The organism is Prosthecobacter fluviatilis, from assembly GCF_055388355.1.
This window is the reverse complement of sequence record NZ_AP043782.1, coordinates 1-57,671: the sequence shown is the minus strand read 5'-3', so window position 1 is coordinate 57,671 and position 57,671 is coordinate 1. Positions and strand designations below refer to the sequence as shown.

Annotated in this window: 43 protein-coding genes and 1 tRNA gene (1 of these 44 running past the window's edge); 22 read left to right on the top strand and 22 right to left on the bottom strand. The window is 65.6% G+C overall.

Annotation, left to right across the window (positions count from 1 at the left end; all coding sequences use genetic code 11):
* The 3 genes in view from ACZ5WW_RS00220 to ACZ5WW_RS00210 are tightly spaced (at most 58 nt apart) and all read left to right on the top strand, a layout consistent with a single transcriptional unit that may run on beyond the window.
* Positions 1 to 868 carry the end of a peptidase domain-containing ABC transporter gene (locus ACZ5WW_RS00220; RefSeq protein WP_377171306.1) on the top strand. It extends 1,310 nt beyond the left edge of the window, so the window shows 868 of its 2,178 coding nt (coding positions 1,311-2,178); its start codon lies off the left edge, out of view; the stop codon is at positions 866 to 868.
* A 52-nt stretch (positions 869 to 920) separates the two neighbouring features.
* A complete protein-coding gene (locus ACZ5WW_RS00215) occupies positions 921 to 2,225 on the top strand; it encodes an HlyD family secretion protein (protein WP_377171308.1) in 1,305 nt (434 codons plus the stop codon).
* Between the two features lie 58 nt (positions 2,226 to 2,283).
* Positions 2,284 to 3,750, top strand: a complete 1,467-nt coding sequence (locus tag ACZ5WW_RS00210) for a TolC family protein (RefSeq protein WP_377171310.1) — start codon at positions 2,284 to 2,286, stop codon at positions 3,748 to 3,750.
* 665 nt (positions 3,751 to 4,415) lie between these two features.
* Here the strand turns inward: ACZ5WW_RS00210 and ACZ5WW_RS00205 are convergent.
* Positions 4,416 to 4,559 carry a hypothetical protein gene (locus ACZ5WW_RS00205; RefSeq protein ID WP_377171312.1) on the bottom strand — a complete coding sequence of 48 codons (144 nt, stop codon included), beginning with the start codon at positions 4,557 to 4,559 and terminating at the stop codon, positions 4,416 to 4,418.
* Positions 4,560 to 4,565: 6 nt separating this feature from the next.
* A complete protein-coding gene (locus ACZ5WW_RS00200) occupies positions 4,566 to 7,019 on the bottom strand; it encodes a hypothetical protein (RefSeq protein ID WP_377171314.1) in 2,454 nt (817 codons plus the stop codon).
* Between the two features lie 202 nt (positions 7,020 to 7,221).
* On the opposite strand from ACZ5WW_RS00200, the gene ACZ5WW_RS00195 reads away from it, so the two are divergent.
* Positions 7,222 to 7,770 (top strand): hypothetical protein, encoded by a 549-nt coding sequence (locus tag ACZ5WW_RS00195; protein WP_377171316.1) that lies wholly within the window; start codon positions 7,222 to 7,224, stop codon positions 7,768 to 7,770.
* Positions 7,771 to 8,476: 706 nt separating this feature from the next.
* Here the strand turns inward: ACZ5WW_RS00195 and ACZ5WW_RS00190 are convergent.
* Complete coding sequence (locus ACZ5WW_RS00190; protein WP_377171318.1) at positions 8,477 to 10,192, bottom strand: hypothetical protein; 1,716 nt, start codon at positions 10,190 to 10,192, stop codon at positions 8,477 to 8,479.
* 437 nt (positions 10,193 to 10,629) lie between these two features.
* On the opposite strand from ACZ5WW_RS00190, the gene ACZ5WW_RS00185 reads away from it, so the two are divergent.
* The 7 genes from ACZ5WW_RS00185 (at position 10,630) to ACZ5WW_RS00155 (ending at position 18,374) form a co-directional block, all read left to right on the top strand.
* Positions 10,630 to 12,567, top strand: coding sequence for a gluzincin family metallopeptidase (locus ACZ5WW_RS00185; protein ID WP_377171320.1), 1,938 nt, complete (start codon positions 10,630 to 10,632; stop codon positions 12,565 to 12,567).
* A gap of 21 nt (positions 12,568 to 12,588) precedes the next feature.
* Positions 12,589 to 14,130: an MBL fold metallo-hydrolase gene (locus tag ACZ5WW_RS00180; protein WP_377171322.1), complete on the top strand. Its 1,542-nt coding sequence runs from the start codon at positions 12,589 to 12,591 to the stop codon at positions 14,128 to 14,130.
* Complete coding sequence (locus ACZ5WW_RS00175; RefSeq protein WP_377171324.1) at positions 14,127 to 15,257, top strand: DUF2235 domain-containing protein; 1,131 nt, start codon at positions 14,127 to 14,129, stop codon at positions 15,255 to 15,257. Before ACZ5WW_RS00180 ends, ACZ5WW_RS00175 begins: the two co-directional genes overlap by 4 nt.
* Before the next feature lie 399 nt (positions 15,258 to 15,656).
* Positions 15,657 to 15,884, top strand: coding sequence for a hypothetical protein (locus ACZ5WW_RS00170; protein ID WP_377171326.1), 228 nt, complete (start codon positions 15,657 to 15,659; stop codon positions 15,882 to 15,884).
* A 189-nt stretch (positions 15,885 to 16,073) separates the two neighbouring features.
* The gene (locus ACZ5WW_RS00165; RefSeq protein WP_377171328.1) at positions 16,074 to 16,301 is read left to right on the top strand and encodes a hypothetical protein; all 228 of its coding nucleotides are present in this window, start codon (positions 16,074 to 16,076) and stop codon (positions 16,299 to 16,301) included.
* Positions 16,302 to 16,987: 686 nt separating this feature from the next.
* Positions 16,988 to 17,659: a hypothetical protein gene (locus tag ACZ5WW_RS00160; RefSeq protein WP_377171330.1), complete on the top strand. Its 672-nt coding sequence runs from the start codon at positions 16,988 to 16,990 to the stop codon at positions 17,657 to 17,659.
* A gap of 286 nt (positions 17,660 to 17,945) precedes the next feature.
* Positions 17,946 to 18,374: a hypothetical protein gene (locus ACZ5WW_RS00155; RefSeq protein ID WP_377171332.1), complete on the top strand. Its 429-nt coding sequence runs from the start codon at positions 17,946 to 17,948 to the stop codon at positions 18,372 to 18,374.
* A gap of 725 nt (positions 18,375 to 19,099) precedes the next feature.
* On the opposite strand, the gene ACZ5WW_RS00150 is transcribed toward ACZ5WW_RS00155, so the two are convergent.
* The 7 genes from ACZ5WW_RS00150 to ACZ5WW_RS00120 form a co-directional block, all read right to left on the bottom strand.
* The gene (locus tag ACZ5WW_RS00150; protein ID WP_377171334.1) at positions 19,100 to 19,519 is read right to left on the bottom strand and encodes an ExbD/TolR family protein; all 420 of its coding nucleotides are present in this window, start codon (positions 19,517 to 19,519) and stop codon (positions 19,100 to 19,102) included.
* Positions 19,520 to 19,569: 50 nt separating this feature from the next.
* Positions 19,570 to 20,313, bottom strand: coding sequence for a MotA/TolQ/ExbB proton channel family protein (locus ACZ5WW_RS00145; RefSeq protein ID WP_377171336.1), 744 nt, complete (start codon positions 20,311 to 20,313; stop codon positions 19,570 to 19,572).
* A complete protein-coding gene (locus tag ACZ5WW_RS00140) occupies positions 20,297 to 21,253 on the bottom strand; it encodes an energy transducer TonB (RefSeq protein ID WP_377171338.1) in 957 nt (318 codons plus the stop codon). Before ACZ5WW_RS00140 ends, ACZ5WW_RS00145 begins: the two co-directional genes overlap by 17 nt.
* A 25-nt stretch (positions 21,254 to 21,278) precedes the next feature.
* A complete protein-coding gene (locus ACZ5WW_RS00135) occupies positions 21,279 to 22,160 on the bottom strand; it encodes an energy transducer TonB (RefSeq protein ID WP_377171340.1) in 882 nt (293 codons plus the stop codon).
* On the bottom strand, positions 22,144 to 23,538 hold the full coding sequence (locus ACZ5WW_RS00130) for a hypothetical protein (RefSeq protein ID WP_377171342.1): 1,395 nt from the start codon (positions 23,536 to 23,538) through the stop codon (positions 22,144 to 22,146). The genes ACZ5WW_RS00135 and ACZ5WW_RS00130 overlap by 17 nt, the downstream gene beginning before the upstream one ends.
* The gene (locus tag ACZ5WW_RS00125; protein WP_377171344.1) at positions 23,522 to 24,862 is read right to left on the bottom strand and encodes a hypothetical protein; all 1,341 of its coding nucleotides are present in this window, start codon (positions 24,860 to 24,862) and stop codon (positions 23,522 to 23,524) included. Before ACZ5WW_RS00125 ends, ACZ5WW_RS00130 begins: the two co-directional genes overlap by 17 nt.
* A 1,073-nt stretch (positions 24,863 to 25,935) precedes the next feature.
* Positions 25,936 to 27,996 (bottom strand): sodium-translocating pyrophosphatase, encoded by a 2,061-nt coding sequence (locus ACZ5WW_RS00120; RefSeq protein ID WP_377171346.1) that lies wholly within the window; start codon positions 27,994 to 27,996, stop codon positions 25,936 to 25,938.
* A gap of 608 nt (positions 27,997 to 28,604) precedes the next feature.
* Here ACZ5WW_RS00120 and ACZ5WW_RS00115 point away from each other — a divergent pair.
* A complete protein-coding gene (locus ACZ5WW_RS00115) occupies positions 28,605 to 29,057 on the top strand; it encodes an SMI1/KNR4 family protein (RefSeq protein WP_377171348.1) in 453 nt (150 codons plus the stop codon).
* A gap of 87 nt (positions 29,058 to 29,144) precedes the next feature.
* On the opposite strand, the gene ACZ5WW_RS00110 is transcribed toward ACZ5WW_RS00115, so the two are convergent.
* From ACZ5WW_RS00110 to ACZ5WW_RS00100, 3 genes are all read right to left on the bottom strand, one after another.
* Positions 29,145 to 29,369 carry a hypothetical protein gene (locus ACZ5WW_RS00110; RefSeq protein ID WP_377171350.1) on the bottom strand — a complete coding sequence of 75 codons (225 nt, stop codon included), beginning with the start codon at positions 29,367 to 29,369 and terminating at the stop codon, positions 29,145 to 29,147.
* A 567-nt stretch (positions 29,370 to 29,936) separates the two neighbouring features.
* The gene (locus ACZ5WW_RS00105; RefSeq protein WP_377171352.1) at positions 29,937 to 30,614 is read right to left on the bottom strand and encodes a nuclease-related domain-containing protein; all 678 of its coding nucleotides are present in this window, start codon (positions 30,612 to 30,614) and stop codon (positions 29,937 to 29,939) included.
* Positions 30,615 to 30,723: 109 nt separating this feature from the next.
* Positions 30,724 to 31,779, bottom strand: coding sequence for a peptidyl-prolyl cis-trans isomerase (locus ACZ5WW_RS00100; protein ID WP_377171354.1), 1,056 nt, complete (start codon positions 31,777 to 31,779; stop codon positions 30,724 to 30,726).
* A 159-nt stretch (positions 31,780 to 31,938) separates the two neighbouring features.
* On the opposite strand from ACZ5WW_RS00100, the gene ACZ5WW_RS00095 reads away from it, so the two are divergent.
* The 9 genes from ACZ5WW_RS00095 to ACZ5WW_RS00055 all read left to right on the top strand — a co-directional run bounded on the left by ACZ5WW_RS00095 (position 31,939) and on the right by ACZ5WW_RS00055 (position 44,654).
* Positions 31,939 to 32,484, top strand: coding sequence for an RrF2 family transcriptional regulator (locus ACZ5WW_RS00095; RefSeq protein WP_377171357.1), 546 nt, complete (start codon positions 31,939 to 31,941; stop codon positions 32,482 to 32,484).
* A gap of 389 nt (positions 32,485 to 32,873) precedes the next feature.
* Complete coding sequence (locus ACZ5WW_RS00090; protein WP_377171359.1) at positions 32,874 to 33,056, top strand: YezD family protein; 183 nt, start codon at positions 32,874 to 32,876, stop codon at positions 33,054 to 33,056.
* Between the two features lie 50 nt (positions 33,057 to 33,106).
* Positions 33,107 to 34,069, top strand: a complete 963-nt coding sequence (cysK, locus tag ACZ5WW_RS00085; RefSeq protein ID WP_377171361.1) for a cysteine synthase A — start codon at positions 33,107 to 33,109, stop codon at positions 34,067 to 34,069.
* Positions 34,070 to 34,104: 35 nt separating this feature from the next.
* A complete protein-coding gene (locus ACZ5WW_RS00080; RefSeq protein ID WP_377171364.1) occupies positions 34,105 to 34,881 on the top strand; it encodes a M14 family metallopeptidase in 777 nt (258 codons plus the stop codon).
* Between the two features lie 27 nt (positions 34,882 to 34,908).
* Complete coding sequence (locus ACZ5WW_RS00075) at positions 34,909 to 35,880, top strand: ABC transporter substrate-binding protein (RefSeq protein WP_377171366.1); 972 nt, start codon at positions 34,909 to 34,911, stop codon at positions 35,878 to 35,880.
* 42 nt (positions 35,881 to 35,922) lie between these two features.
* On the top strand, positions 35,923 to 36,723 hold the full coding sequence (locus ACZ5WW_RS00070; RefSeq protein ID WP_377171368.1) for an ABC transporter ATP-binding protein: 801 nt from the start codon (positions 35,923 to 35,925) through the stop codon (positions 36,721 to 36,723).
* Positions 36,720 to 37,481: an ABC transporter permease gene (locus tag ACZ5WW_RS00065; RefSeq protein WP_377171370.1), complete on the top strand. Its 762-nt coding sequence runs from the start codon at positions 36,720 to 36,722 to the stop codon at positions 37,479 to 37,481. Before ACZ5WW_RS00070 ends, ACZ5WW_RS00065 begins: the two co-directional genes overlap by 4 nt.
* 18 nt (positions 37,482 to 37,499) lie before the next feature.
* A complete protein-coding gene (locus ACZ5WW_RS00060) occupies positions 37,500 to 38,468 on the top strand; it encodes a CNNM domain-containing protein (RefSeq protein ID WP_377171372.1) in 969 nt (322 codons plus the stop codon).
* Between the two features lie 477 nt (positions 38,469 to 38,945).
* Positions 38,946 to 44,654, top strand: coding sequence for a beta strand repeat-containing protein (locus ACZ5WW_RS00055; RefSeq protein ID WP_377171374.1), 5,709 nt, complete (start codon positions 38,946 to 38,948; stop codon positions 44,652 to 44,654).
* A gap of 35 nt (positions 44,655 to 44,689) precedes the next feature.
* Here ACZ5WW_RS00055 and ACZ5WW_RS00050 read toward each other — a convergent pair whose 3' ends face one another.
* The 3 genes from ACZ5WW_RS00050 to ACZ5WW_RS00040 all read right to left on the bottom strand — a co-directional run bounded on the left by ACZ5WW_RS00050 (position 44,690) and on the right by ACZ5WW_RS00040 (position 48,259).
* Positions 44,690 to 45,334 carry a DUF1801 domain-containing protein gene (locus tag ACZ5WW_RS00050; protein ID WP_377171376.1) on the bottom strand — a complete coding sequence of 215 codons (645 nt, stop codon included), beginning with the start codon at positions 45,332 to 45,334 and terminating at the stop codon, positions 44,690 to 44,692.
* A 246-nt stretch (positions 45,335 to 45,580) separates the two neighbouring features.
* A complete protein-coding gene (locus ACZ5WW_RS00045; RefSeq protein ID WP_377171378.1) occupies positions 45,581 to 46,012 on the bottom strand; it encodes a hypothetical protein in 432 nt (143 codons plus the stop codon).
* 81 nt (positions 46,013 to 46,093) lie between these two features.
* Positions 46,094 to 48,259, bottom strand: coding sequence for an alpha/beta hydrolase family protein (locus tag ACZ5WW_RS00040; protein ID WP_377171380.1), 2,166 nt, complete (start codon positions 48,257 to 48,259; stop codon positions 46,094 to 46,096).
* A gap of 143 nt (positions 48,260 to 48,402) precedes the next feature.
* On the opposite strand from ACZ5WW_RS00040, the gene ACZ5WW_RS00035 reads away from it, so the two are divergent.
* A tRNA-Leu gene (locus ACZ5WW_RS00035) sits at positions 48,403 to 48,487 on the top strand.
* Positions 48,488 to 48,544: 57 nt separating this feature from the next.
* On the opposite strand, the gene ACZ5WW_RS00030 is transcribed toward ACZ5WW_RS00035, so the two are convergent.
* The 6 genes from ACZ5WW_RS00030 to vccA all read right to left on the bottom strand — a co-directional run bounded on the left by ACZ5WW_RS00030 (position 48,545) and on the right by vccA (position 57,138).
* The gene (locus ACZ5WW_RS00030; protein WP_377171382.1) at positions 48,545 to 49,882 is read right to left on the bottom strand and encodes a voltage-gated chloride channel family protein; all 1,338 of its coding nucleotides are present in this window, start codon (positions 49,880 to 49,882) and stop codon (positions 48,545 to 48,547) included.
* Positions 49,883 to 49,982: 100 nt separating this feature from the next.
* Complete coding sequence (locus ACZ5WW_RS00025; RefSeq protein WP_377171384.1) at positions 49,983 to 50,426, bottom strand: EamA family transporter; 444 nt, start codon at positions 50,424 to 50,426, stop codon at positions 49,983 to 49,985.
* 102 nt (positions 50,427 to 50,528) lie between these two features.
* Complete coding sequence (gene vccD / locus ACZ5WW_RS00020; protein ID WP_377171386.1) at positions 50,529 to 51,152, bottom strand: Verru_Chthon cassette protein D; 624 nt, start codon at positions 51,150 to 51,152, stop codon at positions 50,529 to 50,531.
* Between the two features lie 18 nt (positions 51,153 to 51,170).
* Positions 51,171 to 52,274 (bottom strand): Verru_Chthon cassette protein C, encoded by a 1,104-nt coding sequence (vccC, locus tag ACZ5WW_RS00015; RefSeq protein WP_377171388.1) that lies wholly within the window; start codon positions 52,272 to 52,274, stop codon positions 51,171 to 51,173.
* Positions 52,271 to 52,777 (bottom strand): Verru_Chthon cassette protein B, encoded by a 507-nt coding sequence (gene vccB, locus ACZ5WW_RS00010; RefSeq protein WP_377171390.1) that lies wholly within the window; start codon positions 52,775 to 52,777, stop codon positions 52,271 to 52,273. The genes vccC and vccB overlap by 4 nt, the downstream gene beginning before the upstream one ends.
* A gap of 35 nt (positions 52,778 to 52,812) precedes the next feature.
* Positions 52,813 to 57,138, bottom strand: coding sequence for a Verru_Chthon cassette protein A (gene vccA / locus ACZ5WW_RS00005; protein ID WP_377171393.1), 4,326 nt, complete (start codon positions 57,136 to 57,138; stop codon positions 52,813 to 52,815).
* Positions 57,139 to 57,671 lie beyond the last annotated feature (533 nt).

Genomic DNA, 57,671 nt, shown 5'->3' with positions numbered 1-57,671 from the left:
CACCCTCGGCCAGCTCGTCGCCAGCGAGATCATCATGAGCGGCATCGTCGCCTCCCTCGCCAAGCTCGGCAAAAAGCTCGAAGCCTGGTACGACGCCATGGCCGCCATGGACAAGCTCGGCCACATCTTCGACCTCGAAACCGAACGCCAGGGCGGCGAAAAGCCCGCCCACCCCGGCTCCGGTGCCGAGGTCATCGCCAGCCACATCTCCTTTGCCCACCTCCCCGGCGTCCCCCTCTTCAACGGCCTCAGCTTCACCGTCCCCGCAGGCAGCAGCGCCGCCATCATCGGCCCCCATGGCGCAGGCGCCAGCTCCCTGCTCGACATCCTCTTCGGCCTCCGCCAGCCCTCCGCAGGCTTCCTCACCATCGACGGCGTGGACCTCCGCACCTGGGACCTCGAGGCCCTCCGCCAGAGCACCCAGCTCCTCCGCCGCGACGAAATCATGGACGCCACCGTCATCGACAACCTCCGCCTCGGCCGCAACGACATCGGCATGGACGAGATCCGCTCCGCGCTCAAGCAGGTGGGCCTCCTCGAAGAGCTCCTCTCACGCCCCGAGGGCCTCAACCTCCGCCTCAAGATCGGCGGTGCCCCCCTCTCCGGCAATCAGCGCATGCGCCTCCTCCTCGCACGCGCCCTCGCCCAGCGCCCGCGCCTCCTCCTCATCGACGAGCTGCTCGACAACATGGACGCCTCCTCCTTCACCCTCCTCTCCGAGACCATCCTCGGCAAAGACCAGCCCTGGACCGTCATCGTCACCACCCGCGACTCCCAGGTCAGCACCCGCTGCGCCCAGGTCATCACCCTCGCCCCCTGCCGCCTGACCGCCGTCCACCCCGCCTCCTCCTCCACAGCCTCCCTTTAATCCTCCTCGTCCCCGATCCCATCTCCCCCCCGTCAGCCACCGCCCCTCGCCTATGACGTCGCCCCACCCAGGTCCCCCCATCTCCTCCGCGCCACCGCTCCCCGCGCTCAGCCTCGCCAGCCCCGCGCGCTTCACCCGCGTCTTCTGCCGCGTCCTCATCCTCTCCTTCGTCGTCCTCACCATCGCCCTGCTCTTCCTCCCCTGGCGGCAGTTCGTCGCAGGCACCGGCCGCGTCATCGCCTTCAATCCCCTCGACCGCCGCGTCAATGTGGAGGCCCAGGTCTCCGGCCGCGTGCGCAATCTCCACATCACCGAAGGCCAGCGCGTCAAGAAAGGCGAGCTCATCATCGAGATCCAGGACAACGACCCCAACCTCATCAACAACCTCCGCGCCCAGCGCGAAGCCATCGAAAGCCGCCGCGACTTTGCCCAGGGCCGCGTCGAGTCCCTCACCGCCCAGATCACCCAGCAGGAGCTCGCCAAGGCCCAGGCCATCGACGGTGCGCAGCAGCGCGTCGCCGGCGCCAAGATCGCCGCAGAGACCGCCCAGCTCAACTACGCCCGCACCCAGGAGCTCTTTAACAAGAAGCTCGAATCCCAGCGCAACATGGAGCTCGCCACCCTCCAGCGCGACGCCACCGCCGCCGACCTCAAGTCCGCCGAAGCCGCCCTCAAGCGCACCGGCAACGACATGGACGCCCTCATCGCCTCCATCCACGCCTCCAAAGGCAGCGCCCTCGGCGAAGTCGCCACCGCAGAGCGCGACCTCTCCGTCATCGACGTCCAGATCAACCAGAACCTCCGCCAGATCGTCGAAGCCCCCCGCGACGGCGTCGTCCTCCAGGTCGCCGTCACCGACGGCACCTACCTCCGCCCCGGCTCCCTCATCTGCGTCATCATCCCCGAAAGCGACAGCCGCAACGTCGAAGTCTGGGTGGACGGCAACGACATGCCCCTCATCCACGCCCGCAAGGAGGTCAACGGCGTCGTCACCCCCGGCAGCCCCGTGCGCCTCGCCTTTGAGGGCTGGCCCGCCGTCCAGGCCATCGGCTGGCCCCAGCTCGCCATCGGCACCTTTGGCGGCGAAGTCGTCTTTGTGGACGCCAGCGACGACGGCCAGGGCCGCTTCCGCGTCCTCATCGGCCCCGCCGAAGACATCGTGGACCGTGGCGACGGCAAAGGCCCCGTCACAGTCCCCTGGCCGGACCGCGAGCGCTGGCTCCGCCAGGGCACCCGCGCCAACGCCTGGTTCCTCCTCGACCAGGTCCCCCTCTGGTTTGAGCTCTGGCGCCAGATCAACGGCTTCCCCCCGGTGAACTCCAACGCGGACGGCAAGCTCGACCCCACCAAGAAATAAAATTTCCTACCACACTGAACCACGCATCCCCCCCGCCCTGCCACACCAGCCACGCCCTATGTACTCCGCCCCGCCCGCCTACCTCTCACGCCGCCGCCGGCACACCCGCCTTCGCGCCGCCATGGTCGCCCTGGCGCTCCCCTTTGCCGGGCTTGAGGCAGCCCCGGAGGAGAAGGAAAAGGACAAAGGCGGCAGCCGCCCCCTCCTCCTCCCCGAAGTCCTCCAGAGCGTCCAGAGCCAGTACCCGCCCTACCTCGCCGCCATGATCGAGCAGGACATCGCCAACGGCCGCGCACGCCAGGCCCTCGGCGCCTTTGACCTCAACCTCAACGCCGGCACCACCTTCACCCCCGCCGGCTACTACGACGGCCAGACCGCCTACACCGTGCTCGAGCAGCCCCTCACCAACTGGGGCGGCAGCGTCTACGGCGGCTACCGCCTCAGCAGCGGCTTCCTCCCCAACTACAACAAGGACCGCACCAGCACCGACGGCGAAGGCGTCCTCGGCTTCCGCATCCCCCTCCTCCGCGACGGCACCATTGACCGCCGCCGCGCCTCCCTCTGGCAGGCCCGCATCGACCAGGAGCTCGCAGACCCCTACATCTTCCGCCAGTACCTCGACTTCGTCCGCGCCGCCACCATCGCCTACTACGGCTGGCTCGCCGCAGGCCAGCGCCTCACCCTCAGCGAGGAGCTCCTCCGCGTCGCCAAAGAGCGCGACTCCGCCATCGCAGAGCAGGTCAAAACCGGCGCCTCCGCCCCCATCGTCCAGGTGGACAACCAGCGCCTCGTCGTCAGCCGCCAGATCGCCGTCGTCCAGGCCACCCGCCGCCTCCAGGCCGCCACCATCGAGCTCTCCCTCTTCTACCGCGACAAGGCCACCGCAGAGCCCATCCTCCCCCACCGCAAGCGCCTCCCCTCGGCCTTCCCCACCCACCCCAGCCCCGCGGAAAGCCAGCTCACCGTGGACATCGCCAAAGCCCTCATCTTCCGCCCCGAGATCCGCCGCATCGAGCTCACCCTCGAAAAAACCGGCATCGACCTCCGCCTCGCCAAAAACAACCTCCTCCCCAGCGTCGAAGTCGGCCTCCAGGCCGCCCAGGGCACCAGCAGCCGCCTCCCCTCCGCCATGGAGCGCACCGAAGTCGAGGCCAAGATCGAGTTCAAAATGCCCCTCCAGCGCCGCGAAGCCAAAGGCCGCGTCGATGTCGCCGACGCCCAGATCGCCCGCCTCAATCAGGAGATGCTCTTCGCCCGCCAGCGCATCACCGCCGACGTGCGCGACGCCCACAGCGCCCTCCTCGCCGCCCACGAAGTCCTGCGCCAGACCCGCCTCAACGTCGATCTCGCCCAGAAGCTCGCCACCGCCGAGGCCGAGCGCCTCAAGCAAGGCGCCACCGACCTCCTCGCCCTGCAGATCCGCGAGCAGGCCAGCTTTGACGCCCAGGTCCTCGAAGTCGAAGCCCAGTCCGAGTACTTCCGCGCCCACGCCAACTACCGCGCCGCCATCGCCGCAGGCAAATAATCCCCCCAGGAGGCCGCCTCCGAAAAAACACGCCGGCGTCGTCTGCCAGCGCCCGCCAGCCGTCAGTCAGCGGCGGCCTTCGTCTCATTTTGTTTCAGCAACGCAGCCTCCCTTTCCTGCTTGCGGCCATAATACCACGATCTGTTAAAAACGGGTCTGAAGGTGGAGGCACGAGCCGACGGAGGGGGATCATCTTGATCCCCCCACCTGCAGCGTGTTCGCGGATGTGCGAGAGCGCTGGATGATGAGGGAGGCTCGGCTTTGCGGAGGCACGAGAATGCAGGGCGATGCGTGAGCCTGTGGGATCGGGACGATCCCTCTCCGCCGGAGGCTTCGCCGCAGCGACGGAGGGGGATCATCTTGATCCCCCCACCTGCAACGTGTTCGCGGATGTGCGAGAGCGCTGGATGATGCGGGAGGCTCGGCTTTGCGGAGGCACGAGAATGCAGGGCGATGCGTGAGCGTGAGGGATCGGGACGATCCCTCTCCGCCCGTCCATCAGCGCACCGCAAACGCAGTGGTTTGCGAACGTCCTCGCAGTCGGGCGGTTTGGCGAAGAAAGCTTGAGTGTGTTGAAGAGAGCATCACTCGCCAAACACACCCAACCTACGCCCAGAGCGCCGCGCCAGAACGTAGGATGGGTGTGGCGACAGCCCGCCCGTCCATCAGCGCACCTCAAACGCCATTCGCGTAAGAACGTCCTCACAGCCGGGCGGTTTGGCGAAGAGAGCCGTGAAAAACGACACGCTCTTGCCGCCAAACACACCCAGCCTGCCCTCCACATCCGGCCTCACGTCCTCAGGCCGCATGGCAGGTCAAAAGGTCTGCATCGGCCTCAGTGATGGCGGGATTTTCTTCTTCATCAGCTCGGTCTCGTAGCCATTGAGCTTCCGCCCCTGCTGCTTCATCTCGGGCGCTTGGGAGGAAGCAGGTTTCGGAGCTTCGCTGGCATCCCCAGTCGCAGGCGGCATGCGCAAGGGGTCGGTGCCAGGCGCAGGCTTGGGGATGGGGCCGGGGACCGGCGGAGGGGCGCTTTTCGGTTTGTCATCCGGCAGCACCTTGCGGAGGACCTGCTCCGTCACCGTACCCGCCAGGTTGCCCGCCACCGTCTTCCCACGCTTCACCAGGTCCTCCGCGTTTTCTCCCGCCACCGAGCTCAGAGAGCCCACCGCCGCGTCATGCAGCGACTTGTTGGGCAGGTAGCCACGCACGCCATGCCAGGCCGCATTCACGGCCTTCGCACCCCAGCCCGCCTTGTTCACGGGATTGTACACTTCAGGGGCCGCGCCCACCACCGTCGCAGTCAGGCTGCCGGGAGTCAGGGTGTGAAAGCTCTTCTGCGCCACCTCGTCACGTTCGCGATACTTCTTCATGATCTCCGCCCTCTCCGCGTAGAGCTTGCGCCGCGCCTCGTAGTCGCGGCCGGTCTGCCCCGGCAGGTAGGAGCCCACGCTCGCCGCCAGCTGGCCGATGCGCGACACCCCCTCCGCCACGCCCGTGCCCAGCTCATCCGCCAGGCCTGTCGGCTTGCCCTTGAGCATGTGCCTCACAGACGACAGCCCCTGCTCACGCTCCATCTGCACATGGCCCGCCGGCCGCGCCTTTTCAGCCCGGTCCACATCCCGCTCCTGCCATTGGCTGAACCAGTCTTTGGCCCCGGAATCTTGGGCGGAATCATCTGTGCCGTTCTTTTCCGGCACCATGATTTCAGCCCCCCTTTCCCCCACCACATAAGGCTTGCCCGCCTGGACAGGCCCCCCGTCCGCACGACCCGGCAGTTTTTTGCCCCGCAGGTAAAGCGCCGCATTGGCCGGGGGCTTGCGCATCTCAAAAAGGCGGCCTCTGCCCGCATGAGCCGTCTTCCTCGCAGAGTCCTCCCTTTCATCCGGCGTTTCGGAGGCCTGCTTTGCAGCACCCGGGGCTGGGTGCCGTCGCAGGTGTGCGTACGCTTCGGCAGGAGTTTGCCGCGGCGTCAAAAGGCGTGGCCGTGCATGAGCGCCCGCAGCCGCCTTCAGGCCGGCACGGGAGAGGGCATGGTTCGGCACCACCGTCCCGCTCTGCTGCGGCACGATGATCTCCGGCCCCTCCTCCCCCACCAGGTAGGGCCTGCCAGCCTTCACCGGCCCGCCCTTCGCACGGGCTTCCACCGTGTCCTCCTCATCATCTTCCTGGCCGCCGCCGTCATTGCCGCCAGCCGCCGCCGCCCCGTCTTTCGCCGCGTCTGTCAGTTTCTGCGGTCCGTTGTCCAGACCCGCAGCGCCAGCACCGCTGCCAAACTGCCCCGCCCCCGACTGCAGTGTGCCCGTGCCTGGCATGCCCAGAGTGCTCGCTGGCGCAGACGCCCCCGTGGCCGCAGCCGGTGACGCAGGCGACGCCGGCATGGCCGTCGTCGATTTCGTCAGGTCGTTCGCCATCGCAGGCGCGAGCGCCGGCACTGCAGGCCCGATCACCGGCGGCACCGGCGGCGGCGGCATTTGCATGCCCTGCATCGGGTTCTTGCCAAACTGCTCCGTCCCAGCCTTGATCGTGCCCTCCAGCCCCGGCGTCGCGGCTGCGGAGGGCGGCGCATAGGCACTGGCCGGCGTCGGGCGCGGCGTCATGAGGCGTGACGGCGGCAGGCTCGACGGCCTCGTGGCCGCACCCAGTCCCGAAACCGGCGAAGTGCTGCCATCGCGGTTGATCGTGCCCACACGGATCGCCGTGCGCCCCGTGCCCGGTCCTGTGCCCGGCATGTAGAGGTTGTTGCGCGGGCGGGCGTCGATGCGTCCCGGCCGCGTCCCGAAGTTCTGGCTGTTCTGCTCCTTGAGCTTGTCCAGCTCCTCCGGAGTAAACTGCTTCAGCGGCTGGCTCAGCGGCCCCGTCGCAGACCCCATCGCAGACACCGGCGAAGTGCTGCCGTCACGGTTGACCGTGCCCACCCGGATCGCGGTGCGCCCCGTCCCCGGCCCTGTGCCCGGCATGTAGAGGTTGTTGCGCGGACGCGCGTCGATGCGCCCCGGCCGCGCCCCAAAGTTCTGGCTGTTCTGCTCCTTGAGCTGGTCCAGCTCCTCCGGGGTGAACTGCTTCAGCGGCTGGCTCAGCGGCCCCGTCGCAGAGCCCATCGCAGACACCGGCGAAGTGCTGCCGTCACGGTTGACCATGCCGGTGCGCTGCGCCGCCGTCCCCGTGCCGGGCCCGGTTTCGGTGTCATATTCGATGTTGCGAGGGCGTGCGTTGATCCGCCGCTGCGGCCGCCTGCCGGTTCCAGTTTGAGTGTATTCAGGGTCCATGCCACACCCTTGGGTCCGGATTTCAGAGTGCAAGCCATTTGATATTTTATTCTGGTATCTTTCGGTATTACTGCACATTCACGCGCCCCTTTTCCACCCTTTGCACACCCCGCCCCCCGCATTCGCTAAGCCCCGGACCTATGCCCTTTTTCACCCCATCCCCTCCTCGACAAACAGAGCATCGGTTCAATAGTTCCCGCACATGAAGAAAACCGCCGACCCCGACTCGCTGCCCCCCACCTCGCCCAAAACCATGGCGGTGCTCATCGTCATTCTGCTCGGCCTCATGGCCGCCACCTTCAAGGTCGCGCTCTATCCCAGCCCCCCCGCCGCCTGGGCACGCCTGCACGAGCCCGCCACCCTCTCCGTGGCAGACGCCAACAAGCTCCTCTCAGACAGCGGCGCCGTCATCGAAAGCATCAAGAGCGCCGACAGCATCACCACCGAGACCTGGAACATGCGCCACCGCACCGGCCAGTGGACCATCCTCGTCTGCTTCAGCAAGACCCCCAAAGGCGACGTCATCCAGTCCGTGCACATCCGCAACGAAATCTCCCGCCTCCCCACCTTCACCCGCACCTGGGACTTCCCCCCTGGCTCCACCGCCCCCGCCCCCACCCCGTCCAAGCCCCCCGTTCCCGCAGCACCCGCTCCCGCAGCACCCGCTCCCGCAGCTCCCGCTCCCGCAGCTCCCGCTCCCGCAGCCCCTGCGCCAACTGCACCCGCAGCCCCGCCCACAACCAGCGCCTAGCCCCCCGGCCACCCTCCGCCACTCCCCAGCCCCCCGGCGGAGAGGGATCGTCCCGATCCCTCACACTCCCGCCACACCCACCGCCCCCGCGCCAGGTCTGGCTCACCCCTTCCCTCACGCCCCACCGCAGACTTTGCGCAGCGTGGTGGGATCAAGATGATCCCACTCCTCCAGAGCCTCCGCCCCGCGTTCACCAGGGATTCACGCCACGCCCAGCCCCCCCGGCGGAGAGGGATCGTCCCGATCCCTCACGCCCCCGCCACACCCAGCGCCCACGCGCCAAGTCTGGCTCACCCCTTCCCTCACGCCCCACCGCAGACTTTGCGCAGCGTGGTGGGATCAAGATGATCCCACTCCTCCAGAGCCTCCGCCCCGCGTTTACCGGGCATTCACGCCACACCCCAGCCCTCCGGCGGAGAGGGATCGTCCCGATCCCTCACACTCCCGCCACACCCACCGCCCACGCGCCAGGTCTGGCTCACCCCTTCCCTCACGCCACACCGCAGACTTTGCGCAGCGTGGTGGGATCAAGATGATCCCACTCCTCCAGAGCCACCGCCCCGCGTTTACCTGGCATTCACGCCACGCCCAGCCCCCCGGCGGAGAGGGATCGTCCCGATCCCTCACACTCCCGCCACACCCACCGCCCCCGCCTAACCACGACCAACAACCAACAACCAAGAACCAAGAACCAAGAACCGCCCCCTCACCTCACCCGCTTGTAATCCCCCGGCCTCCGTCTCCGCCTCACCGTTGGCTTGTACAGCGTCGCGCTCCCCTTGCAGCGGTAGGCCATCGCCAGGCCCAGCACATCGTCATCGTGGCAGCCGCTCCGCGCCTCCTCGCGCCCGTTCTTGCTCCACATGAAGTTCTTGCACTCCGCCAGAATGTGCGGGCAGAACACATCCAGCGCCTCGTTGTGAAACGCCAGCGCCAGGCTGTCGATCACATCCCTTCGCTGGTCCCGGTCCTTCAGCTTCCAGCCCAGCATGTAGCTCTGCTTCTCGCGGTCGTACGGGTCCACCACCTGGCGCTTGTACAGCGGCACCCCCAGGTCCTTCAGCCGCTCCAGCACATGCAGGCCCATGTTCACCTCCAGCACCACCAGCGCACCGCCGTAGTACTCTGAAAGCAGCGCGATGTACTCCGCCGTCAGCACCGTCGTCCCCGTGAAAGGCGGCCGCACACGCGCCACCACCGCGTCCTTGTAGCACGCGCCGCCCGCCGCCTGGTACTCCGTGCGCAGCACCCCGATCGAGTGCCGGTCCGGGTCCCCGCTTTCCGCCTGGTCCTCCCCCGTCATGGGGTCGCACCACACGATGTAGCTGCACCCCGGCTGCGGCTTTTCCCAGATCTGAAAGCTGCCAAAGCCGCTGCCCTCCCGCTGAAACTCCACCCCGTCTCCCACCGCCACCAGCGAGCCCGTCTCCGGCGCGTGCAGCCCCGCCGCCAGCTCCAGCCGCCGCAGCGCCGCCACGTTAAAGCGCGGCCTGCCCGACGACAGAAAGCAGCTCACCTCATCCTCCGGGTAAAACTCGTCAAACGTCTCCTCCGAGCCCGAGCACTCCGCCTCCATGATCGCCCGCCGCCACGCCATCTGCTCGTGCGTCCAGCCGTACCGGCGCCGCCCGTTCGCCTCGCGCGGCGTCAGCGTCGCGTCGATCCGCGCCCGCATCGCCTCCGTCACCGGCTTCACGTTTTCCGCAAACTCAAACCACGCCGCAAACACCTTCACCCACCCGTTCCCCGGCGCCGACTCCCCCGCCTTCCACGCCCGCAGGAAATCATCCAGCGTCAGCGCCCCCTGCCACGTCTCGTAGTGCCACCCGCTCGCCCCGTCCGGCGTGCTCTCCGCGATCGCCAGCCCCGCATCATTCAGCGAGGGCAAAATCGACGCCATGATCTTCCGGTCATCCTTCACCCCGCCGCGCGGATACTTCGCGCTCTCGCTGAAAAGCACCGCCTGCCGCGGCTTCGAGATCCCCGGGTTCATCGACTCCGCGCTCGTGATCGTGGCCGTGCTGCCGTTGGCCCACTTCATCCGCCGCTCGCGCGGCACCAGCGCATTGTGCCAGGGGAAGCGGTCGTTCTCGCTGAAGGTCCGTATCCGCTCCAGGATGCCCTGGCTGTTCGCGCTGATGTTCGCCAAAATCAGCGCGTCCGTGTTGCGCTGCTGGCACAGGTGGTAGATCACCTCCACGCTGAAGGTCGTGCCCCCGCACTGGCGTATCTTCGTCACGATGATGCGTATCGCCGGCACCCCAAGCGCCGTCAGCACCTCCACCGCCTCCGCCATGCGCCGCTGCAGCACGTTCGCACGCGGCGTCTCCAGCTTCTTCGTCGTCGCGTTCTGCACCTTCGTGCAGGTTTCAAAGTGGACCAGCGGCGAATGCGCCACCAGGTGAAAGTCAGCATCGTTCATAGGTTTGTCCCAAAGACTTGGGTCCGGATTTCAGATCTCAAGCGGTTTCTTGCATGGTATTGAAAAATACCACGAAATGCTTTCCGCTGGCCTCCGTCTTGCCCGGCCCGGCCCGCCCCCTGCGCCACGCCCGGAAAACACCCCCGCTAAACCCCGGAACAAAAAAACTAAGCTTTTCATTTATCAGAAAAGCATTGCTAGTTTTTGGCATTATGAATTTGTCACAAAATCATCCTGCCAAAGGCATTGCGGTTTTAGGCAAATCCAATATAAAACCCTCGTCCCCGCTCCTCACCATGCTTCAGCGCACGTGCAGCATCCCGCCACGCGGAGCCCCCGGCCCTTTCCCGGGTGGCCACAGGCGGCGTCACCGCCCGGGGCTGCGGCACATCCAGCTTTCTCCGCCCTCCTAACCACACCCCAGGTCCCGTCCTCCCATGCCTGCCAAGTCACGCCCCACCGAGTCCGCGCCGCAGCCCCCCGCAAAAAAGCCTGCGCACACCCCCACGCTCCGCAGGCTGCGCGGCTATTCCTTTGACCCCAGCCTCTCCGCCAAGCTGGAGACCGCCGTCATCAATGAGCGCATCTTCACCATCCCCTGGGAGCCCCTCGCCCCCGGGCCCGTCGGCGAGTATGTGGAGGTCATCGACGTCGACCCCGCCAGCGGCTGCTTTTACGAGCCCGTGGACCTGAACGACCCCCACCTGCTCGCGCAGGACGGGCTGCCCGCCTCTGCCGCCAATCCCCAGTTTCACCAGCAGATGGCCTACGCCGTCGTCATGACCACCATCCGCAACTTTGAGCGCGCCATCGGCCGCCCCGTCCTCTGGTCAGACCGCACCGCCAAAGACATGGGCAAGACCACCGCACAGATGCAGGAGGCCGACTGGCTGGCCACCTACGTGCGGCGCCTCGCCGTCTATCCCCACGCCCTGCGCGAGGCAAACGCCTACTACTCCCCTGCCAAAAAGGCCCTCCTCTTCGGCTACTTCCCCGCCTCAGAGGTGGGCGACCCCGCAGTGTATCCCGGCGGCATCGTCTTCGGCAGCCTCTCCCACGACATCATCGCCCACGAGACCACCCACGCCATCCTCGACGGCATCCATCCCCACTTCATGAAGGTCACCCAGCCGGACGGCCTCGCCTTTCACGAAGCCTTCGCAGACCTCGTCGCCCTCTTTCAGCACTTCACCTTTCACGAAGTCGTGCGCCACCAGATCGCCCGCACCCGGGGCGAGATGGGCATGAACAACCTCATGGGAGAGCTCGCCCAGGAGTTTGGCAGGGCCACCGGCAACCGCGGCTCCCTGCGCGACGCCCTCGGCCAGGTGGACCCCGCCACAGGCAAATGGCAGCGCCGCCCCCCGGACCCCGCGCGCTACATGACGGAGATGGAGCCCCACGCACGCGGCGCCATCCTCGTCTCCGCCGTGTTTGACGCCTTCATCACCATCTACGAGTCACGCATCGCAGACCTCCGCCGCATCGCCAGCGGCGGCACCGGCATCCTCAAAGAAGGAGAGCTGCACCCGGACCTCGTCAACCGCCTCGCCACCGAGGCCGTCACCGCCGCCGGCCACGTCCTCACCATGTGCATCCGCGCCCTCGACTACTGCCCGCCTGTGGACATCGACTTCGGCGACTACCTCCGCGCCCTCATCACCGCAGACCGCGACGTCTTCCCGGACGACAGCTGCGGCTACCGCATCGCCTTCATCGACTCCTTCCGCCAGCACGGCATCTACCCCCGCAAGCTCCGCTCCCTCTCCGAGGAAAGCCTCACCTGGGACCGCCCGGAGGAAATCAGCACCTACGAAAACATGGCCCGCCTCGGCGAGGTGCTGCGGACCTTTTACAAAGACCTCGGCATGGACCACGACCGCCACCTGCGCTGGAAAAAGACCCGCGAGCAGCGCGCCAGGCTCCATGACCACCTGCAGTCCAAGTTCCTGCACGAGTTCAACGACACCCGGCTGCAGGAAATGACCGGGCTGGACTTCGGCATCACCCGTGAAAAAAACGGCGAGAAAGTCGTGCGCTTCTCAGTGCAGGCCATGTGGCCCGTGCAGCGCCAGCGCCCGGACGGCACCGTGCTCAATCAGATCATCTTCACCCTCCTCCAGCACAGGCCCCTGGAAGGCGCCGCCGAAGACCTCTGGGGCGGCTGCACCATCATCGTCGATCTCGGCCACGACGATCCCGAAAAGTCCATCCGCTACATCATCCGCAAGCCCCTCTTCAGCAAAGACCCCGCACACAGCCGCCTCGAGCTCGCCAGGCAGCGCGCCCAGGACCCCGCCATGATGCCCCTCTCCTCCACCTACGGCATGGACGCGGCGGACGAGCCCTTTGCCATGCTTCACTCGGAATACTGATCTCCCACTCCCCTCCACGCCATGGCCACCAAAGCGACCAAGCCCAAAACGCGCAAGCCCGCCGCAGACTACCGCGTGCGCATCCGCATGTACCAGCAGGGTCTCGGAGACTGCTTCCTCCTCACCTTCCCCGCCGGAAAGTCCAAACAGGCCCACGTCATGATCGACTGCGGCATCGTGCTCGGCACCAGCGAGCCCGGCAAAGTCATGACCCAGGTGGCCCAGGACATCAAAAAAACCACCAAAGGAAAGGTGGACGTGCTCGCCATCACCCATGAGCACTGGGACCACCTCTCCGGCTTCGACCCCGCCCAGGCGCGCGACATCTTCAAAGGCGTGAAATTCGGCAAGCTCTGGCTCGCCTGGACGGAGGACGAGAAAAATCCGCTCGCCCAGCAGCTCCGCACCGAAAGGGAGAAAAAGAAAAAAGCCGCCGCCAAAGCCAGGGACGAGATGCAAAAGCGCGGGCTCACCCAGCAGGCCGGGCGCATGGCCGGGCTCCTCGGCTTCTTTGGCGCCAAGGCAGCCGGCGGTGACGACGCCTCCGCCGAGGAGGAGGAGGCTGGCGGCGGCACCACCGGCGCGCTGAATTTCCTCAAGTCCCACAGCACCCCCACCATCCTCGAGACCGGGGGCAGGCCCCTCTCCATTCCCGGCGTGGAGGGCGTGCGCGTCTATGTGCTCGGCCCGCCGCTGGACCGCGACGCCCTGAAAAAAACCAATCCCGGCAAATCCCAGGGCTACGCCCTCGCCGAAGAGCCCATCGGCCTCACCGACTCATTCCTCGCCGCGTTTGACACAGAAGACGAGCTCGCGCAGCCCTTCGCCAGGTCGCAGCGCAGGCCCCTGGTGCAGCTCCCGGAGCGCCTCGCGGCCGCGCAGCACACGCGTCGCTCCGCAGGCGCGCACGCCCCGGCCATTTCTGGTATCGACGGCTATCTCCTGCCAGAAAATCAGTGGCGCAGCATCGACGACGCCTGGCTCGGCATGGGAGAGCGGCTCGCCCTCCAGCTCGACAATGCCACCAACAACACCAGCCTCGTCCTCGCCTTCGAGTTTGACAGCCCCCCGGGCCAGGACACCCGGGACGTCCTGCTCTTCGTCGGAGACGCCCAGGCCGGCAACTGGCTCTCCTGGGACGAGCACACCTGGACCGTGCGTGACGGGGACGGCGGCAGGCGCAAAGTCACCGCCGAGGACCTCCTGCAGCGCACCATCTTCTACAAGGTGGGCCACCACGGCAGCCACAACGCCACCCTCCGGGAAAAAGGCCTCGAGCGCATGACCAGCAGCCGCCTCGCAGCCGTCATCCCCGTGGACACCCGCGTCGCCCACGAGGTCAAAGGCTGGGAGCACATGCCCCTGCCCGCCATCCGCGAGCGCCTCAGGAAAAAATGCACCGTCGTGTTTCAGTCAGACGGGCAGCCAGACGTCCAGGACAGGCCCCAGGCCGGCCGCTGGCAGCCCTCCACTGAAAAATTCGACGTCTTCATGAAGAACCCGAAAACCAAAAAGGTGGAGAGCGTCAGAAAGCAAAACCTCTACACCGACTACTACCTATGAGCAAAAACATCGTCATCTGCTGCGACGGCACCAACAACCAGCTCGAAGGAGACCTCACCAACGTCGTCCGCATCTTTCAGGTGGCCCTCCAGAACGCGGAGCAGGCCGCCTTTTATGACCCCGGAGTCGGCACCATGGCCTCCCCGGAGGCCACCGGCCCCATCAGCAGCCGGTGGTCCATGTTCAAAGGCCTCGCCTTTGGCGCAGGGTTCCAGGAAAACGTCTTCGAGGCCTACCGCTACCTCATGCGCACCTACCAGGAGGGGGACCGCATCTTCCTCTTCGGCTTCAGCCGCGGCGCCTTCACCGTGCGCACCCTCGCAGGCATGCTGCACGGCGTCGGCCTCCTCACCCCCGGCTCGGAAAACCTCCTGCCCTACCTCTGGCGCCACTACCTCGGCATCCGCATTCTGCCAAAAGGCGCCACCCAGTCCCAGATCGACGCCGCCAAAAAATACGACGCCTCCACCGAGGTGCTCCGCGCCAGCTTCACACGCCCCTGCCCCGTCGCCTTCCTCGGCCCCTGGGACACCGTCGGCTCCGTCGGCATGTACAATGCCAACCAGGCCTTCCCCTTCACCTATGAAAACCCCAGCGTCGCCGTCGTCCGCCACGCCGTCTCGCTCGATGAAAGACGCTGCGGCTTCCGCTCCAACGTCTTCAAGTCCGACGACACCCCGCTCCCCGGCACCGGCCGCCCCCGCGTCATGAACGTGTGGTTCCCCGGCGTGCACTCGGACATCGGCGGCGGCTACCCCTGGCCCGAAAGCGGCCTGGCCATGATTTCCTACCAGTGGATGGTGCGCGAGGCGCGCGCCTTCGGCCTCCTCGTGGACGAGGCCCGCCTCTCCGGCCTGCTCGCAGGCTGCAGGCCGGACCCCGCCGCACAGATCCACGAATCCCTCACCGGAGCCTGGAAGGCCCTCGAGTACGTCCCCGCACGCCGCTACAACTGGAAGACCGCCAAAACCGAGTGGCGCCGCCAGCCCAACAAGCCCCGCACACTCGCCGTCGCCGAAGTGTTCCTGCACCGCAGCATCCTCGACCGCCTGCAGGCAAAGCCGGAGTACCGCCCGCCCAACCTGCCCGCCGGCGACCTCGCCGCACAGTTCAAGATCGAAGACTAGGCCTCGCGTGAATACCAGCCGGTGACAGGAATAAATCGAGCCCATCATCGCAGCCCCGCGCTCATCCATCGCCGCCTCCGAAAGCCCGGGCGTGCGTGAATCCCCGGTAAACGCGGGGCGGAGGGCTGGGGCGTGGCGTGAATGCCCGGTAAACGCGAGGCGGAGGCTCTGGAGGAGTGGGATCATCTTGATCCCACCACGCTGCGCAAAGTCTGCGGCATGGCGTGAGAGAAGCGGTGAGTCAGACCCTGGCGCGTGGGCTGAGGGTGTGGCGGGAGCGTGAGGGATCGGGACGATCCCTCTCCGCCGGAGGGCGTGGCGTAGGGTGGCCGGAGGGCTGGGACGTGGCGTGAATCCCCGGTAAACGCGGGGCGGAGGCTCTGGAGGAGTGGGATCATCTTGATCCCACCACGCTCCGCAAAGTCTGCGGTGTGGCCTAACGGAAGCGGTGAGCCAGACCTGGCGCGGGGGCGCTGGCTGTGGCGGGAGCGTGAGGGATCGGGACGATCCCTCTCCGCCGGAGGCTGGGGCGCGGCGTGGATACCCGGTAAACGCGGGGCGGCGGCTCTGGAGGAGTGGGATCATCTTGATCCCACCACGCTGCGCAAAGTCTGCGGTGTGGCCTAACGGAAGCGGTGAGCCAGACCTTGGCGCGTGGGCGCTGGCTGTGGCGGGAGCGTGAGGGATCGGGACGATCCCTCTCCGCGGGAGGGTTGGGGCGTGGCGTGAATCCCCGGTAAACGCGGGGCGGAGGTTGGGGCGTGCCGTGAATCCCCGGCAAACGCGAGGCGGAGGCTCTGGAGGAGTGGGATCATCTTGATCCCACCACGCTGCGCAAAGTCTGCGGCATGGCGTGAGAGAAGCGGTGAGTCAGACCTGGCGCGGGGGCGCTGGCTGTGGCGGGAGCGTGAGGGATCGGGACGATCCCTCTCCGCCGGAGGCTGGGGCGCGGCGTGGATACCCGGTAAACGCGGGGCGGCGGCTCTGGAGGAGTGGGATCATCTTGATCCCACCACACTGCGCAAAGTCTGCGGCATGGCGTGAGAGAAGCGGTGAGTCAGACCCTGGCGCGTGGGCTGAGGGTGTGGCGGGAGCGTGAGGGATCGGGACGATCCCTCTCCGCCGGAGGCTGGGGCGTGGCGTGAATCCCCGGTAAACGCGGGGCGGCGGCTCTGGAGGAGTGGGATCATCTTGATCCCACCACGCTCCGCAAAGTCTGCGGTGTGGCGTGAGAGAAGCGGTGAGTCAGACCCTGGCGCGTGGGCGCTGGCTGTGGCGGGAGCGTGAGGGATCGGGACGATCCCTCTCCGCCGAAAGCCCGTAGGGCTGACACAACCGAAGCCGTGGGCGCCAGCCCACGGTAAGCGTCCCCCCCACCGCATCCTCCAGTGGAACCGCGCAGCGGTGACACAAAACGGCCGCCAGCCCCGCCCGCCACCAGCCCTGCAAGGCCCAGGCTCTCAAACACGGCTCAGCCACTACCACATCATATGACCATACAGCACACACCCCGCCCCGGTCCGCCTCCGGCCTCGGGAAAACATGCGCGCCAGTGCAGCCCGCACCCGCACAGCCCGGCTCTGCCACCTCCCCGCGCCCCCGCCGCCCCGCCCACCTGGAAAACCCACCCGCCCACGCCCCATGCCGCGCCCGCCAGTCCGCATCCTTTTTACCCAGCCCTAGTCTCATTCCCTCCTTGCCCCGCGCCAAATCCTGCGCACCTTGACCCCATGAAGACGCTCCTATTCTCCCTGCTGCTGCTCACCACCGCAGCCAGGGCGGACCAATGGCTTGTCAATGGCCAGCCCCACCGCGGCACCATCCACAAGTTCAGCAGCGACGGCACCCGCGTCTATACCACCTCCGACAAGGACAACTACCGCGGCAGCTGGATCCTGGTCGCCCAGCTCGACCCCGCCACCCGCGTCCGCCTCAACATCGCCACCCCCGAGGACAAGGCCAGCTTGAGGCCCCAGCGCCTCCAGAGCCCCGAAGTCGCCGCCAGGGCCGAGGCAGACCGCGCCGCCAGCATCGATGTGGAAAAGCTCGCCCTCGAGCGTGAAAAATTCATCCTCATGCGCCAGCAGGAGGAGCGCCGTCAGGCAGAGATGCGCATCTACGCCTTCAGCAGCCCGCCGCCACCCCAGCCCACCACGCAGATCGTCGTCCCCACCTACCCGCAAAACCGCTACCTCTCCAGCCGCTACGCCACCACCTACCGGTCAGGCGGCTACTACCGGAACTACCACTACTACCGGAATTACGGCAGCAGCTGCTACTACCGTCCGTACTATTTCCATGTGCCCCACGTGTACGCCCCGCATGTCCATGTCCCGCATGTGCACGTCCCCCACGTCCATGTCCCCTACGTGCACCGGCCCATCATCGTGCGCACCTACTGAGGCAGCGCCGCGCTCCGCCTCCCCGCACGCTGCAGCTGAGAGTCAGCTTGCAGCCCCCGCCACACCGCGCGAGATACCACGGCCTGTTAAAAAAACACAGGTCCCCCGGGCTCAGTCCACACAGCCCCCGCGCACCCGCCGCTGCATTTCCACCGCGCACACACACATCAAACCTCATCGTCACCACATTCCGCTACCACACGCACGACATCCTGTGTTTAGTGCCCGCACCTCGGGCACAGCCCCGGGCCATCACAGGCGCATCCTTCCCTCTTCCTCCCACTCCATGAAACACCTCCTCACCGGTCTCCTGCTCTCCGCCCTCCTCGCCTCCTGCGCCCAGAGAGACCTCGAACGCTGCCCCCCCGGCACCCCCGCCATCAAACTGGCCCAGGCCGTCGAATGCACCCACCCCGACGGCAAGTACACCCTCCCCGCCGGCATCTACCAGCCCGAAGCCCAGTCCGCCAAAGGCATCTACTACGTCGCCCCCGAGCGCCTCAAGACCACCGCCGGCATCATGCGCAAAGGCCACGAGCGCGGCGGCCTCTTCATCGCCAACGAAGGCTGGGAATGGATCTGGACCGGCCACCCCGGCTTTGAAGTGGACGAAAACAAAACCTCCATCTTCAAAAAGCGCGGCATCCTCATGCCCACCGTGTACAAATTCGAGCCCTACGTGAAGTACACCAAGGTCAAAACCAAAAGCCGCTGAGCACTTCCAGACACGCCGCTCAAGCCCCCGTCATCCCACGCCCCTCTCAAACAAGAGGGGCGTTTTTTTGTCCACCTCCGCTTACCACTTCATACCACACCCCACCACCGCCCAGCGCACCAGGAGCACGGACTTTAGTCCGCAGCACGTCGCCTGCACACAGCGTGCGTGAATGGTCTGCACCCTGCGAAAACACACGGACCCTCGGAACGAAAAAGCATCGTCCCAGCGCAGGCACAAACACAAACGCGCTTGTTGCCCGGGAAGGACTCCGCATCTCAGCGGAGCGCTGCGGACTAAAGTCCGCGCCCCCGTCCAGACACATCCCCAAACCAACCCCATGCGTGTAAATCAAGATGATCCCACTCCTCCAGAGCCTCCGCCCCGCGTTTACCGGGCACTCACGCCACGCCCCCGCCCTCCGGCGGAGAGGGATCGTCCCGATCCCTCACGCCCCCTCTACACCCACCGCCCCCGCGCCAGGTCTGGCTCACCGCTTCCCTCACGCCACACCGCAGACTTTGCGCAGCGTGGTGGGATCAAGATGATCCCACTCCTCCAGAGACTCCGCCCCGCCTTTACCAGGCACTCACGCCACGCCCAGCCCTCCGGCGGAGAGGGATCGTCCCGATCCCTCACGCTCCCGCCACACCCACAGCCCACCAAGAACCAAGAACCAAGAACCAAGAACCACCAACAGCCACCGCCAGCCCCCCCCAGTCCCCTCACTGCGCCCGCTGAATCCGCGCCGGCACATCATTGATGCTGTACCCCGCCTCACGCAGCGCGTCCCACACCTTCACCAGCTTGCCCAGCGCCGCCGTCGTGTCCGCCTGCAGTTCCAGCTTCGTCCCCGGCTTCGCCTCCTTCAGCGCCTTGATCATCTGCGCCAGCTGCTCCAGCTCCACCGGCTGCCCGTCCAGAAACACCTGCTGCTTGTCGTCGATGCTGATCGCCACGCGCACCTCCGGCACCGCCGCCTCTCCTCCCAGGCTCTTCGACTCCGGCAGCGTGATCTTCACCTGCGTCTTGTCCTTCTTGAACGTCGTCGTCGCCACAAAGAAGATCAGCAGGATCACCATGATGTCGATCAGCGACACGATGGGGATCATCGGCACCGGGCGGCGCTTAGGGCGGAGGTTCATGGCCATGGCGTGCAGCAGGTGGGGTTCAGAAGTTCATCACACTCGCGCACTCACGCCGCCGGGCGCTGCACCTCAAAGTGCTGGTAGAAATGCTGGATCGTCTCCTGCATGATCGACTCCACCTTCACCGCCAGCGCATCCAGCCGCCGCGTGAAGTACGTGTGCGCCAGCACCGACGGCACCGCCACAAACAGCCCCGCGATCGTGCAGCGCAGCGCCACCCCGATCTCATGCGCGATCACCGCCGTGTCCGGCCCGTCACCGCTGCCAAACGCCGAAAACATCCCCACCAGGCCCGCCGTCGTCCCCAGCAGCCCCAGCAGCGGCGCCACCGTCACCATCACCTCCAGCAGCGGGATGCCGCTCTCCAGCCGGTGGATCTCCTCGCGCGCCTTGATCGCGCACGCATCATGGCACTCCTGCTTGCTCGTAAAGGCACCGCTGATCGCCATGCTCCCCAGGCGCGAGAGCATCGACCCGTCATGGGAGAGAAACTCCTGCAGCGGCCGGATGTCCCCCTTCAGCGCATAGCTCGGGATGGCCCGCAGCTGGCTCACCACCGCGCCCGGCATGATCACCTGCTCCCGCAGTTGCAGCCATGCCAGGATCGAGGCCCCGATGGCGCTCATCGAGCACAGCACGATCAGCCCCATCACAAAGCCCCCTGTGGCCAGAAATTCATACACAAGCTGCAGCCCCGAAGGCGTGGCCTTTTCAGCAGCAGGCGCCGCCGCCTCAGCAGCGGCTGCGAGCATCGGCGTGGCGGTGGCGAGGAGATCAGTAAATAAGCACATGGTAGTCGATTTTCAGCCGCTCAGGATCCTTCGTCGGGAGGAAGGGGATCACATCCGCAGGCATCGCAGGTATTTCCGCATCCTTGATCGCCCGCAAGGTAAATAACGTGAGTTCCCGGTACGATTGTGTGTCATCCACCACCCGCACATCCTCCACCCCGCCCTTCTTGTTCACGTAAAACTCCACCTTCAGGCTCCCGTAGGTGACCCCCGCCAGCTCCATCCTGCGGTACTGCTGCCACTTTGTTTCCACCGCCTGTCTGACCCTCGCGATGTAGCGCTCCTTCGGCGTCTGCGTCAGTTTCACCGTCGTCTTTTTGCCGGCGTCCGCCTTCGCAGGCGGCTGCGTCTGCCTCGCGCCGCTCTCCTGGGCCGTCAGGCTCACGTTGATCTCCTCATCTTTCATGGGGCTGGTTTTCCTGCGCCCCTTCTCCATCCACATGCCCCAGCGCTTTTCCATCAGCTTCCTCACCTCCGCATCGCTCAGCTTCTCGCGATTGGCGGCAGCACCTGCCCTGCCCTGATCGCCCGCTCTAAACATGACCGGAAATATCAGGTGCCCGTCCTGGTACTCGTTCACCCACGGCAGGATCTCCGCAGGCATCGCCGGAAACTTGATCGCCTGGATCGCCTTCACGGTAAACTTCGTGAGCACAGGGTCGGTGTCCTGGTTGTTTTTGACGTGGATCTGCTCAAGCCTGCCGTCCGGACGGAGAGCTATGTTCACTCTCACATACCCGTGAGCCTGGCTGTTCGGCCTCTGCTTCAGCTCGTTTGCCCAGCTTTTTTGCGTCAGTCCATAGACCTCATTGAGGTACCACTCCAGACCTTCTCTCCATTTCTTCTTCGCCTCCACCTCCTCCTTCGTCGGCGCACTGCACGCAGCCAGCAGGCACACCACCAGCGCCGCCCACAGGGCGTTCACGATCCTTCGGCTCATCGGAAAGCTCATGGTCAGAGGGAAATCAGCGGTTGCGCCCAGTATAGATGACTTTCAAACGTCCGTTGTTAGCCCCGGAGAGCGCGCGGCGCACCTCCGCCGGCATGGGCGGGATTTCCGCATCGCGGACCGCCCGCAGCGTCAGCTCCTTCAGTGCCGGGTCGCAGCCTTTTTGGGTGATGACTTCCAGCCCCTCCACCTTGCCCTGGGCGTTGACGTAAAAGACGGCATCCAGTTGCCCCGACGCCCTGGCCTGCGACTGCAGCAGGTACAGGGTCCACTGCCTTTCCACACGCCCCACCACCAGCTTGCCGTAGCGGCTTGTCGGCGTCTCTTTCTTCAAGCCCGTGATCTTCTCGGCCTCTGTGTAGGGGACAAATCCCACATGGTTCGTCACATGTGCTTTGTTCCACGCCACCCGCGTCTCCAGCGCGGCGCGCTCTGCCGCGGTCAGCCCCGCCACTGGCAGGCCGCTTTTGCCCGGCGGCGGGATGTAGGCCTTGTACACCAGCCGCAGACAGCCCTCCTCCTTGGCCGTGAGTGCGCGGGCCACCTCCGCAGGCATGCGCGGCAGCTTCACCTTTTGGATCGCACCCTCTGTCAGACTGAGCAGGTCGGGGCTGGCCCCTTTGGCACCCACCACGCGCATCCGCTCCACCTTGCCCTTCTTGTTCACCCAGTAGCCCATCTCCATCCCGCCAAAGGCCGCATACGGCCGTCCCTGCGTCTGCGCCAGGTCATGCCGCCACTGCTTGTCCACCAGTTCGGAAACCTTGAGCGTGTAGCGCGCCTTGGGCGGTATCTTCAGCCCCGCCACCCCGCCCTTATCCGGCGCGCTGCAGGCACAAAGCAGGCCCGCCATCAGCACCATCACACCCCAGCCATTCAGTTTAGTAAAGCAGCACATTGAATTCGATTTTCAGACGTCCCTTGTCCTCTTTCGGCAGCAGCGGGATCACATCCGCAGGCATGGCTGGTATCTCAGCATCTTTGACCGCCCGCAAGGTTAATTCAGTCAGCGCCTGGGTGGACTCCTTGTCATTCACCACCTTCAGGCTTTCCACTGCGCCCTTCCTGTTCACGTAAAAGACGAGCTCCAGCCCGCCTTCCTTCACCTCATGCCGCCTCAGTCGGAGGTAGCTGTGCCATTTCTTTTCCACCGCCTGGATCACCAGCCGGGTGTAGCGCCCCTTGGGCGAGCCATCCACCTTCCGCGCCTGCGGCCGGGCCTTTTCATCCCTCTTCGCCAGCTCCTTGTCCGCCTCATCCATCATCTGGGTCAGCGGACCGGTGTCGGGCCTCGCCTCGATGCCAAAGGTGAGCTTCATGCGCCCGCCCTCCTCGGCACGCAGGGAGGAGGCGACCTCCGGCGGCATCGGCGGGATGTCCGCGTCGTGGATCGCACGCAGCGCGAGATCCGTCAGCACCGGCTGGGGGCGGCCCTCCGCTGCCGCACGCATGTTTTCCACTCCGCCCTTGGGATTGAGGTAAAAGACCACATTCACCAGCCCCGGCGGGGTGCCCGCCTGCCTGGCATGCAGCTGCCACTCCCTGTCCACCGCGTCTCTCACCTGCTGCACGTAGAGCATCCTCGGCGTGCTTTCCTCCTCCACCAGCCGCGCCCTCGGGGGCGGCAGCGCCGCTTTCCCGTCTGCCGCACCCGCCTTCACGGCGGCGGCATTGCCGGGAGAGGCGGGCAGATCCTTGAGCTCGCACAGGTGCAGGCCCTCCCTGGCCAGGCCAGGAACAACGCTGCCGTCAGGCCTCACCCCCATGGCCGGATTGATCGGTGAAACAACGGCCACGCAGGCCACCTGCAGCCGCCCGCCATCCTCTCCCCGCAGGGCGGAGGCCACCTCCTCAGGCATCGGCGGCAGCACCGTCTCGCGGATGGCCCGCAGCGTCAGCCCCGTGAGAGCCAGACTGGCGCCGATGCTCTCAGCCGCCCGGGCGTTTTGCACCTGGCCCTGCCTGTTCACGTCAAAGGCAGCCATCAGCCATCCCGGGCCCACGCCCTCCGTGCGCTGGCTGCGATACTCGTACCACGTCTTCTCCATCAGCCCGACCACCTGCCTCCGGTAGTGCTCAGTCGCCGTCAGTCCGGCATCCGCCGCCATCAGCGGCGTCGCGCACAGTCCAAGCAGCCCCGCAGCGAGCACCACCAGCGCAAGCGCCAGCCGCTGCATCACAGCCCGCATCTTCACAGCACCGCCAGCCTGCGCCCCCTGGCTGCGGCAGATCACAGGCCATGCCTCGCGGCCCGGCATCTCAGTAGATGAGCACATCGTACTCCATCTTGTAGCGCCCGCCGTCCTCGGCTGGCAGCAGCGGCAGCACATCCGCAGGGATGGGCGGGATCTCCGCATCCTGGATCGCCCGCACCGTCACCTCCGTCAGGATGGGGTTGGACTCCTTGTCATCGATGACGCGCAGCCCTTCCACCTTGCCCTTCGGGCTCACATAAAACAGCAGCTTCAGCCGCGCATACGTCAGGCCGTCCTGGCGCAGCTTCAGGTAGATGTGCCACTTGCGCTCCACCAGGCCGCGTACCTGGCGGTCATACACCCCCAGCGGCGTCTTCATCGCGTCCACCGAATCCTCCGTCCCGCGGTTGCTGATGGTGCCCTTCGTCTGCGACCTGCGCGTGTGCGGCGTGAAGGCGTTCGGGTCCTGGTTCCGCGTCGTCCGCGTCACCACCTCATCATCCACCACCGGCAGCGCCTTCAGGATGGGCTTTTCCTGCGGCGACGGCGGCGGCATGTCCTGCGCCGTGGCCGTCTTCTGGGGCGTCGGCTTCGTCCTCGGCGGTGCGTCCGGCGTCTTCTCCATCGGCACCGGCTTCATCAGCTCGATGGGCAGCAGGTTCTTGTCCACCTTCGCCAGCTCCTTGTCCGCCTCCTCCATCATCTTCGTCAGCGGCGTCTGGTCAGGCAGCACCTTCGCCATTTTCAGCTCCTTGTCAGCCTTTTCCGCCTCGCTCTTCGCGGGCTCCGGCTGCGGCTTCAGCATCTCCGGGGCCTGCACCGTCTCCGGCACCGGCGGCTGCGGCGGCGCAGCATCCTTCGGTTTCAGGATGGACGGCGGCGTCTGCGGGCTCGGCGGTGCGGGCGGCTGCGGCGTCAGCATCGCCACCTCCGGCGGCTGCGTCTTTGGCCTCGCGTCATCCTTGATGTCCCCGTTTTTGAAATCACGGTCCGCCATCTCCTGCATGTTGAACTTGTTGCCGTCCATCGTCGGCAGCGGCATCGTCGCGTCCGGAGAGGGCGCCTTCACCGTCGCCGCATTCGTGTTTCGGTCAGAAATGAAAGCCGCATTCTTCGGCGCGCTGTCCGCCGCCTGGTTCTGCGTGGTGCGCATGTAGGCCAGGCGCTCCTGCTTCGGCTTGGCGGGCGGCGGCGGCAGAAACTGGTCCGGGAAAAGCAGCACCTCCTCCTCTTTTTTCTCCACCTTCGGCGGCTGATGCGCCTCCCGCCACAGCCGGCGCGCCGCATCGCTCGCCATCACCCAGGCCAGCAGCAGAAGCAGCAGCGCATGCACCACCACCGTGCCGGTGATGGCAATGCGCAGATTGCTGCTGCGTTGGTTATCGATGGGAAAGATGTCAGTCACAGAGCAGGGCAAAAGCGGAAAGCCCCATGTCCCGTATAGTGCCCTCACCCCCCTCAGAATCAAATGCTGTTTACCGGGCCTGAGAGTCAAAAGGGCTAAGTCAAAAGGCAGAGCCCCATCCACCCCATCCACCCCATCCACCCCATCCACCCCATCCTCCCCATCCTCCCCATCCTCCCCATCCTCCCCATCCTCCCCATCCTCCCCATCCTCCCCATCCTCCCAACCCCAAGCCCTTCCCCCCTCTCTCCACACCCCGCTCATCCCCCATGCCGCAGGCCTTGCGGAGCGTGGTGGGATCAAGATGATCCCGCCACGCCAGAGCTTCGCCCAGCGCCACAGGAGCGCGGACTTCAGTCCGCAGCAGGTCGCCTGCACACAGCGTGCGTGACGGGTCTGCACACTGCGAAAACACGCGGGCCCTCGGAACGAAAAAGCATCGTCCCAGCGCAGGCATAACAGAACCGCGCTTGTCGCCATGGAAGAACGCCGCCTGTCAGCGGAGCGCTGTGGACCAAAGTCCGCGCTGCCATCCAGAAGCATCCGCAAACCCACGCCGTGTGGGGGGATCAAGATGATCCCCCTCCGTCCCAGCGCCTTCGCCCCTCCCCAGCCCTCCGGCGGAGAGGGATCGTCCCGATCCCTCACGCTCCCGCCACACCCACAGCCACCCGCGCCAGGGTCTGGTTCACCGCTTCCCTCACGCCACACCGCAGACTTTGCGCAGCGTGGTGGGATCAAGATGATCCCACTCCTCCAGCCCTCCGCCCAGCGTTTACCGGGTATCCACGCCACGCCCTCCGGCGGAGAGGGATCGTCCCGATCCCTCACGCTCCCGCCACACCCAACCCCTCCAGCATTCCCACACCCCAAAGCCCCCTCGCACATCCCCCCCGCACCGCCACACCCACCACCCTCCGGCATTTTACAATTTTCAGTTCCCATTTTGGAGTTTGCAGTCCCTCCCCAGCTCCTCCCCACCCACCCCACCGCCCTCTTCCCCTCTCCCCCCAAAAACAAAAAGGGCCCCCGTCTCCGGAAGCCCTTTTCACTTTTAACTTTTCACTTCACCCTCATTTCGCCGCCGCCTTGAAGACGATGGGAATGATGAGAATGGCCAGGATGTTCACCACCTTGATCATCGGGTTCACGGCAGGACCGGCGGTGTCCTTGTAGGGATCGCCCACCGTGTCGCCCGTCACTGCGGCCTGATGCGCAAAGCTGCCCTTGCCGCCGTGGCTGCCTTCTTCGATGTACTTCTTGGCATTGTCCCAGGCGCCACCGGCGCTCGTCATCGAGATGCCCACAAACAGGCCCGTCACGATCGTGCCGATCAGCACCCCGCCCAGCGCCTCCATGCCCAGATACGAGACGCCGATCACAAAGATCAGCGGCAGCAGCGCCGGCACGATCATCTGGCCCAGCGCCGCCTTCGTCACGATGTCCACGCACTGCGCGTAGTCAGGAGTCTCCGTACCGTTCAGGATGCCCGGCTTCGCCGTGATCTGGCGCCGCACCTCCATCACCACAGAGCCCGCAGCGCTGCCCACCGCGCTCATGCAGAAAGACGTGAACAGGAACGGCAGCAGCCCGCCGATGAACATGCCGATCACCACCTTGTGGTCCATCAGGTCAAACGCCACCTTGTGCCCCACGAAGGCCTGCAGGTCCTCCACATACGAGCCAAACAGCACCATCGCCGCCAGACCCGCGCTCGCGATCGCGTAGCCCTTCGTCACCGCCTTCATCGTGTTGCCCACGGCATCCAGCTCGTCCGTGATCTTGCGCACACCTTCCGGCAGTCCGGACATCACAGCGATGCCGCCCGCGTTGTCCGTGATCGGCCCAAACGCATCCAGAGAAATCACAATGCCCGAGAGGGAGAGCATGGACACCACCGCAATCGCGATGCCATACAGACCTGCCAGATCATAGCAGTACCAGATCGAGGCCGCGATCGCCAGCACCGGCAGCAGCGTCGCCTGATTGCCGATGCTGATGCCCGCGATGATGTTCGTCGCGTGGCCGGTTTCCGAGGCCTTCGCGATCTTGCGCACCGGGCCGTAGTGCGTGCTCGTGTAGTAGTTCGTGATCCACACCACCAGCAGCGTCATCACCAGACCCACCACCGCGCAGTAAAAGAGGTTCGCATGAGACACCGCCACCTCGCCGATCTTGAGCCCCTCAGGGAAGATCGAGCCCGTGGCCCACCAGAACAGGCCCGATGCCACGATGCCAGACACCGCCACCCCGCACACCAGCGACGTCGTCGCCTCCTGCTTGATGAAGTTCACCCAGCCGATGCCGATCAGGGACGCGATGATCGCCAGACCGCAAAGCACAAACGGATACACCACCGCTGCCTCCGTGCCCACCGTCAGGTGGCCCACCAGCACGCCGCCGATCAGGCTCACCGCGTACGTTTCAAACACGTCCGCCGCCATGCCGGCGCAGTCGCCCACGTTGTCGCCCACATTGTCGGCGATAGTGGCCGGATTGCGCGGATCGTCCTCGTTCAGATTCTGCTCGTTCTTGCCCACCAGGTCAGCGCCCACGTCGGCCGCCTTCGTATAAATACCGCCGCCCAGACGTGCAAACACGCTGATCAGAGAGCTGCCCAGCGCCAGACCCACCAGCGAGTCGATCGCGTGCTTCGCATGCGCCCCCGTGCCGCGCACGATGAGGTAAAACACACCCACAGAAAGAAGACCCAGCGCCACCACCAGCAGGCCCGTCACCGCGCCGCCGTTGAAGGCCACCTTCAGCGCCGGATGGCTGCCCACGGAGGCCGCCTGCGCCGTGCGCACATTCGCCCGCACCGCGATCATCATGCCGATGTAGCCAGCGGCCAGGGAGCACACCGCGCCCACCACAAAGCCCGCCGCCGTCAGTCCGCCGCGCAGCCACCATACCGCCGCCAGGATCACCACTGCGATCAGGCTCACCGAGACGATCTGCCGGTTCAGGTAAGCCTTCGCCCCCTGCTGGATCGCGCTCGCGATCACATGCATCCTCTCATTCCCAGCATCAGACCCCACCACCTGGCGGATCAGGATAAACGCAAATACCAAGCCCACGACAGCGAGGGCGATGGCCAGAGTGATGCCATTGGTCAACAAGAATGAAGGAGCCATGATTGAAGAATAGAGGGACGAATGAAGGGATGGAGCGACCGCCCAGTCTGGTAGGAACCGGACCGGGTAAAGCCGCGAACTCTAGCTAGTCGCAAATTACTGGCAAGAACTTGCTCAGAGTTTTCTCTTTTCCCTCAATTTTCTCCTCCCGCCCCTCCCCCTCGCCCTCCTTACACAAAAGCCCGCAATCCCCCTCCCATTTTCCATTCCCAGTTTGCAGTTTTCCATTCTTCCATCAGCCACGCCCTGATCCTCAAACATCCTCCTCCCAAAAAAAGAGAGACCTGCCCCGCCTCTTTCTCTTCCCCACCCCGGTTCAGCTGCAAAGCCCCTCAGCTGCCGCAGCTCCTCCATCTCGCTTTGCTGATGTTGATGCTCCTTAAAAAGGCGCCAAGCATTTGGCTGTTTCGGTCAAGCTTGAGAGTTGAGGTATGCGCCCCGAGAACCAGTGATGCTTGGGGGATGGGAGTTGGCAGGCATGGCAACCGGTTGTACTCCCGCCTGCTCCGCGCTGCCAAGGTGAACACGCGAGAGAGTTAAAAAACCACTGACCAACAATGTTTTGCAACGCTTCCCTGCCAAATGCCTGGCATCTTTTTTTGACAGCAATGAAAATCGATGAATTAAAAAAACGTATCGCTAACTTTGAAAATGTAGACCTAATCGGCACTGTGTCTGACGATCTCATCAGACAAGCCGAAGCGGAACTAGGCTTTAAGCTACCGTCGCAATATCGCGCATTCATTTCCAATTTCGGCTGCGGAGGAATTGAATCGGAGGAGTTTATCGGCCTTGGTGGCCCAGAGCATCTCAATGTTTCAAAAATGGTGGTAAGACTCAAAGGGAAAAACCGAGCGCTTCCGCATCATCTTTTACCGCTGCGGGCAGATGGCTTTGGCAATTACGACTGTGTTGATTTGCAACAACCCAGAGACGGTGCCGAATTCGCTATAGTGAGGTGGGTTCATGACGCTACAGTGGAGGATCAACATGAAGTTGTAGCTGACTCTTACTGGCAATGGTTTGAGTCCATATTGACGATGATCGAGAGTTCGGAATGAAATAGAACAACGGGGAAAAAGATGCCTGAAAAAAAAGACACCGAAAAATGCCAGTCATTTAGTTTTTTTGGACCAACAAGCCCTCTCTCAAGGCGCAAACACCGCCACCAGTAGCCCGACCAACATCGTACCGGCGAGGAAGAAATAGACGCCAATGGTAATCCAGAACATCACAAAATTTTCTTCCTCGGTGTAGATGCCGCCGCGGCCGCGGACTCTGCCGCTGCGAATGCCTTTAATGGCCAGATACAATAGCACCGAGGTGACGAGCAGCAGCACCAATAGCATCCCCATGCGAGACATGGCGAGCATGGGGGACAGGTGGAACCCTGGTATGCAGCATTCAAACATGGCTTCGACTCTCTGCCAAAAAAAGATGCCAGGCATTTAGTTGATTGACCAGATCATTCTACAGCCAATATGAATGGGCTTCCAATACCATCACAAATCGAAGTCGAAAGACACGCGAGAAAAGCTGAAAAAGTAATGACTCGATAAACTTAAGCCATCGGTATGGAAGTTGAGAATAATAAAAATACATTCGGTCTAATTTTGTACATTTTAGCCGCATATTTTTTAAGCTTCTCCCTAATAATTATTTTAACAATATTGAATATACTAGACTTGGAATCTCTTACGGGAACCATTGTGATAGCTATTTATTATCCTTTGTTTTGGCTTAATGACAATATGGCAACAGTTCACTCTTTTTTTTGAGTTCATAATAAAGTTGTTTCTTCCATAAAGAAAAGAATGAACCAACAAGCCAACCAATGGCGCGGAAAAGTATGCCAGAAAAAAATGCCGGGCATTTAGTTGATTCGGTGGCATGAGCGGGGCTGGCTGGATAGCCCCCCTTCCCCATGTGGGCGGCTCTTGTCACTCACTCCTTTTCACTCTCTTCTCTATCCCTTCCACCAGCTCCCGCTTCGCCACGCGCTTGTTGGTCCGCTTCACCAGATCCACCAGCGCAGCCTTCGCAGCCGCCACCTCCTCCGGTGTCAGCAGCACCTCCTCAAAGTCCACGATGTAGGACGTCAGGCTGGTGTCGATCACATACTCCGGCAGCTCCGTTTTAAAAGCGCTCCCGCCCATGAAAAAGATCACCGGGCGAAACTTCGCCAGCGGCAGGTTCAGCAGCTTCGCCAGCGCCGCCATGTGCAGCTTGTTCTGCCAGATCGGATTTTGAAACGAGCACTTCCCTCCCGAGCTGAAAGTCTGCGTCCACTTCGGCTGGTTTTCAGAGCCGTAGATCCAGCCCGTGTAGTTCTTCGTCTCGATCACAAAGATCCCGAACGGCGACACCACCACATGGTCCACCTGCGTCAGCCCGTCCCCGTCCGGGCGCGGCAGATACAGATCGCTGAAGCCCTGATAAAACGCCTTGTCCAGCAGGCGGAAAGTACCCTGATTCACCAGCGCCTCCCCCAGCATTCCTTTGGCCGAGGCCCTGAAGCGCCGCAAAAAAAAGCGCAGAGCATAGATCCCGCCTGCCATCAGAAAGATCGGCAGCACGGGCTTAACGAGCGTGTGGTACACAGCATTTGGGTCGGTCATCGCACACGACTCTCCGCAGCAATCGCCCCGCCTCAAGCCCCACGCGCGCGCTGCGCACCTGCCATCGTCGTTGCCGCCAGCAGCAGCGGAAGCAGGCCTGTCCCGGCGCCTAGCCGTGCACCAGGCCCATCTTCTGGATGTAGGCCGCCTCGCGCAGGCGGCACAGCCGGTTTTCCACGCGCTCGCGCCTCAGCTTTTCCACCAGGGCCGCCCTCACGTCCTCGCTCACGCTCTCATACGGCCGCACCCCGGACTCGCGGCGGCCGTCCACCCGCAGCACGATGTAGGCGTCCGGCTGCTCGATCACCTCGCTCAGCATCCCCACCTTCGTGCGCCCGATCACCTGGCCCACCCGCTCAGAAATGTCCGCCAGACTCGTCCACGGCCATGCCCCGCCCTCCTCCGCGCGGCTGTCCTTGCTGTACTCACGCGCCACCTCCGCAAAGTCGCCCCCGTTCAGCAGCCGCGTGCGCAGCCCCTCCGCCAGAGCGCGCGCATTCTCCTCCGTGCGCCGCACCGTCAGCGTGTGCAGCCGCACAGACTCCGGCCCCCGCCAGCGCTGCACATTCTCCTCGTAGTACCTGCGCACCATCTCCTCCGTCACCTCCACGTTGTTCGCGATCTTCTCGCGCACCGCGCTCGCGATGATCATGCGCTCCCGCAGCTGCCGGTACTTGTCAAACGTCATGCCCAGCGTGCTCAGCTCCGCCAGCAGCGCCTCCCGGTCTCCCCGGAAGGCCGCCTGCGTCTCGTGCCGCACATCCTCGTCGATGTCCTCCTGGCTGATCATCCCGCCCAGCCGGAAAAACTCATCCTCCAGCAGCTGAAAGTCGATCAGCCCGTCCAGCGCATGCTGCCGCACCTCCGCCAGCTCATGCGCCAGCCGCTGCGGGTCATTGGCAAACTGCACCTGCAGCCCCTGCACCTGCGCCCGTACCATCATCTCCAGGTCCGAGGCCAGGATGGGCATTCCGTTCACCTTGGCCACCACGCGCTCCGTCGCCTTGTCCTTCGGTGCATCCCCGTTCAGCGCACGCGCCGTGCCCCCCGCCGTCGCCAGCAGCAGCACCAGGATCGCCAGCCCCGCCCCCGCACGCCATCGGGCCCCTCCGGCAAAAGACCGCTTCGGCAGACGACGATGACCCTGGGTGGCGATCAGCTTCATGTCAGATTCGTAACACACCCCCCGCCGCACCGTCGAGCCCCACTGGATAGGTCTTAGTCCTAACCTCACTCCCCCGCCGCCCGTCCCTCCCCTGTCCCCCGCCGCCCCATAATCCTACTTGCTCTATGGGGCTTGAGACTGCATATCCTATGCAGAGATATGCGACTGACCAAACGAGGCGAATACGCACTGCGCACCATGATCCGGCTCGGCATCGCCGAGCGCCAGAATGAGGGCGTCATTTCCGTTTCCACCCTCGCCGAGCAGGAGCACCTCCCCTTCAAGTTCCTTGAGGCCATCCTCTTCGAGCTCCGCAATGCCGGCTACGTGGAAAGCCAGCGCGGCAAGTACGGCGGCACCCGCCTCGCCAAGCCCATGAAATCCATCAAGATGGGAGAGATCGTCCGCCTCATCGACGGCAAGCTCGCCCCCATCGGCTGCGCCAGCGAGACCGAGTATGAAAAGTGCACCTGCCCGGACGAGACCCACTGCGGCCTCCGCATGCTCATGATCGACGTGCGCAACGCCATCGCCAACATCCTCGACCGCTACACCCTGGAAAACGTCGTCGAAGTCACCCTGCGCAAGCAGGAGCAGTGCGCCACCCAGCCAAAGAAAAAGGCCCGGGAAAAAGGCAGCACCCGCGCCCGCCACGCCGACCCCTCAGACGGCTTCCTCGCCGTGCTGCTGGAGTCCAAGCCCTGACGCACCCCGCGCAAAGGCGCAGCCCCCCCTGCCTGCCAGGAGCACAGCGCCAGCCATCGCGCCCCCGCCCAGCCGCCCAGCACCAGCCGGGCGGCCTTGCAGCGCCCTCCGGGCAAAGGCGCCACCCCGCACTGGGAGCCGCCTCCCGGCATGGGCGCACTTCCGGAATGCAGCAGGCAAACCAAAGCCCGCGAGGCCCGTCGCAACCCATTACCTACATGATAGGTATATATTAAATTTGCGTATATTTAGAGCCAAGGCGTGAAATCGCACACTCCCGCTCAAAAACTTTTTATTCCTACTTGCGCAGTGTATATTTACCGTGATACCATTTGCCACGCCACCGGCACCCCGCCGCACCCCCAAACCTCCCGCCCCTCTTCATCCCCATGGCCAGCCAACCCGCAGAAATCGAAGTCGAGACATGGATCGAGATCGTGAGGCAGAAAGTCTCCGCCCTCAGGTTTGGCTCCGTCCAGATCATCGTCCATGAAGGCCGCGTCACCCAGGTGGAGAGCACTGAGAAAACCCGCCTCGCCGCAGACCTCCCCGCCCCCCGGCCGCAGCGCTAGCGCCGCCCTCCGCCCCGCCACCCATCCCCACCCTAAAACCACGTCCTGCCATGTCCTACCACCAAAACATCGTTGACTCCATCGGGCGCACGCCCCTCGTCAGGCTGAACCGCATCTCCGTCGGCCTCGGCGCCACCATCGCCCTCAAGGGCGAGTTCAAGGAGCCCCTCGGCAGCGTCAAGGACCGCATCGGCCGCGCCATGATCGAGGCCGCGGAGGCGGACGGCCGCCTCACCCCCGGCACCACCATCATCGAGCCCACCTCGGGAAACACCGGCATCGCCCTCGCCTTTGTCGCCGCCGCCAAAGGCTACCGCCTCATCCTCACCATGCCCGAGACCATGAGCCTGGAGCGCCGCACCCTCCTCACCCTCCTCGGCGCAGAGCTGGAGCTCACCCCCGGCCCCAAGGGCATGAAAGGCGCCATCGAGCGCGCCCATGAGATCCACGCCGCCACGCCCGGCTCGTGGATCCCCCAGCAGTTTGAAAACCCCGCCAACCCCGAGGCCCACCGCCGCACCACCGCCGAGGAAATCTGGGCGGACACCGAAGGGAAGATCGACATCTTCGTCGCCGCCGTCGGCACCGGCGGCACCATCACCGGCGTCAGCGAGGTCATCAAATCCCGCAAGCCCTCGCTCCAGGCCATCGCCGTGGAGCCCGCCGCCTCCCCCGTCATCACCCAGACGCTCAATGGCCAGCCCGTCGTCCCCGGCCCGCACAAGATCCAGGGCACCGGCGCCGGCTTCGTGCCAAAGAACCTCAACCTCGGCATCCTCGACGGCGTCATCCAGGTCAGCAATGAAGACGCCATCCGCACCGCCCAGCGCCTCGCCCGCGAGGAGGGCCTGCTCGTCGGCATCTCCACCGGCGCCAATGTGTGGGCCGCGCTCCAGGTCGCCGCACGTCCGGAGAATGCCGGCAGGCTCATCGTCACCGTCGGCTGCAGCACCGGAGAGCGCTACCTCTCCACCGCCCTCGCAGACGAGGCCCGCGCCAAAGTCGGCTCCTAGCCACACCATGACCCACCACAAACTCTTATTTCCCCATGTCCGCCATCCCGTCCGCCCTCACCTACACCGGAGACAGCATTCCCCGGCCCCTCACACGCAGGCGCTACTTTGTGCTGCGTGAGCCCGCCGCAGAGATCGAGCGCAGCACCTTCATCCCCAAGATCATCTCCAAGCCCCTGAACCCCGGCTACGGCTTCAAGTTCGCCATCTTCGCCGGCATCCATGGCGACGAGGAGGCCGGCACCCTCGCCGCCTTTGACCTCATCCGCTGGGCCTCCGAGCAGCCCGTGGAGCTGCACGACTACGAGCTGCACATCTACCCCGTCTGCAATCCCACCGGCCGCCGCTCCCACACACGCCACTCCGGCAGCGGCGTCGATCTCAACCGCCAGTTCTGGCATGAGTCCACCGAGCCCGAGATCCAGTACCTCGAAGGCGAGCTCCGCCGTGAGAAATACGACGGCATCATCTCCCTGCACTCAGACAGTGACAGCGACGGCGTCTACGGCTTCGTCGGCGGCTCCTTCCTCAGCGAGCACCTGCTCAAGCCCGCGCTGCAGGCCGCCTCCAAGATCCTCCCCCGCAACGACGCCCACGTCATCGACGGCTTCCTCGCAGACAAAGGCATCATCCGCGAAGGCTACCTCGGCATGCTCACCGCACCGCCTGGGCAGTCCGCCTCCGCCCTGGAGATCGTCTTTGAGACCCCCTCCCTCGCGCCCATGCCCCTGCAGGTGGCCGCCACCCTCGCCGCAGTGAAAACCATCCTCGCCCGCTACCGCCAGCTCCAGTCCTACGCCCCCAATCTCTGATCCCCTTCCCCCACCCCGCCCCCAGCCATGAACAAACGCCGCTTCCTCCGCCTCAGCACCCTCTCCGCCGCCTCCCTCGCCAGCTGCGGAAAGCCCCCCGCAGACCCCAAGGCCCCCCTGCGCTTCGGCCACTTCCCCAACATCACCCACGTCCAGGGCCTCGTGGCCCACCAGCTCAGCCGCCAGGGCAAAGGCTGGTTTGAGCCCCGCCTCGGCGTGCCCGTGGAGTGGTTCGTGTACAATGCCGGCCCCTCCGCCACCGAGGCCATCTTTGCCCGCGCGCTGGACGTCACCTACATCGGCCCCAGCCCCGCGCTCAATGCCTACGCCAAGTCCAAAGGCACCGAGCTGCGCATCCTCGCCGGCGCCGCCACCGGGGGCAATGCCCTCGTCGTGCGCCCTGCCGCCAGCATCGCCACCCCCGCAGACTTCAAAGGCAAGCGCATCGCCACCCCGCAGCTCGGCAACACCCAGGACGTGCAGCTCCGCGCCTGGCTCTCTGACAACGGCCTCAAAGTCACCCAGACCGGCGGAGACGCCACCGTCCTGCCCACGCAAAACCCCGACCAGCTCGCCCTCTTCCTCAAAGGAGAGATCGACGCCGTCTGGACCGTCGAGCCCTGGGTCTCACGCCTCGAGCTCGAAGCCGGCGGCAAAGTCTTCGTCGATGACAATGACACCCTCGTCACCGTCCTCGCCTCCAGCACCGCCTTCGTCACCCAGCGCCCCGAGCTCGCCAAAAAGCTCCTCGCCGCCCATGCCGAGCTCACCACCTGGATCAAGGAGCACCCCGCCGAGGCCCGCGAGCTCATCAAGGCAGAGCTCAAGGAGCTCACCACCAAGGCCCCCGGAGACCCGCTCCTCGACCGCTCGCTCCCCCGCGTCGTCCTCACCCCGGACGTCTCACGCGCGGCGCTCGACCACATGGTGGACTCCGCCAAGAAGGCCGGCTTCCTCCACGACATCCCCTCCCTCGACGCCCTCCTTCCCAGACTCTGATCCTCGCCCCCTCCTTCTCTCTCCCCCCGTACACCTCCTGAAATGACTCTGGCCGACGAACTCAGCAATCCCACCCCCGCAAAGCTCCAGGTGCAAAACGTCTCCAAGATCTATCACGGAGCACGTCAGACCGTCCACGCCCTGCAGGACATCAATCTCCAGGTGGCCGAGGGGGAGTTTGTCTGCCTCCTCGGCGCCAGCGGCTGCGGCAAAAGCACTTTGCTCAACCTCATCGCCGGCCTGGAGTCCCCCACCTCCGGCGCCATCCTCGCAGACGGCCAGCCCGTCACCGGGCCCGGCCGCCAGCGCATGGTCATGTTTCAGGAGCACGCCCTCTTCCCCTGGCTCGATGTCATCAGCAACGTCCTCTTCGGCCTCAACCTCAAGCCCGGCCTCAGCGATGATGACCGCAAGCAGCTTGCCATGTTCTACCTGAAGCTGGTAGGCCTGGAAAACTTCGCCCATGCCAACATCCACGAGCTCTCCGGCGGCATGAAGCAGCGCGTCGCCCTCGCACGCGCCCTCGCCCCCAATCCCCGCGTCCTCCTCATGGACGAGCCCTTTGCCGCGCTCGACGCCATGACCCGCGAGCAGCTCTACGCCGACCTGCAGGACATCCAGCAAAAGCGCTGCAAGACCGTCGTCTTCGTCACCCACAACGTGCGCGAGGCCGTCTGCCTCGGAGACCGCGTCCTCCTCTTCAGCCCCCGTCCCGGCCGCATCCAGGCCGAGTACGTCGTCAAGCTCCCGCGTCAGCGCGACATCAATGACGTCGCCGTCGCCCAGATCGCCAGCGCCATCACCACCGAACTCAAAAAACACTCCTCCCACTCCCTCGCATGACCCGTGTGCTGCGCCCCCTGGCCTTCTTCGCCGTACTCATCGTCCTCTGGGAGGCCGCCTCCCGCGCCGGGTGGTGGTCCCCCGTGCTCGTGCCCTCCCCGCTCTCCATCGGGCAGTACCTGCTCGCCTCCCTGGCGGACGGCACGCTCCTCGCCGCAGGCCTCGTCACCCTCACGCGCCTCGGCATCGGCTACCTCATCGGCCTGCTGCTCGGCATCCCCCTCGGGCTGCTCACCGCGCGCTTCCGCTTTGCGGCAGACACCCTCGGCGTGCTCGCCCTCGGCCTGCAGACGCTGCCCAGCGTCTGCTGGGTGCCCCTCTCCCTGCTCTGGTTTGGGCAGACGGAGACCGCCATGCTCTTCATCGTCGTCATGGGCACGCTCTGGGCCGTCCTGCTCGCCACGGACCACGGCATCCGCCAGATCCCGCCCATCTACCGCCGCGCCGCCACCACCATGGGCTCCAGTGGCTTTCACCTCCTGTGGCACGTGCTGCTGCCCGCCAGCCTGCCCCACCTCGTCAGCGGCATGAAGCAGGGCTGGGCCTTCGCCTGGCGCTCCCTCATGGCCGCGGAGATCTACGTCACCGTCCTCACCGGCTTCGGCCTCGGCCACCTCCTGCATTATGGCCGCGAGCTCCAGGCCATGGACCAGGTGGCCGCCATCATGCTCGTCATCCTCATCGTCGGCTTCCTCGCGGACAAGGCCCTCTTCAGCCCCTGGGAGCGCTTTCTGCGCAAGCGCTGGGGCCTCTCCTAGCCCGCCGCACGCACCCGCATGCCGCTCTTCTTCCTCCTCACCTGCGCCGCCAGCCTGGGAGTCTCCTTCTTCTGCTCCCTCACGGAGGCCGTCCTCCTCAGCCTCAATCCCCTGGACCTGAGGCTGCAGGAGAAAAAAGGCGTGCTCCACGCCGCGCGCTGGCTCGCGCTGAAGAACCGCATCGAGCACCCCATCTCCGCCATCCTTGCCTTCAACACCCTGGCAAACACCGGACTCGCCACCCTCGCAGGCGCGCTCTTCACCGGCCTCTACGGCGCAGACTGGCTCTGGCTCTTCTCCATCGTCATGAGCGCCGCCGTCCTCTTTGGCGGCGAGATGGCCCCCAAGATCCTCGGCGTGCACCAGCCCGCGCGCTACGCCCCGCGCCTCATCCGCCCGCTCTCCTGGATGATCTTCCTCTGCCACCCGCTCATCCTCCTCATGGAAAAATTCTGCGAGCGGCTCAAGGCGGGCTCCAGGGACCACCGCAGCCAGAGCGACCACATCATGGACATCATCACGCTCGTGCAGTCCGCGCGCGCAGAGCAGCTCCTCCACAGCCATGAGGAGATCATCATGATCCATGCCGCCACGCTCAGCGCACGCCGCATCAAGACCGCCATGGTGCCACGCTCCGCCGTCAAAATCTTCGACACCCGCCTCACCCTCCACGAGAACGTCCGGGCCCTCGGCCCCAAGCTCCACCGCAGCTACCCCGTCAGCCCCACCGGCAGCGCAGACCGCATCACCGGCTACATCCGCGTACGCGAGCTCTTCCAGCACAATCTCTCCCAGCCCGGCGCCGCCTGGACGCACCTCATCCGCCCCGTGCTCCACATCAGCAGCATGGCCTCCCTCACGCAGCTTCTGACCCTCTTCCTCGAGCAGCACGAGATCGCCTCCCTCGTCGATGACGCCTCCGGGCAAATGACCGGCTGGGTGACCATGGACGACGTCATGAAAGTCCTCATGGGCGCGCGCGTCTAGCCGCGCCCCCTCGCCTCCCTGCGGCGCAAAAAAACTCCAAATCTCTACTGGACAAGGATGATTTAAACATCTAATACCATCCTAATTAGATAGGGATTAAAAGCAGGCCGCGCCTTCATCGCCGTCCGCCGCCCACTCCCTGCCGATCCGACACACGGAAGGTCCCACCGCCAGCACACCGCCTCCTGATCCCCCATTCACCGGAAAGGGCGCGGCCACCTCTCCCCCACAGGATCATCTTCATGCAGCCCTCACACACCGCCCCCTTCCCCCCGGAGCCGCACAGCCTCCGGCCCGCGTGTTGACGCCCCTTTGAAGAAGCCGCACCCCCGGCCCGCGTGACCCCGCCGCCCCGGCGCAGGTCCGCAGCCACCACCGATCCGTTTTCACGGAAGGACTCCGCCACCATGCCCTGACACGCCGATCTCAAAGACGAAGGCGGCGGGCACACCCGAGCCCCCACGGCCTCACCGCCCCATGTTTGCCCCGAAAAAAACACTCCCCTCCCCCGGCCACCTCGCGCCCCTGCTCGCCCTCGCCCTCTTTGCCTCCCCCCTGCGCGCCACCGACGGCGTCTGGACCAATGCCACCGGCAACGCCAACTGGAGCGCCACCACCAGCTGGTCCGGCGGTATCATCGCCAGCGGCACAGACGCCATCGCAGACTTCAGCACGCTCGACATCACCGCCGCGCGCACCATCACCGTCAACGCCAGCTACACCGTCGGCGCGCTGAAGTTTGCCGACACCACCGCCTCCCACAACTGGACGCTCGCCAGCAGCAGCACCTTTGCGCTCACGCTCGAGACCTCCACCGGCGTCGCACCCACCATCACCGTGGCCAATCAGATCCTCGTGCTCTCCGCCAGGCTCGCGGGCACCCAGGGCTTCACCCTCTCCGGCGGCGGCGCCCTCCGCCTCACCAGCACCGCCAGCACCATCACCGGCGGCATCACCCTGCTCTCCGGCTCGGAGCTGCAGTTCGCCTCCGGCGCGCTCGGCACCAACACGGTGTACTTCAAGGAAAACGCCACCCTCACCTGGAACGGCGCCCAGTCGCAGGACGTCTCCGCGCAGATCAGGATCGAGGACGGCGTCACCGCCACGCTCGCCACCGGGGCCAACAACGTCACGCTCGCCACCGCCCTGCAGACCGGCGCGCTCGGCACCGCCGCGCTCACCAAGACAGGCTCCGGCACGCTCACCCTCACCGCCGCCAACACCTACACCGGCCTCACCAAGATCAGCGTCGGCCGCATCGCCCTCGCCGGCGGGGACAACCGCCTCGCCACCACCGGCGCCATCAGTCTGGGGCAAGGGGCCAACAGCGGCGTGCTCCAGCTCGGAGACGCCACCGGCGCCAGCAATCAGACCACCACCTCCATCGCCACCGTCGGCACCGGCACCACCAACGCCATCGTCGGCGGCAGCACCAGCGTCTCCACCCTCACCGTCAGCAACTCCGCAGCCGTCACCTTTGCCGGCCTGCTCGGCGGTGCGGGAGCCAATGAGAACAACCTCGCCCTCGTCAAGACCGGCACGGCGCTGCTCACCCTCAGCAACACCGCAAACACCTTCACCGGCGGCGTCACCCTCAGCGCAGGCACGCTCAATTTCTCCGCAGGCGCGCTCGGCAGCGGCACCGTCACCTACGCCGCCGCCTCCAGCCTGCAATGGGCCACCGGAAACACCAGCGACGTCTCCGCGCAGATCAGGATCAACGACGGCGTCATCGCCACCCTCGACACCAATGGCAACAACGTCACCCTCGCCACCGCCTTCCAGACCGGCACGCTCGGCACCGCCGCGCTCACCAAAGGCGGCGCAGGCACCCTCACCCTCACCGCCGCCAACACCTACACCGGCAACACCCGCATCAACAACGGCCGCCTCATCCTCACCGGCGGGGACGGCCGCCTCTCCTCCGCCACCGCGCTCCAGTTTGGCAGCGGTGCCAACAGCGGCGTGCTCCAGCTCGGAGACGCCTCCGGCGCCAGCAATCAGACCGTCACCGGCCTCTCCCTCACCGGCAACGCCATCACCAGCCTCTCCAACGCCATCGTCGGCGGCAGCAGCGCCATCTCCACCCTCACTGTCAGCAACACCGCCGCCGTCACCTGGGCGCAGATGCTCGGCGGCAGCGGCACCAATGAAAACAACCTGGCGCTGGTCAAAAGCGGCACCGGCACCCTCACCCTCTCCGGCACCTCCAGCACCTTTGCCGGAAACGTCACCGTCACCGCCGGCATCCTCTCCATCACCCGCGCAGGCGCGCTCGGCACCGGGGCCAAGACGCTCACCGTCAGCGGCGGCGCCACCGCCGCCACCCTGAGGCTCGACGGCAGCAGCGCAGACATCAGCCTCGGCTCCGCCTTCAGCCTCAGCCTGGGCAATGACACCCCCGGCGCAGCCGCCCTCCTCAGCTCCGCAGGCAGCAATCTCATCTCCGGCAGCATCGCCGCAGGCGGTGCCAGCGGCAGCCGCATCCGCGTCACCGCCGGCTCCCTCACGCTCAACGGGGCCATCACCGCCGCCGCCACCGCCGCAGGCCCCGTGAATGTGACCTTTGACGTCGCCACCAGTGGCAGCGCCAATGGCATCATCTCAGACCACGGCGGCACCGTCCTCAGCCTCACCAAGGAAGGTACCGGCACCTGGGCGCTCACCGCCGCAAACACCTACACCGGAGCCACCACCGTCAGCGCCGGGCAGCTCACCCTCACCACCGCGCAGACCGGCGGCGGAGCCATCACCGTGGCAGACGGCGCAGCCCTCGGCCTCACCCTCGCCGCAGCCGGGCAGACCCTGCACACCTCCGCGCTCACCCTCGGCACCAGCACCGGCTCCACGCTGTACTTCAATCTCGGCAGCTTCAGCAACCCCGCCGCCGCACTCATCGCCACCACCGCCTTCAGCACCGGCGGCACCACCGCGCTGAACATCTCCGGCACCGGCCTCGGCGTCGGCGTCTTCGACCTCATCACCTACACCGGCCCCCTCGGCGGCGCAGGCTTTGGCGGCCTCACCCTCGGCAGCCTGCCCGCGCGCGTCACCGCCAGCCTCGTCAACAACACCGCCGCCTCCAAAGTCCAGCTCAGCATCAGCGCCTTCGACGTCCCCAAGTGGACCGGCGCCCTCAGCAGCGACTGGGACGTCAATGACGGCACCGACCCCGCCACCGGCTCCGGCACCGTCAACTGGAAGGAAACCACCAGCGGCACCGCCACCCGCTACCTGCAGTTTGTCGGCGTGGTGGACAGCGTCCGCTTTGACGACAGCGCCACCGGCTCCACCAGCGTGAACCTCACCACCCAGCTCAGCCCCAGCTCCATCCTGGTGGAAAATACCACCAAAAACTACACCTTCACCGGCACCGGCTACCTCAGCGGCGCCACCACCCTCCTCAAGCAGGGCGCCGGCAGCCTCACCATCGCCAACAGCGGCTTCAACGACTTCACCGGCACCACCACCCTCAGCGCCGGCACCCTCATCCTCGGAGACGGCGTCACCGCAGGCGTCGGCACCTACGGCAGCGGAGCCATCGTCAACAACGCCGCCCTCGTGCTGAACCGCCCCGAGGACTTCTTCTTTGCCAACACCCTCAGCGGCGGCGGCACCCTCACCCAGCAGGGCGCGGGCACCGCCATCCTCTCAGGCAACAACGCCGCCTTCACCGGCACCATCACCGTCAGCGCCGGCACGCTCAAGCTCGGCAGCGCCAGCGCCCTCGGAGACACCACCGGCGGCACCCTCGTCTCCGCAGGCGCAGCCCTCGACGTCACCGGCTACACCTCCGTCGCCGAAAGCATCCGGCTCAGCGGCGGCACGCTCAAAGTCACCAGCGCCACCACCAACAGGATCACCGCCGCACTCACCCTCAGCGGCGGCGGTACGGTCGATGCCGCCAGCGCCTCCGCCCTCACCCTCGGCGGCGGCATCACCGGCTCCGGCGGCCTGCTCAAAACCGGCCTCGGCACCCTCATCCTCACCGCAGACAGCAGCTACACCGGCGGCACCACCATCACCCAGGGCGTGCTCCAGGTCGGCTCCACGATCGCCACCGCCACCGGCTCCCTCGGCAGCGGAGACATCTCCCTCAATGCCGACGGCACAGACACCGCCACCCTCAACATCCGCCGCTCAGACACCGCCCTCGTCATCGCCAGCAGCATCCTCACCACCGCAGGCACCGGCACCAACGCCGTCATCATCGACAACGGCGTCGCAGGCGTCGTCACCTTCAGCGGTGCCAACACCTTCACCGGCAATGTCACCATCAACACCGGCACCCTCGTCATCACCGGCAGCAGCGCCCTCGGCAGCGGAGCCAAGACCATCCGCGTCGCCGGTGGCAGCATCCCCAGCCTGCAGCTCGACGGCTCCTCGGGAAACATCACCCTGGGCAGCAATCTCAGCTTTGCCCTCAGCAGCGACGGCTCCGTCAACACCGCAGGCGCCATCTCCAGCGTCGCGGGAGACAACGTCATCAACGGCACCCTCTCGCAGATCAACGGCGGCGGTGGCAATGCCCGCATCACCGTCTCCTCCGGCACGCTGACGATCAATGGCGGCATCGACGCCAGCGGCGCCACAGGAAACCGCACCATCCTCCTCGGCGGCGCGGCCACCGGCATCGTCAACGGCATCATCAGCGACTACAACCCCGCCGCCACCTCCCTCGTCGGCGTCACCAAGGACGGCTCCGGCACCTGGACGCTCACAGGGGCCAACACCTTCACCGGCGCCGTCACCGTCAGCGCAGGCACGCTCAGGATCGGCAGCCTCTCCGCCACCGGCACCGCACAGCCGCTCGGCAGCGCCAGCAGCGCCGTGCTCATCGGTGCCGCCACCACCTCCGGCACGCTGGAGTACACCGGCGGCGCAGACGCCACCCTCGCACGCGCCATCACCGTCAACGGCGCAGGCGGCGGCATCATCAGAAACAGCGGCGGCGCCGTGCTCACCCTCGGCGGCACCCTCACCCGCGTCACCAACCGCGCCCTCACCTTCAGCGGCGGCGCCTTCATCATCACCGGCCAGCTCGCAGGCACCGCCTCCGTCAGCAACATCGACGGCGCCACCGTCACCCTCGCCAACACCACCAACAGCTTCCTCGGCATCACCTACGTCTTCAACGGCGGCACCCTCAGAAACGGAGCCAGCGAAGTGCTCACAGACGCCAGCAGCCTCGTCCTCGGAGAGGCCGCCGGCAACACCGGCGGCACCTACGACCTCAACGGCTTCAATGAAACCATTGCCGGCCTCAGCAGCGCAGGCACAGGCGTCAAGACCATCATCAACAGCGCCGCCTCCGGCACCTCCACCCTCACCATCAGCGGAGCAGGCGCCTATGACGGCGTCATTCAGGACGGAGCCACCGCCCACACCGCCCTGACCAAAGGCGGCACCGGCACCCTCACCCTCAGCGGCACGGAGACCTACACCGGCAAGACCACCGTCAGCGGCGGCACGCTGGCCCTCGCAGGCACAGCTTCCATCCAATCCTCCGCCTGGGTGCAGGTGAATGCCGGAGCCACGCTGGATGTGTCCGCCCTGGCCAGCCCCTACACGCAAAGCGGCAGCACCGCCCTCAGCGGCGGCGGCACCATCACCGGCCCTGTCGTCGTCAGCGGCGGCGCGCTCATCAGCGCAGGCACCAGTTCCAGCGCCAGCAACATCGCCACCGCAGGCGACGGCTTCGGCATCCTCACCATCCATGGAGACCTCACCCTCGCAGGCGGCGCCACCGCCCTGCAGCCCCGCGCCCTCTTCCAGATCGGGGCCGCCACCGGCAACGCCGTGGACCCCACCCTCAGCGCCAACGTCCTCGCCTACGCCAGCACCCTTTCCACCAGCGTGGACACCCTCCTCATTTCCGGCGCGCTCACCCTCAATGCCGGCAGCGTGCTCCAGGTCGCCCTCAGCGGCTACACCCCCGTCTATGGCGATGTCTTCAATCTCCTCGACTGGTCCTCCGTCAGCCTCAACGGCTTCGATCTCAGCACCGACCTCGCCCTCCCCACGCTGGCAGACTCCTCCCTGCAGTGGAACACCGACCTCTTCGCCAGCGCAGGCCTCCTCTACATCACCGCCAGCGTGCCCGAGCCCTCACGCGCCCTCCTTGCCGCACTCGGCCTCGCCGCCCTCACCCTGCGCCGCCGCCGCACCGGCACGCGCCGTGTGTGAAAACCTGCGGTGAAAAAAGCGCAGCAGCAGCCGCCCTAGCCGAAGTTCTTGTGCGAGCCGTCGCAGCGGGGGAATATTTTCGAGTGGCCGCAGATGCAGTCATGCATGCCCTTGCCCGCCAGGATGCGCGGCGTGCAGGCCACGATGCGGGAGGCCCGTGTGGCTGGCTGCTTCGCCGCGTTGAAGTGCAGCAGGTAGGCACGCCGTCGGCCCGGCGTCAGCGCGGCAAAGGCCTCCCCCAGCGCCGGGTCTTGGTTCAGCGCCGTCTCCAGCTCTTCCGGCATCGGCTCCTCTGTCGTCTGATACACCGGCTTCACGCCCGCCTGTTCCTTTTCCACCGCCTCCAGCAGCAGCCGCCGCACCTCCGCCTCATGCGCCTTGATCTCCTTCACGCTCGTGAACGGAATGTACCGCCCCGCCTGCGTGTGCTCCCCGGGCCTCTGCAGCAGCCCCTGGGGATCCTGCAGCAGGCAGCCATTGACGAACATGAGCCTGCAGTGGGCCTTGAAGCCGCCGATGAGGGCGATGTTGGCACCCTCATGAGTGTAGCAGGGCTGCCCCCATTTCAGCTCCTCGGTGAGGCCGGTGCCGAGCAGGATGCGCCGCAGCGCCTTCATCTCCGCCTGCCACGCCTTGGCGCTGGAGATGTGGGCATCGATGGCGGGGTTGGTCTTCTTCATGGAGGGGAATGAAGCAGTCTATTCCTGCGTGTCGGGCAGTCGATCAGCAAAAGGATAGGGAAGGAAAATTGAGCCGTCGATGAGGAAGCCTCTTTTGCGTATGACATCGCCTGTGGCGGCGGCGAGTCATGGACGTTGCCATGCGCTGAGGGACGGGCGGGCTGTCGCCACACCCATCCTACGACCGTGCATGCGACGCCCGATTTGGAACTCCACAGTTTGGGAAGAAGGTTTCAGCACATGGGATCATTTCTGCGTGCTCGCTGGGACAGCCGATGGTTCAGGCTGGGGTGTGGACCCGATGCTACCGCTGTAAATGTGGGCGGGGATGAAGGCGCTCAGGAGCCAGAGGCCTGTCATGATGAAGATGCAGAACAGTCCAACAAGGCCCACCCAGCGACGCGGAAAGAACGACCACACATCAGGAGGCACCATGGGCAGGCACATGCTGTCATATGCCACAACTCCTGCCATGACCGGGTCGCGATCATCGGGGGCTTCGCTGGCACCATCGTTGAAATCGTGCTCAGCTTTAAGCTCAGCGAAGATCTGCTCCTGACGCATCTTGAGCTCCGCTTCGGTATCCTGATGGCGGAAAGCCATGATCCAGAAGGTGATGGCGAAGGGCAGCAGGAGGGCGAGGCCTGCAAAGAAGGTGATGAGCTTTGGGGCGAGCATGGTCTATGCGTGGTTTGGGAACGAGGGAGGATGTGGAAGCGCTGGCCGACAGGCAGGAGTGCCTGTCGTACTCCAGAGGAGTCACTTCTTGGGCTCTTCTTTCTTCTTCGGCTCTTCATTCCCCGCCTCCGCTGTCACCGGCTTGCGCACCTGAAACTGCGTCTCCTTCCCCAGGTTCTTCGTCACCGTGGCGGGGTACTCCCACGCGGCTTTGTCGGGCGCGTAGATGATCGTGCGCGTGCGCATCGCGGCCATCGCCGCAGCCTGCGGCAGGTCCAGGTATTTGAGCACGTTCAGCATCGCGGGTCCCACCGCCTTCGGGTCTCCCGCCACGGTGCCGTTGTGCGTCAGCGGCATGTCGTGCAGGTCCAGGCGTTTGATGCCGTCTTCAAACAGCGAGGCATACAGCGCGTCCACCGCCATCTCGCGGTGCGCCTGCAGCCACAGCGGCGTCTCGCCAAAGCCCGGGATGGCGCGCAGCGTCTGCACGCTGCGGCGTATGTCCCACACGCGCATGCCGTCCAGCGTCTGGCCCAGCAGGTAAAAGCGGCGCAGGCGCTGCGTCTGCGCCTTCTCGCTGCCGCTCCACGCCGTGGGGCCCACACCACGCGGGCAGAGGTAGGCCATGCCCCACTTGAAGCTGGTGAACATCTTCTTCTCCTGCTCAAACGCCGCATCGTCCTTCGGCGCTCCGGGAAAGACCTCGATCAGCTTGCCAAAGCGGCTGTGGTACGTGGCGCAAAATTCATCCCAGCCCTCCTCATCCAGCACATTCAGCGCCACCAGCTCCAGGTCCTCGGCACGCAGCCCGTCGCGGTGCACGATGTAGAGGCGCAGCCGGAACGGGGACTGGCTCTCAAAGTCATACGCCGTCATGCGCACCCCGTCCATCTCCGCGCTGCTCTCCTTCTGCGGATTCACCGAGGCGATGTCCTTCGGCCAGCCTGCAAAGACCTTGTCCTTCAGCGCGCTCATCCACGCCTCGTTCTGCTTTTCCCAGTCGGCCGCATTCGTCGCGGGCGCGGGGGCCTTGGCCATCGGCACAAACGTCTCGTCGGCCCTGGTGTTGATCTCGTCCTTAGGGATCTCCTTGAAAACACGCAGCTCGGTGGGCTCGATCGTTTTCTTCGCCCCTTCATCGATCACGGCCATCGTGTCCGCTCCCTTGAGGAACCGCTCAAACCAGTGAAACGCCCCGATGTTCAGCGGCTGCAGGTCTTTGTGCGGACCTTCCGCCACCTGCAGGCCGATGTTCCCCTCCTTGCCCAGCAGCGCGTACAGCCTGCGCACGTTCTGGTAGATGCGGAACACGCCGTCGATGGGGAAGATGCTGTCCTTGTCCGTGTTCACGATCAGCAGCGGGCGCGGTGCCGCCAGGGCCACCATGCGCTCAAAGTCCCAGCGGTACGTGTTCACAAAGAACATGCAGTCACAGTGCCCCTCCACGCAGCCGTCGATCACCTGGTTCTGCATGTCCGTCACGCCCGCTGTGGGCGCGCTGGCCTTGATGCGCTCATCCAGCGCGGTGATCCACCACGAGTACGCCCCGCCGCCGCTGCGGCCTGTCACGCCAAAGCGCGTCTTGTCCACCTCCGGGCGCGTCTCCAGGTAGTCCAGCGCGCGGATGCAGCTCCACGCCTCCAGCCCGGCGGGCGTGTAGCCGCGTGAAAACCACCACCACCGCCCCTTGCTGTACGTGCCGTGGTGCTCCCCGCGGATCTCTCCCAGCTGCACGGTGTCGATGATCAGGCAGGCGTAGCCGTGCCGCGCATACCACACCCCGTGGTGCTCGTAGCCGGTTTTGTTGCCCAGGCTCACGCCCTCCTTCACCACATTCGCGTGGCCGCACACATACAGGATGGTGGGCAGCGGCTTCTCCACCTTGGCAGGCAGGTAGAGGTTGGCCGTCACGTACAGCCCCGGCATGGACTGAAAGTGCATCTTCTCCACCACGTAGCCCTCCCCCTTCACCTCGCCCGTCTTAGTGGGGTGCAGCGGCGTTTTTTCAGGCAGCGGGTCCAGGCCCAGCATCTCAAACAGCTCGCGCCGGTACTCCGGTGCCTTCCCCTCCCAGTCCGCCGCCGTCTGGATCTTCGCCAGCCCGTTCTCCGCCGCGATCTCCCGCGTCTGCTCCGCAAAGTAGCGGCCGATCAGCCTGTTTCCCGGCGTGTCCGGCGTCTTTTCAGGGTAAGGCGAAGCCGCAATGACGAGCGATGGCAGCAGGCAGAGGAGCAGTGAAGTGCGCATGAGATGGGATGACACCCAAAACGGACCCCGATGGCAAGAGTGATCCGAGTTTCGTGCGGAACGAAAAAACGACAGAAAAACTTAAAACAATGGTTGCATAAAAACTGATTGGTCTATATTCGCGGCCCCTGTTTTTCACACCTGCTCGGGTGGCGGAATTGGTATACGCGCAAGACTAAGGATCTTGTGCCGAAAGGCTTAAGGGTTCGAGTCCCTTCCCGAGCACCACTCTTTGAAGTACAAAGAGTCACCAGAGGCAGGGTACAGCCCGCAAAAAGCACGGCTTCACTCACCTGCATCCGCACGGCGCGTCAGCTCGCGCGCCTCGCGCAGCGTGGTGTCCGGCGGCACTGCCAGCACGCTCCTCTTTGCCACGCCGATGCGCTGGGAGAGGTAGATGCCCGAGTGCCCGCTGAAGAAGTAGGAGACAAAGCAGGCCACCGCAAAGTAGATGGCGTAGTGCGCACCGAAGAGCTCGATGCCCATCACCGTGCACGCCAGCGGCGTGTTTGCCGCACCGGCAAAGAGCGCGATGAAGCCCAGCGCCGCAAACAGCGCCACCGGCTCCTGCATCACGCTCCCCAGCACATGGCCCAGCGTGGAGCCGATGAAGAACAGCGGCGTCACCTCGCCGCCCTTGAAGCCGCTGGCCAGCGTCACCGAGGTGAAGAGCGTCTTCCACAGCCAGCTCAGCGGCGTGGCCCCGCCCTCCTGAAACGAGGTGACGATGGACACCTGCCCCCCGGGCGGCGGCGTCACTCCCAGCCCGAGATAGTCCCGCGTGCCGAGCACATGCACCAGGGCGATGACCCCCAGCGCCCCCAGCGCAGGCCGCAGCGGCGCATACGGCACCACTTTGGCAAAGCCGCGCTGCAGCCGGTGCGTCAGCTCAGAGAAAAAACGCCCGCCCAGCCCGAAGGCGATGCCCGCCAGCGCGGTCTTCAGCAGCAGCACCGCGTCAAAGCTCGCATGCGTGCCCGCCGTGGGGGCCACATCCAGATGATACACCGTGTGGTGCACGCCCCACGCGGAGCACGTCGCGTCTCCCACCACGCTGGCCACCAGCACCGGGATCAGCGCATCATGCTGCACACGCCCGATCACCAGCACCTCCATCGCAAAGATGGCCCCCGTCAGCGGGGTGCCAAACACCGCGCCAAAACCGGCCGCGATGCCGCACATCAGCATCAGCCGGCGGTTCTCATGCGCCACGCGCAGCCACCGCGCCAGCAGCGCCGCCAGGCTGCCGCCCATCTGCACCGCCGTGCCTTCGCGCCCGGCCGAGCCGCCAAACAGGTGCGTCACCAGCGTGCCCAGCAGCACCAGCGGCGCCATGCGCGCCGGCACTCCGCCGCCCGGCTGGTGGATTTCGTCAATCAGCAGGTTGTTTCCCTTGTCCGATCCCTTGCCCAGGTAGTGGTAAAGAAAGCCCACCGCCACCCCGCCCAGCGGCAGCAGCCACAGCAGCCCCGGGTGCTGCCACTGCGCCTCCGTCACCCTTTCCAGCGACCACAGGAAAAACGCGCTCGCAGAGCCCGCCAGCAGCGCCACCGGCAGGGCCAGCAGAGTCCAGCGCAGCAGGTGCGCAAGATCAGAGAGCAGCGAGGAGCGGGAGGACGGCATTCAGGTTTGGTGTGCATGCTAGGCAGGAAACACCCGCACGCCAGCGCCAGCCGCACTGGCTGCAGTCAGTAGCCCCCCTGCCCTCTTTCGGCCGCAGGCCTCACGCTGGCTTCCCACCCGCCAGCACCAGCAGGCCGCACAGGATCAGCCCCGCCCCTGCCGCGATGCGCCACGTGAAAGGCTCCCCCAGCAGCAGCACCGAAAGCGTCAGCGTCACCAGGATGCTTCCCTTGTCCACCAGCGACACAAACGACACCGTCCCTTCATGCATGGCGCGGTAGTAGCAGATCCAGGAGAGCGTGGTGGTCACGGCTGAGAGCGCCAGCAGGCCGATGGGCCGCCAGCCCGCCTGCTGCAGCGTGGCCGCCGCCTTCTCCAGGCCCGTCCACATGGCGGTGTTCAGCATGATGAAGGCAAACACAAACACCGTGCGCACCGCCAGCCCGAGGTCCGCCCCCAGCACCTTCAGCCCCGCCTTGGCAATGACGGAGGTGAGCCCCGCAAACAGCGCGGCGGCAAAGGCGTACATTTTCCAGCGTTCCATGATCTTCGGCGGGCGGAGGGTGAGCCACGCACCTTCCACGCTTCGTCCCGCCAAGGCAAAAGCCTTCTCAGCCTTCTTCAGCTTTCGCAGCCGCCCCCTCTTTCACGGCTGGAAGCTGCGCAGGCGGCCTGTCGCCGGATCGATCTGCACCGTCACAAAATTCCTCAGCCGCGGCTCGCGGAGCTGCGCGTCCTTTTCGTGCAGGGTGAGAAACCACGGCTTCGTGGGCTGCAGCGCCGGGCTGCCGTCCGAGTGAAAGCGCAGCGCAATGTACCGCCCGTAGATGTCCGTGCTGCTGTCCTGAAAGCCGAGGTCCATGATGGACGAGCGCACGCTGTCCGTGCTGATCTCGATCTCCTGGTCCAGGCTGGTGATGGCCCCCACGGGCTCAAACACGCTCGCCGGCGTGGCTCCGCCGCCGCTGTCGTCCTCCGGCGGGCGCAGGGTCAGGATGCGCAGCTTCCGCAGCGTGGAGCGCCCGCCCGCGAGGTCTTCCGCCTCGTAAAAGCGCAGCTCGGCGTCCGTGTTGAACAGGATGGCCAGCGACTGCGCCTCCAGCAGCCGGTTCTGCACCGCGTCTGCGGCGGTGCGCAGGCGCGCCGCAGCGGCCATGCCCGCGATGTACGGCGCGCTCAGCACGGCGGCCACGGTGAGGATGGCCACCACCACGATGATTTCGACAAGGCTGAAGCCGTGCCGGCGGCTCCTGACGGAAGGGTAGATCATAAGAGTGTCTGGTAGGTTTCAGTAGGTGCGCGAGTCCCAGCGCGCGTTGCGCAGCGGCACGGTGCTGGAAAAGACGGTGCAGTTCAGCCGCTTCCGCTCCAGCCACGCCTCCAGGCGGGCCAGGTCGGCGTCATGCTGGCTGGCGTCGGTGAAAGGGGCGTCCGCCTCGGAGAGGTAGTCCGGCGCAGACTGCCCGTACTCCTGCGCCCAACGGGCGGCGGAGGTTTCATCCAGCGCCACCATCGTCACCACGACCAGCGGCGGCAGCAGGTGCTGGGTGCCCTGCGCCACGCTGCCTGCGGCATCCACCGTGACCTTGTCCACCGCCGGCGTGCTGTTGTCCACATCCAGCGAGTTGTACGTGTAGTTTGGCGCGATCCACCAGGCCGGCTTCTTGGCGGCGGTTGCAGCCTCTGCCGCGACGCGCGGGGAGAGCACCAGCAGCAGGATGTTTTCCGCCACCGTGCGGGTGGCCGGTTCCAGATCCTGCCGGAACCAGTCCGCCGGGTGCGTGTAGATGGTGTTTCCCTGAAACGGCGCCGCCTGCTCTGCCGGCGGGCGGTACTCCACCAGCCGGAAGCGGTGGCGCACGGGGATCTCGTAGTCCGCGAGAAAGGGCGGGCGGTTGGTGCTGTCGTCGCCAAACTGGATGGCGTAGCCGCGTGCGTTCAGCAGGCTGCCGAGCGCGTTCTGGTCGTTCGTCAGCCCCAGCGGTGCCTGAAAGAAGGTGGCATGTCCTGGTGTGCTGGCGCGCGTGGCCTTGCCGCCCAGCAGCACGCTGGCGGCGCCGGTCTGAAACTGCAGCTCTGAAAAGCGGATGTAGGCGCTCGGCGGCGTCACCGTCGTCCCGCCCGGCGGCTGGTTGCTCCCGCTGCCTTTGTAGTAGTAGTCCCAGTAGGGGTTCAGCGTGGCCTGGGAGAGCGTCTTGGTGATCAGCTCAAACGCCTGCCTCGCCTCGCGAAACTGCTGCGTCTTGTTGTGCACTCCCGTGACCGAGCGCCGCACCGAGTCCAGCGCCGAGACGCACACGATCATCAGCAGCGTCAGCAGCAGCATGGACGCCATCAGCTCCACCAGCGTGAAGCCCCGCGCTCCGCGTGCGATGTACGGTGACGCCTTCATTTGCCGCTGACCGTGCTGACGTTTCCGGTGCTGGCGACCACGTAGGAGTACAGCTTGTAGCTCGCCGGGTCCGCCTGCGTGAAGTCAAAGTCCGCCGCCGCCGTCTGCTTCAGCTTCATCGTCACCCGGCGCAGAAAGGCGTCGTGGCTGCCCGTGTTCCCGGGGATCTGCACATCGGACACAGGCGCCCCCACCTCCGCCACAAAGGCGATGCTGTCCTTGCTGCGCCCTGCGGGGTCCACCGGCACGGCGTAGGCGTCAAAGTAGTAGCGCAGCGTCTGCCTGCTGGCGGCCGTCTGCGACTGGTCCAGCGCGCCGAGGATGTGCTGGGAGATGCGCGACGCCGCGGTGATCTCCCCCGCCGTGCGCACGTTGTTCACCCCATGCGGCAGCAGGCTCATGATCGTGGTGATGCCAAAGGCGGCGATGCCGAGCGCCAGCGTGACCTCCACCAGGGAGAAGCCCCGGCGGCGTGTGCGGAATGAAGGAGGCAGGATTTTCATGGTCGTTGTTTTTTGGGTTTGAAGAATGGGGGCGCTCAGTTGCCAAACTTGCGCTTCTCCAGCACGCGGTACTGGTAGTGGTTGTCCAGGCTGTCAGGAGAGCCCGTGGTGGCGTTGGTAAAGTCCGGCAGGTCCGCCTGCGCTGGGTCCAGAAAGCGGTCGATCACCGCAGAGCCCCGGTACTCGCTCTCAAAGGTGTCTGCCTCCGTGATGGTGTTCGCTGGCGAGGAGCGCGCCTTGCGGATGATCTGCGCGATGTAGTGCACCCGGTAGGTGTTTGACCGCGTGGTGAGCCGTGGGTACAGGTTCGTGTAGGGCCGCTCGCGCGTGTTGTCCCCCGTCAGGCGGCGCTCCGCCCAGAAATTCTTCATCTGCGTGTGGTCGCTCACATCCTTGTCCGGCACCAGGTGCACGTCGCAGATCTCGCTGGCGCTCAGAAAGACCTTCCCCCCGGTGAAGCGCTGCTCAAACTGCGCCAGCGTCTTCTCCGCGTCGATGCCGTAGTGCCAGCGCTTGCCCTCGGCCGTGGTCCAGAAGGTGTTCTGGTCCGTGGAGCTGGGAAAGACCTTGTAGCTCGGCGCGTCCGTGGTGGGCACCGCCGTGATGCGCTCGCTCGCGAGCACCGCATGCAGTCCGCTGGCACGCCTGATATTGGTAAATGGCAGGATTTGGTAGTTCAGGTTGATCTTGCCTGCCGTGGAGAAGGGCTCGCTGATGGCGTAGGGCTCCACCACGGGCATCCAGAAATACTCCAGCAGCAGGTGGTCCGGCGGGCTGCTGCCGCCGAGCCTGGCCGGGCCGCCGGGGTGGTCCTGCTGCGGGCGGAAAAGCAGCGTGCGCCAGGGCTTGCCGGACTTCACGCCCGTGGGCAGTGAGCCCAGCGCCCCCGGAGAGGCGATCAGGCGGTTCGGCGTGAAGAAGACGCCGTCCACCGTGGTGTGCTGGTTGGACTCGCTCAGGTAGGGCACGCCGTTCACCACGTTGTTCACGTTCCCCTCGTCCGGCTTGTTGATGTAGGCGCCGTCGCGCGCCGGGCCCGGGCCGTTGTCAAAATCGCCGTAGAGCTGCGCGGCCGCGGTGGCCTCGCTGAAGTAGGGCAGGTCCGGGACGCGGCTCACGGGATACGTGGCCCCCGCCTTGGTCGGCGCCAGCCGGCTGCCAATGTCTGACTTCGTGCCGTAGTCGTAGCCTGGGTGCTGGTTGGACACGAAATTGCTGAAGCTGTGCGCCAGCCTGCGCTGCCCGTAGTAGCGGTGCGGCTGCCACTGCGAGGCATCCACCACATTCATTGCCGCAGTGAGCCGGTAGTCCCCGTGCCTGACCGTCACCGTCTGCACCACGTCGCTGCCCTCGTCGATCTCCGCCTGCGCCACCGTGGCGGAGGTCTGCGGCTTGAAGAGGCGTGTGACGGAGTCCTCCGCATCAAAGCCGAAAAAGTACGCCCCGCGTGCGGCCTGCGAGCCGGAGCGCGCGGCCACGTTGTCGCGGAACATGCGCCCGCGGTCGCTCGCCGCGCTGTTTTTCGTCAGCGTGCTGTAGTGCGCGGACGCGTCAGACTTGATGGCGTTCACCTGCGCCTTCGTCAGGCTGAAGCCCACCGCGCCACGGCTGTAAAAAGTCCACCACGCAGGCGGCTCCAGCTTGTCTGCCGCGGCGTTCATGGCGCTGTTGGGCTGCCGCACCAGCGTGGGCGCCGCCACCGTGTTTGCCGGAAAGCCGGGCTGCAGCGTCTGCACCAGCTGCGCCTGCGTGTCCCCGCTCACGGGGATGCGCCCCAGGTGCCCGCTGTAGATCTCGATCGTGAGATCCGCCTGCGAGATGTTCATCGGCTTGGAGCCGTCGCGGCCCACGTCGATGTCCACAAAGCCGCTCAGCAGGTTGTAGTTCAGCACGCTCGTTTCATCCCCGGCGGAGGAGGCCGGCTTCACCTTCCAGTCCGCATTGCCCCAGTTGTTGTCCGCAGGCATCGGCGCGCGGGACACCGCCTCGCGTCCGCGCAGCACCCCCTTTAGCCCGATGCCGTGGCCCCCCGTCATCTGGCTGCCGTTGTTGGTCGCGCGGCGTCCGGTGTACAGCAGCTCCGTGTCATTCGGAAAGAGCTGCTGCCCGTTCACGCGGAATTTCTTCAGCCCGGAGACCTTCACGGTAAACTCCGGCTCCAGCAGCGTGTAGCCCGCCGCAGGCACAAAGAACTCCAGCAGCAGCCGCGACTGCACGCGCCGGATGCCCGGCTGCAGCGGTGTGTTTTTGTTGAGCTGAAAGTTCCAGTTCACCGGCTGGTAGCCCGGGTGCGCCGGGTCCGGGCCGTAGGGGTAGCCGCCGGTCTTCGGCCACGTCTTGGTGTCCGCCTTTTCACTGAAGAAAGGATTGGGCACCGGCGCAGGCGGAAAGTTCGAGTACCAGCGCGGCTGCGGCGTGGCGCCGTCCATCGTGGGTGCCGTGCGCCCGCCGGGCCTGCCCATGGTGGGATAGACCTCGGGGTAGGTGTTGGCAGGGTCGTCCGTGTTGTCCGCAGCGCAGATGAAGTGCAGGCCCACCTCCGTGATGGTGGGAAAGCGCCCGATGCCCTGATACACCTTGCCGCCCGTGCTCCACTGCGAAGGCGTCACCTGCCCGTGCCCCGGGTACCCCAGCGCCTCCACCAGGCCGGCGTCGTTCGTGTCCGGGCTGTCAGGGTCCGCGCGGAAAAAGCGCGGGTCCGTGAAGGTCTTGAACTGAAACGTGCGCGAAGAGCCGCTCGCGTAGCCCAGCAGGTAGTTCTGCGTGGCATCCACCCCCGGCGTGATCACCTTCGGGTCCTGCACGATGTTGCCGTCGTGCAGGTTGATGCTCCGCACGTAGTCAAAGATCTCCACCAGGATCTGCTGCAGGTCATCGCCATACTTCGCCTTGAAGTTCTGGCTCGGCACCGCCGCAAAGCCGGGCATCGGGTTTTGCAGCAGGTTGTAGAGGTAGTTCAGCAGCGCCTGGTTTTCCGGACGCTGGATGTCCTGCGTCGTGGAGTCCGCGTTCCCGCGCTGAAAGATGTATTTGCGCAGCCCGCCGCTCCCGCTCTGCCTCAGCGTGGAGCAGAAGGCGATGAGCTGGTCAAACGACGTGCCGTAGTCCGTGCCGCGATAATTGACAGGCCACAGCGCGATCTTTGGCAGCCCGTGCAGGTTCAGCTCCGGCGCGCGGCTCTGCGCCGTGAGAAAGAAGCCCTTGCGCTGCAGCACATCACGCGCCTGCACCCCCAGGCCAAAGTTGTTCTCCGTGCGGTCCTCCTGCAGCAGGTACTCGTCCAGGCTGGCGTACAGCCTCTCCTTGCGGAAGGAGGCCAGTTTGATCTGCGCGATGCCGCTGTCCTGGTAGGAAATGGTGCCGCTCACGGAGCCGCCCGTGCCGATCTTCGGCGTCAGGCGGTAGATCACATCCTTGTCCGGCGGCGTCAGCGTCTTGCCGGGAAAGAGGACCGGGCTCAGCGCCGTGGTGGCCGGGTGGCCGGGGTAGCGCTGCAGCTCCCCGTTCACCGGCTGGTAGCGTGCATGCGCCGCATCCTCCTCATGGTAAAAGGTCGGCACCGCCCACGGCGTGGGCTCCGCCGCCGTGTTGATGTTCACCTTGCTCGTTTCATCGTCCGTCCAGAAGGCGATCCGGCCCACGATGGGATTCTCCGCCGTGGGCGAGACCGCGGCGATGAATTTGTTCTGCAGGTCCAGCGTCCCCAGTGTGCCGTCCTTCAGCAGGTACAGCCACTCCACCGGCATCGGCAGACGCTGCGCATCTCCTCCCGTGGTCTTCACACCGCTCACCGTGCGGCCATTCACCAGCTTGTCCGAATACGAGAAGCCCTTCACGCCATCCGTGCCGCCCGTCATCGCACGTGGGTCGATGATGGGAAAGTGCAGCACGCTGTTCCCAGCGCTGTCGATGCGGCGGATCGGCCGGTTCAGGTCCACATACCGCGCCTTCAGCTCCTGCCAGTTCGAGGGCGGCGTGTCATTCAGCAGCGAGACCTCCGCATCCGTGCCCGCCGGCACCACCATCTGCGTGCTCGAGTACAGCTTGTACGCCGCCAGCAGATCCCCCGAGGCATCGTGCTGGCGGATCAGGCCCGGCTGCGACGTCCACACCTCGCGCCCGATGTTTTGCGCCGCAGGCGTCGTCCCCTTGCGCAGCTGCGAGATCGCCACATCGATCGCCAGGTCACCAAACTGCCGCACCTGCTGGCCGCTGGCGTAGCGGCTGGCCCCCTTCAGCTCTGCGCCAGACATGGAATACACGGCCAGCATGAAGGTGAGCATGAGCGCCAGCATGAGCACGACCATGACGAGGGCCATGCCGCTGCGGCGCTGGGGAGAATTGGAAACAGTCGGGTGCATGAAAAAAAGGGGGGAAAGTCAGGGTGGGGTGCAGACAGCCGCCGCGGCAGGCGCAGGCGGCACCCTCCCCGGAGAAGCCAGGGAGTCAGAGGCCAGGGGCAGACGGGCGGCAGCAGGCCCCCGTCACAGCGTCATCTCAGCAGCATCCGCAGCAGCGGAGCATGTCCGTTGCACAGGCGGGGATGTGTGAGGCTGAAGTCTGGAGGTTTTTCATGAAGGTGTTCCGGGGAGTGGGCCGCCGCCTTTCCCCTGGGCAGGGATCAGGAGGCGGGATGCTTTGGGAAGGTCCTTCCGTTTGTCGGATCGGTGCTGACGCCGGCGGTTTGAAGCGCCGTTTAAATCATATCGTAACAGTATGTTATTAAACTTCTATACCCTACTTGTCCAGAAGGAATTTAAAACTTTTGTCCCCCTACGTACACCCGCCCTCCCAGAACAAACCCACCCCGCAGGAACTGCGCACCCCCCTCCGGCGGAGAGGGATCGTCCCGATCCCTCACGCTCCGCCACACCCAGGACTCCCCACCACCCCA

What these genes read in the sequence shown, in the direction of transcription:
- ACZ5WW_RS00100 (WP_377171354.1), bottom strand. Translation starts at nt 31,779, where the DNA reads ATGAAGCTGATCGCCACCCAGGGTCATCGTCGTCTGCCGAAGCGGTCT.
- vccB (WP_377171390.1), bottom strand. Translation starts at nt 52,777, where the DNA reads ATGAAAATCCTGCCTCCTTCATTCCGCACACGCCGCCGGGGCTTCTCC.
- ACZ5WW_RS00050 (WP_377171376.1), bottom strand. Translation starts at nt 45,334, where the DNA reads ATGAAGAAGACCAACCCCGCCATCGATGCCCACATCTCCAGCGCCAAG.
- ACZ5WW_RS00205 (WP_377171312.1), bottom strand. Translation starts at nt 4,559, where the DNA reads ATGCGGCCTGAGGACGTGAGGCCGGATGTGGAGGGCAGGCTGGGTGTG.
- ACZ5WW_RS00075 (WP_377171366.1), top strand. Translation starts at nt 34,909, where the DNA reads ATGAACAAACGCCGCTTCCTCCGCCTCAGCACCCTCTCCGCCGCCTCC.
- vccA (WP_377171393.1), bottom strand. Translation starts at nt 57,138, where the DNA reads ATGCACCCGACTGTTTCCAATTCTCCCCAGCGCCGCAGCGGCATGGCC.
- ACZ5WW_RS00155 (WP_377171332.1), top strand. Translation starts at nt 17,946, where the DNA reads ATGAAACACCTCCTCACCGGTCTCCTGCTCTCCGCCCTCCTCGCCTCC.
- ACZ5WW_RS00215 (WP_377171308.1), top strand. Translation starts at nt 921, where the DNA reads ATGACGTCGCCCCACCCAGGTCCCCCCATCTCCTCCGCGCCACCGCTC.
- ACZ5WW_RS00045 (WP_377171378.1), bottom strand. Translation starts at nt 46,012, where the DNA reads ATGCTCGCCCCAAAGCTCATCACCTTCTTTGCAGGCCTCGCCCTCCTG.
- cysK (WP_377171361.1), top strand. Translation starts at nt 33,107, where the DNA reads ATGTCCTACCACCAAAACATCGTTGACTCCATCGGGCGCACGCCCCTC.
- ACZ5WW_RS00120 (WP_377171346.1), bottom strand. Translation starts at nt 27,996, where the DNA reads ATGGCTCCTTCATTCTTGTTGACCAATGGCATCACTCTGGCCATCGCC.
- ACZ5WW_RS00135 (WP_377171340.1), bottom strand. Translation starts at nt 22,160, where the DNA reads ATGTGCTGCTTTACTAAACTGAATGGCTGGGGTGTGATGGTGCTGATG.
- ACZ5WW_RS00110 (WP_377171350.1), bottom strand. Translation starts at nt 29,369, where the DNA reads ATGCTCGCCATGTCTCGCATGGGGATGCTATTGGTGCTGCTGCTCGTC.
- ACZ5WW_RS00180 (WP_377171322.1), top strand. Translation starts at nt 12,589, where the DNA reads ATGGCCACCAAAGCGACCAAGCCCAAAACGCGCAAGCCCGCCGCAGAC.
- ACZ5WW_RS00040 (WP_377171380.1), bottom strand. Translation starts at nt 48,259, where the DNA reads ATGCGCACTTCACTGCTCCTCTGCCTGCTGCCATCGCTCGTCATTGCG.
- ACZ5WW_RS00080 (WP_377171364.1), top strand. Translation starts at nt 34,105, where the DNA reads ATGTCCGCCATCCCGTCCGCCCTCACCTACACCGGAGACAGCATTCCC.
- ACZ5WW_RS00160 (WP_377171330.1), top strand. Translation starts at nt 16,988, where the DNA reads ATGAAGACGCTCCTATTCTCCCTGCTGCTGCTCACCACCGCAGCCAGG.
- vccD (WP_377171386.1), bottom strand. Translation starts at nt 51,152, where the DNA reads ATGATCTACCCTTCCGTCAGGAGCCGCCGGCACGGCTTCAGCCTTGTC.
- ACZ5WW_RS00115 (WP_377171348.1), top strand. Translation starts at nt 28,605, where the DNA reads ATGAAAATCGATGAATTAAAAAAACGTATCGCTAACTTTGAAAATGTA.
- ACZ5WW_RS00060 (WP_377171372.1), top strand. Translation starts at nt 37,500, where the DNA reads ATGCCGCTCTTCTTCCTCCTCACCTGCGCCGCCAGCCTGGGAGTCTCC.
- ACZ5WW_RS00190 (WP_377171318.1), bottom strand. Translation starts at nt 10,192, where the DNA reads ATGAACGATGCTGACTTTCACCTGGTGGCGCATTCGCCGCTGGTCCAC.
- ACZ5WW_RS00130 (WP_377171342.1), bottom strand. Translation starts at nt 23,538, where the DNA reads ATGTGCTCATCTACTGAGATGCCGGGCCGCGAGGCATGGCCTGTGATC.
- ACZ5WW_RS00200 (WP_377171314.1), bottom strand. Translation starts at nt 7,019, where the DNA reads ATGGACCCTGAATACACTCAAACTGGAACCGGCAGGCGGCCGCAGCGG.
- ACZ5WW_RS00145 (WP_377171336.1), bottom strand. Translation starts at nt 20,313, where the DNA reads ATGTGCTTATTTACTGATCTCCTCGCCACCGCCACGCCGATGCTCGCA.
- ACZ5WW_RS00210 (WP_377171310.1), top strand. Translation starts at nt 2,284, where the DNA reads ATGTACTCCGCCCCGCCCGCCTACCTCTCACGCCGCCGCCGGCACACC.
- ACZ5WW_RS00150 (WP_377171334.1), bottom strand. Translation starts at nt 19,519, where the DNA reads ATGAACCTCCGCCCTAAGCGCCGCCCGGTGCCGATGATCCCCATCGTG.
- ACZ5WW_RS00140 (WP_377171338.1), bottom strand. Translation starts at nt 21,253, where the DNA reads ATGAGCCGAAGGATCGTGAACGCCCTGTGGGCGGCGCTGGTGGTGTGC.
- ACZ5WW_RS00030 (WP_377171382.1), bottom strand. Translation starts at nt 49,882, where the DNA reads ATGCCGTCCTCCCGCTCCTCGCTGCTCTCTGATCTTGCGCACCTGCTG.
- ACZ5WW_RS00055 (WP_377171374.1), top strand. Translation starts at nt 38,946, where the DNA reads ATGTTTGCCCCGAAAAAAACACTCCCCTCCCCCGGCCACCTCGCGCCC.
- ACZ5WW_RS00095 (WP_377171357.1), top strand. Translation starts at nt 31,939, where the DNA reads ATGCGACTGACCAAACGAGGCGAATACGCACTGCGCACCATGATCCGG.
- ACZ5WW_RS00025 (WP_377171384.1), bottom strand. Translation starts at nt 50,426, where the DNA reads ATGGAACGCTGGAAAATGTACGCCTTTGCCGCCGCGCTGTTTGCGGGG.
- ACZ5WW_RS00070 (WP_377171368.1), top strand. Translation starts at nt 35,923, where the DNA reads ATGACTCTGGCCGACGAACTCAGCAATCCCACCCCCGCAAAGCTCCAG.
- vccC (WP_377171388.1), bottom strand. Translation starts at nt 52,274, where the DNA reads ATGAAGGCGTCACCGTACATCGCACGCGGAGCGCGGGGCTTCACGCTG.
- ACZ5WW_RS00065 (WP_377171370.1), top strand. Translation starts at nt 36,720, where the DNA reads ATGACCCGTGTGCTGCGCCCCCTGGCCTTCTTCGCCGTACTCATCGTC.
- ACZ5WW_RS00105 (WP_377171352.1), bottom strand. Translation starts at nt 30,614, where the DNA reads ATGACCGACCCAAATGCTGTGTACCACACGCTCGTTAAGCCCGTGCTG.
- ACZ5WW_RS00175 (WP_377171324.1), top strand. Translation starts at nt 14,127, where the DNA reads ATGAGCAAAAACATCGTCATCTGCTGCGACGGCACCAACAACCAGCTC.
- ACZ5WW_RS00090 (WP_377171359.1), top strand. Translation starts at nt 32,874, where the DNA reads ATGGCCAGCCAACCCGCAGAAATCGAAGTCGAGACATGGATCGAGATC.
- ACZ5WW_RS00195 (WP_377171316.1), top strand. Translation starts at nt 7,222, where the DNA reads ATGAAGAAAACCGCCGACCCCGACTCGCTGCCCCCCACCTCGCCCAAA.
- ACZ5WW_RS00185 (WP_377171320.1), top strand. Translation starts at nt 10,630, where the DNA reads ATGCCTGCCAAGTCACGCCCCACCGAGTCCGCGCCGCAGCCCCCCGCA.